53 protein-coding genes, 2 tRNA genes and 3 riboswitches (1 of these 58 cut by a window edge) are annotated in these 55,175 nt (G+C 61.3%); of the genes, 26 read left to right on the top strand and 29 right to left on the bottom strand.

Going from position 1 to position 55,175, the window contains the following annotated elements; translation table 11 throughout:
- A partial coding sequence (locus ACZ9W6_RS02340; protein ID WP_465189456.1) for an IS3 family transposase occupies positions 1 to 845 on the top strand: 845 nt, incomplete at its 5' end.
- 301 nt (positions 846 to 1,146) lie between these two features.
- On the opposite strand, the gene ACZ9W6_RS02335 is transcribed toward ACZ9W6_RS02340, so the two are convergent.
- From ACZ9W6_RS02335 to ACZ9W6_RS02325, 3 genes are all read right to left on the bottom strand, one after another.
- Positions 1,147 to 1,314, bottom strand: a complete 168-nt coding sequence (locus ACZ9W6_RS02335; RefSeq protein WP_465189455.1) for a hypothetical protein — start codon at positions 1,312 to 1,314, stop codon at positions 1,147 to 1,149.
- An 83-nt stretch (positions 1,315 to 1,397) separates the two neighbouring features.
- Positions 1,398 to 1,472 (bottom strand) — tRNA-Glu (locus tag ACZ9W6_RS02330).
- 7 nt (positions 1,473 to 1,479) lie between these two features.
- A tRNA-Ala gene (locus tag ACZ9W6_RS02325) sits at positions 1,480 to 1,555 on the bottom strand.
- Positions 1,556 to 1,730: 175 nt separating this feature from the next.
- Here ACZ9W6_RS02325 and hpnC point away from each other — a divergent pair.
- The 13 genes from hpnC (at position 1,731) to ACZ9W6_RS02260 (ending at position 13,968) form a co-directional block, all read left to right on the top strand.
- Entirely contained in the window at positions 1,731 to 2,570 is an 840-nt protein-coding gene (hpnC, locus tag ACZ9W6_RS02320; RefSeq protein ID WP_465189454.1) for a squalene synthase HpnC, read from the top strand.
- Positions 2,567 to 3,412 carry a presqualene diphosphate synthase HpnD gene (gene hpnD / locus ACZ9W6_RS02315; RefSeq protein ID WP_465189452.1) on the top strand — a complete coding sequence of 282 codons (846 nt, stop codon included), beginning with the start codon at positions 2,567 to 2,569 and terminating at the stop codon, positions 3,410 to 3,412. The genes hpnC and hpnD overlap by 4 nt, the downstream gene beginning before the upstream one ends.
- The gene (gene hpnE, locus ACZ9W6_RS02310; protein WP_465189451.1) at positions 3,409 to 4,689 is read left to right on the top strand and encodes a hydroxysqualene dehydroxylase HpnE; all 1,281 of its coding nucleotides are present in this window, start codon (positions 3,409 to 3,411) and stop codon (positions 4,687 to 4,689) included. The genes hpnD and hpnE overlap by 4 nt, the downstream gene beginning before the upstream one ends.
- Entirely contained in the window at positions 4,686 to 5,441 is a 756-nt protein-coding gene (locus tag ACZ9W6_RS02305; RefSeq protein WP_465189450.1) for an SDR family oxidoreductase, read from the top strand. Before hpnE ends, ACZ9W6_RS02305 begins: the two co-directional genes overlap by 4 nt.
- Positions 5,442 to 5,454: 13 nt before the next feature.
- Positions 5,455 to 6,072 carry a hypothetical protein gene (locus tag ACZ9W6_RS02300; protein WP_465189449.1) on the top strand — a complete coding sequence of 206 codons (618 nt, stop codon included), beginning with the start codon at positions 5,455 to 5,457 and terminating at the stop codon, positions 6,070 to 6,072.
- Between the two features lie 71 nt (positions 6,073 to 6,143).
- Positions 6,144 to 7,508 (top strand): DNA repair protein RadA, encoded by a 1,365-nt coding sequence (gene radA, locus ACZ9W6_RS02295; protein ID WP_465189448.1) that lies wholly within the window; start codon positions 6,144 to 6,146, stop codon positions 7,506 to 7,508.
- A 27-nt stretch (positions 7,509 to 7,535) separates the two neighbouring features.
- Positions 7,536 to 8,096, top strand: a complete 561-nt coding sequence (locus ACZ9W6_RS02290; protein ID WP_465189447.1) for a sigma-70 family RNA polymerase sigma factor — start codon at positions 7,536 to 7,538, stop codon at positions 8,094 to 8,096.
- Positions 8,093 to 8,269, top strand: coding sequence for a zf-HC2 domain-containing protein (locus ACZ9W6_RS02285; RefSeq protein WP_465189446.1), 177 nt, complete (start codon positions 8,093 to 8,095; stop codon positions 8,267 to 8,269). The genes ACZ9W6_RS02290 and ACZ9W6_RS02285 overlap by 4 nt, the downstream gene beginning before the upstream one ends.
- 107 nt (positions 8,270 to 8,376) lie before the next feature.
- Positions 8,377 to 10,041 (top strand): ABC transporter substrate-binding protein, encoded by a 1,665-nt coding sequence (locus ACZ9W6_RS02280; protein WP_465189445.1) that lies wholly within the window; start codon positions 8,377 to 8,379, stop codon positions 10,039 to 10,041.
- A gap of 51 nt (positions 10,042 to 10,092) precedes the next feature.
- Complete coding sequence (locus ACZ9W6_RS02275; protein ID WP_465189444.1) at positions 10,093 to 11,049, top strand: ABC transporter permease; 957 nt, start codon at positions 10,093 to 10,095, stop codon at positions 11,047 to 11,049.
- An 8-nt stretch (positions 11,050 to 11,057) separates the two neighbouring features.
- Complete coding sequence (gene opp4C / locus ACZ9W6_RS02270; protein ID WP_465189443.1) at positions 11,058 to 12,011, top strand: oligopeptide ABC transporter permease; 954 nt, start codon at positions 11,058 to 11,060, stop codon at positions 12,009 to 12,011.
- Positions 12,008 to 13,003 carry an ABC transporter ATP-binding protein gene (locus ACZ9W6_RS02265; RefSeq protein WP_465189442.1) on the top strand — a complete coding sequence of 332 codons (996 nt, stop codon included), beginning with the start codon at positions 12,008 to 12,010 and terminating at the stop codon, positions 13,001 to 13,003. Before opp4C ends, ACZ9W6_RS02265 begins: the two co-directional genes overlap by 4 nt.
- Complete coding sequence (locus tag ACZ9W6_RS02260; protein WP_465189441.1) at positions 13,000 to 13,968, top strand: ABC transporter ATP-binding protein; 969 nt, start codon at positions 13,000 to 13,002, stop codon at positions 13,966 to 13,968. Before ACZ9W6_RS02265 ends, ACZ9W6_RS02260 begins: the two co-directional genes overlap by 4 nt.
- Positions 13,969 to 14,010: 42 nt before the next feature.
- Here the strand turns inward: ACZ9W6_RS02260 and ACZ9W6_RS02255 are convergent, their stop codons facing one another.
- Both ACZ9W6_RS02255 and ACZ9W6_RS02250 read right to left on the bottom strand, forming a co-directional pair.
- Positions 14,011 to 14,553 (bottom strand): DUF2087 domain-containing protein, encoded by a 543-nt coding sequence (locus tag ACZ9W6_RS02255; RefSeq protein ID WP_465189440.1) that lies wholly within the window; start codon positions 14,551 to 14,553, stop codon positions 14,011 to 14,013.
- Between the two features lie 242 nt (positions 14,554 to 14,795).
- Positions 14,796 to 15,794 carry a sulfate ABC transporter substrate-binding protein gene (locus tag ACZ9W6_RS02250; RefSeq protein WP_465189439.1) on the bottom strand — a complete coding sequence of 333 codons (999 nt, stop codon included), beginning with the start codon at positions 15,792 to 15,794 and terminating at the stop codon, positions 14,796 to 14,798.
- 183 nt (positions 15,795 to 15,977) lie between these two features.
- On the opposite strand from ACZ9W6_RS02250, the gene ACZ9W6_RS02245 reads away from it, so the two are divergent.
- Entirely contained in the window at positions 15,978 to 16,889 is a 912-nt protein-coding gene (locus ACZ9W6_RS02245) for an EAL domain-containing protein (protein ID WP_465189438.1), read from the top strand.
- Here the strand turns inward: ACZ9W6_RS02245 and ACZ9W6_RS02240 are convergent.
- The 3 genes from ACZ9W6_RS02240 to ACZ9W6_RS02230 all read right to left on the bottom strand — a co-directional run bounded on the left by ACZ9W6_RS02240 (position 16,870) and on the right by ACZ9W6_RS02230 (position 19,858).
- Complete coding sequence (locus tag ACZ9W6_RS02240; protein ID WP_465189437.1) at positions 16,870 to 17,427, bottom strand: TMEM165/GDT1 family protein; 558 nt, start codon at positions 17,425 to 17,427, stop codon at positions 16,870 to 16,872. The two genes, ACZ9W6_RS02245 and ACZ9W6_RS02240, sit on opposite strands and share 20 nt — an antisense overlap.
- A gap of 25 nt (positions 17,428 to 17,452) precedes the next feature.
- Positions 17,453 to 17,601, bottom strand: a riboswitch (yybP-ykoY riboswitch).
- 84 nt (positions 17,602 to 17,685) lie between these two features.
- Entirely contained in the window at positions 17,686 to 18,144 is a 459-nt protein-coding gene (mscL, locus tag ACZ9W6_RS02235) for a large conductance mechanosensitive channel protein MscL (protein WP_465189436.1), read from the bottom strand.
- Between the two features lie 130 nt (positions 18,145 to 18,274).
- Complete coding sequence (locus tag ACZ9W6_RS02230) at positions 18,275 to 19,858, bottom strand: methyl-accepting chemotaxis protein (RefSeq protein WP_465189435.1); 1,584 nt, start codon at positions 19,856 to 19,858, stop codon at positions 18,275 to 18,277.
- Positions 19,859 to 20,078: 220 nt separating this feature from the next.
- Here ACZ9W6_RS02230 and ACZ9W6_RS02225 point away from each other — a divergent pair, with 220 nt between their 5' ends.
- A complete protein-coding gene (locus ACZ9W6_RS02225; protein WP_465189433.1) occupies positions 20,079 to 21,074 on the top strand; it encodes a 2-hydroxyacid dehydrogenase in 996 nt (331 codons plus the stop codon).
- A 106-nt stretch (positions 21,075 to 21,180) separates the two neighbouring features.
- Here the strand turns inward: ACZ9W6_RS02225 and yaaA are convergent, their stop codons facing one another.
- Positions 21,181 to 21,960 (bottom strand): peroxide stress protein YaaA, encoded by a 780-nt coding sequence (gene yaaA, locus ACZ9W6_RS02220; RefSeq protein ID WP_465189432.1) that lies wholly within the window; start codon positions 21,958 to 21,960, stop codon positions 21,181 to 21,183.
- Between the two features lie 55 nt (positions 21,961 to 22,015).
- On the opposite strand from yaaA, the gene dtd reads away from it, so the two are divergent.
- Complete coding sequence (gene dtd, locus ACZ9W6_RS02215) at positions 22,016 to 22,468, top strand: D-aminoacyl-tRNA deacylase (RefSeq protein WP_465189431.1); 453 nt, start codon at positions 22,016 to 22,018, stop codon at positions 22,466 to 22,468.
- Positions 22,469 to 22,523: 55 nt separating this feature from the next.
- Here the strand turns inward: dtd and ACZ9W6_RS02210 are convergent, their stop codons facing one another.
- On the bottom strand, positions 22,524 to 23,957 hold the full coding sequence (locus ACZ9W6_RS02210) for a diguanylate cyclase domain-containing protein (protein WP_465189430.1): 1,434 nt from the start codon (positions 23,955 to 23,957) through the stop codon (positions 22,524 to 22,526).
- 249 nt (positions 23,958 to 24,206) lie between these two features.
- Here ACZ9W6_RS02210 and ACZ9W6_RS02205 point away from each other — a divergent pair, with 249 nt between their 5' ends.
- On the top strand, positions 24,207 to 25,817 hold the full coding sequence (locus ACZ9W6_RS02205; RefSeq protein ID WP_465189429.1) for a methyl-accepting chemotaxis protein: 1,611 nt from the start codon (positions 24,207 to 24,209) through the stop codon (positions 25,815 to 25,817).
- 55 nt (positions 25,818 to 25,872) lie between these two features.
- Here ACZ9W6_RS02205 and miaA read toward each other — a convergent pair whose 3' ends face one another.
- Positions 25,873 to 26,817 carry a tRNA (adenosine(37)-N6)-dimethylallyltransferase MiaA gene (miaA, locus tag ACZ9W6_RS02200; protein WP_465189428.1) on the bottom strand — a complete coding sequence of 315 codons (945 nt, stop codon included), beginning with the start codon at positions 26,815 to 26,817 and terminating at the stop codon, positions 25,873 to 25,875.
- Positions 26,818 to 26,884: 67 nt separating this feature from the next.
- Positions 26,885 to 27,208, bottom strand: coding sequence for a ferredoxin FdxA (gene fdxA, locus ACZ9W6_RS02195; protein WP_465189427.1), 324 nt, complete (start codon positions 27,206 to 27,208; stop codon positions 26,885 to 26,887).
- A gap of 115 nt (positions 27,209 to 27,323) precedes the next feature.
- Between fdxA and gluQRS the strand changes: the two genes are divergently transcribed.
- On the top strand, positions 27,324 to 28,232 hold the full coding sequence (gene gluQRS, locus ACZ9W6_RS02190) for a tRNA glutamyl-Q(34) synthetase GluQRS (RefSeq protein ID WP_465189426.1): 909 nt from the start codon (positions 27,324 to 27,326) through the stop codon (positions 28,230 to 28,232).
- A gap of 332 nt (positions 28,233 to 28,564) precedes the next feature.
- On the top strand, positions 28,565 to 29,893 hold the full coding sequence (locus ACZ9W6_RS02185) for an amino acid permease (RefSeq protein WP_465189425.1): 1,329 nt from the start codon (positions 28,565 to 28,567) through the stop codon (positions 29,891 to 29,893).
- A gap of 78 nt (positions 29,894 to 29,971) precedes the next feature.
- On the opposite strand, the gene ACZ9W6_RS02180 is transcribed toward ACZ9W6_RS02185, so the two are convergent.
- The 4 genes from ACZ9W6_RS02180 to ACZ9W6_RS02165 all read right to left on the bottom strand — a co-directional run bounded on the left by ACZ9W6_RS02180 (position 29,972) and on the right by ACZ9W6_RS02165 (position 33,427).
- Positions 29,972 to 30,949, bottom strand: coding sequence for an NAD(P)/FAD-dependent oxidoreductase (locus ACZ9W6_RS02180; protein WP_465189424.1), 978 nt, complete (start codon positions 30,947 to 30,949; stop codon positions 29,972 to 29,974).
- 112 nt (positions 30,950 to 31,061) lie between these two features.
- A complete protein-coding gene (locus ACZ9W6_RS02175; RefSeq protein ID WP_465189423.1) occupies positions 31,062 to 31,310 on the bottom strand; it encodes a TIGR02450 family Trp-rich protein in 249 nt (82 codons plus the stop codon).
- Between the two features lie 35 nt (positions 31,311 to 31,345).
- Positions 31,346 to 31,888 carry a lipocalin family protein gene (locus tag ACZ9W6_RS02170; protein ID WP_465189422.1) on the bottom strand — a complete coding sequence of 181 codons (543 nt, stop codon included), beginning with the start codon at positions 31,886 to 31,888 and terminating at the stop codon, positions 31,346 to 31,348.
- Between the two features lie 9 nt (positions 31,889 to 31,897).
- Entirely contained in the window at positions 31,898 to 33,427 is a 1,530-nt protein-coding gene (locus ACZ9W6_RS02165) for a cryptochrome/photolyase family protein (protein WP_465189421.1), read from the bottom strand.
- Between the two features lie 226 nt (positions 33,428 to 33,653).
- Here ACZ9W6_RS02165 and ACZ9W6_RS02160 point away from each other — a divergent pair, with 226 nt between their 5' ends.
- From ACZ9W6_RS02160 to gcvP, 4 genes are all read left to right on the top strand, one after another.
- Positions 33,654 to 33,788: a DUF2256 domain-containing protein gene (locus ACZ9W6_RS02160; protein WP_465189420.1), complete on the top strand. Its 135-nt coding sequence runs from the start codon at positions 33,654 to 33,656 to the stop codon at positions 33,786 to 33,788.
- 256 nt (positions 33,789 to 34,044) lie between these two features.
- A riboswitch (glycine riboswitch) is annotated at positions 34,045 to 34,143 on the top strand.
- 7 nt (positions 34,144 to 34,150) lie between these two features.
- Positions 34,151 to 34,247, top strand: a riboswitch (glycine riboswitch).
- Between the two features lie 39 nt (positions 34,248 to 34,286).
- A complete protein-coding gene (gcvT, locus tag ACZ9W6_RS02155) occupies positions 34,287 to 35,369 on the top strand; it encodes a glycine cleavage system aminomethyltransferase GcvT (protein WP_465189419.1) in 1,083 nt (360 codons plus the stop codon).
- Positions 35,370 to 35,437: 68 nt separating this feature from the next.
- Complete coding sequence (gcvH, locus tag ACZ9W6_RS02150) at positions 35,438 to 35,824, top strand: glycine cleavage system protein GcvH (RefSeq protein WP_465189418.1); 387 nt, start codon at positions 35,438 to 35,440, stop codon at positions 35,822 to 35,824.
- A 153-nt stretch (positions 35,825 to 35,977) separates the two neighbouring features.
- Positions 35,978 to 38,833: an aminomethyl-transferring glycine dehydrogenase gene (gene gcvP / locus ACZ9W6_RS02145; RefSeq protein ID WP_465189417.1), complete on the top strand. Its 2,856-nt coding sequence runs from the start codon at positions 35,978 to 35,980 to the stop codon at positions 38,831 to 38,833.
- Between the two features lie 92 nt (positions 38,834 to 38,925).
- On the opposite strand, the gene ACZ9W6_RS02140 is transcribed toward gcvP, so the two are convergent.
- Positions 38,926 to 39,153 (bottom strand): hypothetical protein, encoded by a 228-nt coding sequence (locus ACZ9W6_RS02140; RefSeq protein ID WP_465189416.1) that lies wholly within the window; start codon positions 39,151 to 39,153, stop codon positions 38,926 to 38,928.
- Positions 39,154 to 39,198: 45 nt separating this feature from the next.
- Complete coding sequence (locus tag ACZ9W6_RS02135; RefSeq protein ID WP_465189415.1) at positions 39,199 to 40,848, bottom strand: methyl-accepting chemotaxis protein; 1,650 nt, start codon at positions 40,846 to 40,848, stop codon at positions 39,199 to 39,201.
- 118 nt (positions 40,849 to 40,966) lie between these two features.
- Here ACZ9W6_RS02135 and ACZ9W6_RS02130 point away from each other — a divergent pair, with 118 nt between their 5' ends.
- Positions 40,967 to 41,863 (top strand): DUF808 domain-containing protein, encoded by an 897-nt coding sequence (locus ACZ9W6_RS02130; RefSeq protein ID WP_465189414.1) that lies wholly within the window; start codon positions 40,967 to 40,969, stop codon positions 41,861 to 41,863.
- Positions 41,864 to 41,943: 80 nt separating this feature from the next.
- Complete coding sequence (locus tag ACZ9W6_RS02125; RefSeq protein WP_465189413.1) at positions 41,944 to 43,245, top strand: hemolysin family protein; 1,302 nt, start codon at positions 41,944 to 41,946, stop codon at positions 43,243 to 43,245.
- A 64-nt stretch (positions 43,246 to 43,309) separates the two neighbouring features.
- Here ACZ9W6_RS02125 and ACZ9W6_RS02120 read toward each other — a convergent pair whose 3' ends face one another.
- The 11 genes from ACZ9W6_RS02120 to hypA form a co-directional block, all read right to left on the bottom strand.
- Positions 43,310 to 43,885 (bottom strand): HupE/UreJ family protein, encoded by a 576-nt coding sequence (locus tag ACZ9W6_RS02120; RefSeq protein WP_465189411.1) that lies wholly within the window; start codon positions 43,883 to 43,885, stop codon positions 43,310 to 43,312.
- Between the two features lie 177 nt (positions 43,886 to 44,062).
- Entirely contained in the window at positions 44,063 to 45,397 is a 1,335-nt protein-coding gene (locus tag ACZ9W6_RS02115; RefSeq protein WP_465189410.1) for a PAS domain-containing sensor histidine kinase, read from the bottom strand.
- A gap of 12 nt (positions 45,398 to 45,409) precedes the next feature.
- Positions 45,410 to 46,849, bottom strand: coding sequence for a nickel-dependent hydrogenase large subunit (locus tag ACZ9W6_RS02110; RefSeq protein ID WP_465189409.1), 1,440 nt, complete (start codon positions 46,847 to 46,849; stop codon positions 45,410 to 45,412).
- Positions 46,846 to 47,838 carry an NADH-quinone oxidoreductase subunit B family protein gene (locus ACZ9W6_RS02105; RefSeq protein ID WP_465189408.1) on the bottom strand — a complete coding sequence of 331 codons (993 nt, stop codon included), beginning with the start codon at positions 47,836 to 47,838 and terminating at the stop codon, positions 46,846 to 46,848. The genes ACZ9W6_RS02110 and ACZ9W6_RS02105 overlap by 4 nt, the downstream gene beginning before the upstream one ends.
- Before the next feature lies 1 nt (position 47,839).
- A complete protein-coding gene (locus ACZ9W6_RS02100; RefSeq protein ID WP_465189407.1) occupies positions 47,840 to 49,276 on the bottom strand; it encodes a sigma-54-dependent transcriptional regulator in 1,437 nt (478 codons plus the stop codon).
- Positions 49,277 to 49,341: 65 nt separating this feature from the next.
- Positions 49,342 to 50,382, bottom strand: coding sequence for a hydrogenase expression/formation protein HypE (gene hypE, locus ACZ9W6_RS02095; protein ID WP_465189405.1), 1,041 nt, complete (start codon positions 50,380 to 50,382; stop codon positions 49,342 to 49,344).
- The gene (gene hypD, locus ACZ9W6_RS02090) at positions 50,379 to 51,506 is read right to left on the bottom strand and encodes a hydrogenase formation protein HypD (RefSeq protein WP_465189404.1); all 1,128 of its coding nucleotides are present in this window, start codon (positions 51,504 to 51,506) and stop codon (positions 50,379 to 50,381) included. Before hypD ends, hypE begins: the two co-directional genes overlap by 4 nt.
- A complete protein-coding gene (locus tag ACZ9W6_RS02085) occupies positions 51,503 to 51,739 on the bottom strand; it encodes a HypC/HybG/HupF family hydrogenase formation chaperone (protein ID WP_465189403.1) in 237 nt (78 codons plus the stop codon). The genes hypD and ACZ9W6_RS02085 overlap by 4 nt, the downstream gene beginning before the upstream one ends.
- On the bottom strand, positions 51,718 to 54,030 hold the full coding sequence (hypF, locus tag ACZ9W6_RS02080; protein WP_465189402.1) for a carbamoyltransferase HypF: 2,313 nt from the start codon (positions 54,028 to 54,030) through the stop codon (positions 51,718 to 51,720). The genes ACZ9W6_RS02085 and hypF overlap by 22 nt, the downstream gene beginning before the upstream one ends.
- Positions 54,031 to 54,036: 6 nt before the next feature.
- Complete coding sequence (hypB, locus tag ACZ9W6_RS02075) at positions 54,037 to 55,032, bottom strand: hydrogenase nickel incorporation protein HypB (RefSeq protein ID WP_465189401.1); 996 nt, start codon at positions 55,030 to 55,032, stop codon at positions 54,037 to 54,039.
- Positions 55,033 to 55,080: 48 nt separating this feature from the next.
- Positions 55,081 to 55,175 carry the final stretch of a hydrogenase maturation nickel metallochaperone HypA gene (gene hypA, locus ACZ9W6_RS02070; RefSeq protein WP_465189400.1) on the bottom strand. It continues 247 nt past the right edge of the window, so 95 of the gene's 342 nt are visible here — the last part of the coding sequence; its start codon lies off the right edge, out of view; its stop codon occupies positions 55,081 to 55,083.

Genomic DNA, 55,175 nt, shown 5'->3' with positions numbered 1-55,175 from the left:
TCTCTGCTGGGCGAGGACGACAAGTAGTCCACCTCGTCCGGCAGGGACTCGCAGACGACGGCATCCAGGTGCCCATCAGCAAGCTGTGCCGCTGGTTTGACGTACCGCGTCGCACGCTGTACTACCGTCCGCAAAAGGCTGCGCCCAAGCTGCAGCCGCAGCTGCTCGAGCCCATTAAAGAGATGATTGAGGAGAACCCTTCATTTGGCTACCGCACCGTAGCAGGCCTGCTGGGCATGAACAAAAACACCGTGCAGCGCATCTTCCAGCTCAAAGGCTGGCAGGTGAAGAAGCGGCCGGTGGGCTTCCGCCCCCGTGTGCAAGCCCTGCCATCGGTAGCGGCCGAACCGAACCAACGCTGGGCCACCGACCTGTGCCGCATCTGGGCCGGTAAGGATGGTTGGTGCCATTTGGCGTTGGTGATCGACTGCTGCACCCGCGAACTGCTGGGCTGGCATCTGTCACGCAGTGGCAAGTCCAAGACGGCCGAGTCGGCGCTGGAGCACGCGCTGATCAACCGCTTTGGTTGCTTGGGCAGAGTGCCTCAACGCTTCCTGCTGCGCAGCGACAACGGCTTGGTGTTCACCAGCCGCAGCTACACCGCGCTGGTGAAAAGCTACGGTTTGCAGCAGGAATTCATCACGCCGTACACACCGGAACAGAACGGGATGGTGGAACGGGTGATCCGCACGTTGAAAGAGCAATGCGCGCACCGGCACCGCTTTGAAAGCCTGGCGCACGCCAGCCGGGTGATTGCCAACTGGATCGGGTTCTACAACCACCGGCGCCCACACCAAGCTTTGGGGATGAAGACGCCGGCGATGGCGTATCAATTAGCAGCCTGACCTGTGCAGAAAGAGCGGGGTCATTACAATTTCCCCCGCCAAAACGATGCCGATCGGCATCTGTCCCGCCAATTCCATTCCCAGCTAGATCCAGCATCGGCCTTGCGGCCAACGTTGGCCGCGTTGTCGCCGCGGATGGGGCGGTGCATTAATGACCAGATTGCTGTCCGTCCTTTCCGGTGGCGGCCAGCCTGAGGCTCGGTGAGTAAACGGATCCACAGTACCGGCGGCTGGGTGCGAGCTTCGCTCCGGGTAGGTGCTTTGCTGCTTGGCGTGATGCCTTGTTTTCTTGCGGGAGCTGCTATATCCAGCGTTGCATAGTGGTTTCGCTGACGCTGAGTGCCTGGCAGGTTTGTTTGACAATGTAATTTTGCTGAATGGCGAGGCTGGCCGCCTCGTGCTTGAATTTTGGACTGATGCTGCGATGAGTCATAAACACATCTGCGAAGGGGGTGGCGTTACCACTCATGCTGGTGTCTGGACTTGTTGGGCTACTACAGGGTTGCTGGTGAAAAACAAAAAGCCACCTAAGTAGGTGGCTTTTTCATAATCTGGCGTCCCCACGGGGAATCGAACCCCGGCCGCCGCCGTGAAAGGGCAGTGTTCTAACCGCTAAACTATAGGGACTTGGTTGTGGTGGAGATAAGCGGGATCGAACCGCTGACCTCTTGCATGCCATGCAAGCGCTCTCCCAGCTGAGCTATACCCCCACTAGCGTTGCTGCATCGTTGCTGCAACGTGGAGCGCATAATAGACAATGATTTTACTGGTGTCAACTGCCGTGCTGGTCGTTTTTCAAAAAAGCCGGGATGAATGGCACTGGGAGGCGAGGGGCTTGGTAGTCTGTCAGGTATAATCCGGCTTTGTCCTGATGACGGGGCTGCGATGTCAGTCGATCATTACGAAAATTTCCCGGTAGGTTCTATCTTGCTGCCACGTCGTATGCGGCGCGCGGTGCATGTGATTTACCGGTTTGCCCGCCATGCGGATGATCTGGCGGATGAGGGTGATGCCGATAACGCTCAAAGGTTGGCCGCATTGCAGACCTTGCGGGACGAGCTGGATGTGATTGCCGCTGGTGGCAAGCCCGGCATACTCTTGATGCAGGACTTGGCGCAGACAATAGGGCAGTGGGCGTTGCCGCTTGAGCCATTCTACGATCTGTTGTCGGCTTTCAGCCAGGATGTAGTCAAAACCCGCTACGAGAACTTCGCCGAGCTGGTGGATTACTGCCGGCGATCGGCCAATCCGGTCGGGCGCTTGATGCTGCATTTGTATGGCGAGCAGGACCCGCGCAGCATCGCGATGTCGGATGGTATCTGTACCGCATTGCAGCTGATCAACTTCTTGCAGGACGTGGCAATTGACTGGCAGAAGGGGCGGGTTTATCTGCCGCAAGATGATCTGGCGCGTTTCCGTATCAGCGAGACGCAAATCGCAGCAGCTGATGCCGGCGGTGTCTGGCCGATGCTGATGGATAAAGAAGTCAAACGCGCCCTGTTCATGCTGGAGGCTGGCTCGCCACTGGCGATGCGGCTGGGGGGGCGGCTGGGCTGGGAGTTGCGTTTTATCGTGCTCGGTGGCGAGCGCATTTTGCAGAAGATTCACGAAGCGCGTGGCGATGTGTTCCGGCAGCGGCCGGTGCTTGGCTGGCGTGATTGGGTAGTGATTATCGCCAAGGCTGTATCCGTGCGTTGGCGCAAAAAGAACAGGAGGCGGACGTGACACCGCAAAAATATTGCGAAGACAAGGCAGCAAGTAGCGGCTCGAGCTTCTATGCCAGCTTCCGCTACCTGCCACAAGCGCAGCGCGATGCCATGGTGGCCTTGTATGCGTTCTGCCGTGAGGTTGATGATGTGGTGGATGATATCCACGACGACAATGTGGCGCGCACCACGCTGGCCTGGTGGCGCAAGGAGTTGGCCGAGCTGTATCAAGGCACGCCGACGCATCCGGTAATGCAGGCCTTGAAGCCGCATGTTGCGCAGTTTGCGCTGCCGCAGGAGTGGTTGGCCGATATCATCGACGGCATGCAGATGGATCTGGATGTGCCGCGCTACAGCCGCTTCAGCGATCTCGAGTTGTATTGCCATCGTGTAGCCGGCGTGGTTGGCCAGTTGTCGGCGCAGATCTTCGGTTTTCAGGATCGCAAGACACTGAAGTATGCGCGCGAGTTGGGCATTGCCTTTCAGCTGACCAATATCATCCGCGATGTGGGTGAGGATGCGCGCCGAGGTCGTCTGTACTTGCCAGTAGAAGACCTGCAGCGCTTTGGCGTGCCGGCGGCTGATGTGCTGGCTTACAAGGAAACGCCAGAATTCGAAGCCTTGATGCGCTTCCAGATCGAGCGAGCGCATGAGCGTTACCGTGCGGCGTGGGCGTTGTTGCCTGCCTGTGATCGCAAGTCGCAGCGCATCGGTCTGGTGATGGCGGCGATCTATCGCACGCTGCTGGACGAGATCGCGCTCGACGGCCCGGGCAAAGTACTGAATCAGCGGCTATCGCTGTCGCCGGGGCGCAAGATCTGGCTGGCGTGGAAAACCGCCACCTTCGGCTACAAGCCTTGAAGCCGAAAGTCGCCATCATTGGTGCCGGCTGGGCCGGCCTGTCTGCGGCCGCAAGGTTGGCCGCAACGGCAGAGGTGACACTGTACGAAGCAGGTCGCCGTCCCGGTGGGCGGGCGCGCAGCGTCGAGCAGGAAGGCATGGTGCTGGATAACGGTCAGCACATCCTGATCGGTGCTTATAGCGACAGTCTGGCGCTGATGCGTGAGGTCGGCGTGCAGCCGGAGTCGGCATTGCAGAGTGCGCCGCTGCGCTGGTTCCAGTTTGACGGCATTGACATGCGCTGTCCGGACCTGCCTGCGCCTTTGCACATGCTGTGGGGGCTGCTCACCGCCAAAGGTTTGCGCTGGTCGCAAAAATGGGCGTTGGCGCGGGTGTTGACCTTGCTCAGGATGCGCGGCTGGCAGATAGGTGATGATTGCGCGGCGCTGGATTGGCTAAGGCTACATGGTCAGGATGAAGGTGTGTTGGCCGCATTCTGGCAACCGCTGATTCTGGCGACGATGAATACCCCGCCGGCGCAGGCCTCGATGCAGTTGCTGGCCAATGTGTTGCGCGACAGCCTTGGCGCGCCACAGGCCGGCGCAAGTCGGCTGTTGTTGCCGCGTCAGGATCTTGGCCAGCTGCTGGCCGAGCCGGCTTGGCGCTGGCTGGCAGCACAGTCGGTGCGCTTGCGTGCCGGTTATCGTGTGCGGGCGCTGGAGTGGCAAGACGACAAGTTACAGATCGATGGCGAGTTGTTTGACGCCGCCATTCTGGCAGTAGCGCCGTATCATGTCGCCGGTGTATGGCAGGATGATGCCTTGCTGGCTTTACTCAAGACATGGCAATACCAGCCGATAAGCACGATATACCTGCAGTTTGAGAGTAGCGTGCGCTTGCCGGCTGCCATGTGTGGTCAAGTCAAGGGTTTTGGTCAGTGGTGGTTTGATCGCGAGACGCTGTGCGGCCAACCTGGCTTGGTATCGGTGGTGATCAGTGCCGAGGGCGAGCATGACAAGCTGTCACGTGATGAGTTGCAGCAAGCCTTGCTGGCCGAATTGCGACAGCATCTGCCCGACTTGCCGCCTTTGCGCGCAGCCTGGCAAATCACCGAGCAAAGGGCGACATTCGCGGCCAATGTGAATCTGCAGCGTCCGGCCATCAGGCCGGGGGCGCAGGCGGTTTATCTGGCTGGAGATTGGCTGTGTGCCGATTATCCGGCCACTCTCGAAGGCGCGGTGCGTAGCGGCAAGGCCGCTGCACAAGCGTTGATGCAGGACTGGAATAACAGGACATGATGCAAAATTTTGACAAGGATTATCTGGCCGGTCGCGTGATTCTGGTGACCGGTGCCACCCAGGGTATCGGCCGCGAGACGGCGCTGACTGCCGCTCGTCATGGTGCGACCGTGGTATTGCTGGCCCGCAGCGTGCGTGGCCTTGAAAAAGTCTACGATGAAATCGTGGCAGAAGAACTGCCCGAGCCGGTGGCGATTCCGCTGGATCTGCTCAAGGCCAGTGATGATGATTTCAACACCATGGCTTTCCAGATCAAGCAGGCCGTAGGTCGACTGGATGGCATCGTGCATTGTGCGGCGCATTTTTACGCGCTGTCGCCGCTGGTGGACCAGCGCATCGATGAGTGGATGAATCAGTACCGCATCAATACCGTGGCACCGTTTGCACTGACCCGTGCCTGTCTGCCGTTGCTGAAAGTGGCGGATGACGCGACAGTGCTGTTTGTTGGCGAGACGCACGGCATGCACCCCGGCCCGTTCTGGGGCGCGTTTGGCGCGTCCAAGGCAGGTCTCGTGCATCTGACCCAAGTGGCGGCCAACGAGTGGGATGTCTGGCCGAATCTGCGGGTGAATCTGCTGGTGCCTGGTCCGGTCAACTCGCCACAGCGCACGCGCACCCATCCGGGCGAAGCCAAGAGCGAGCGGGGCGAGCTTGCCGAGCTGATGCCGCATATGCTGTACTGGCTGGGCACTGCCAGCAAAGGCCGTAGCGGCGAGCTGGTAGAACTGGATCTGCGCAAGCAGGCTAACTGATAAAAGGACAGGCATGAGAGCACTGGTGTTATTGCCCTTGTTGAGCATGTTGACCGCTTGCAACTGGGTGATGAATGTCAGCGGGCTGGCGACTGAAGCCAACAAGGCTATCGGTGCCTCGTGCCGTCAGACCGGGCGTTCGCTGGAAGAGTGCTACTCGCGTAATCCTGACGCCGACAAGGGCCAGGTTTTCAATGGCTGGCGCGAGATGAACGAATACATGACCAAGAACAAGCTCGACACCTTGCCGCCCATGCCTGATCCGGCACCGGTGACGGAGCCTGCTCATGCCGAAAGTTCAGCTGCCGGAGACCACGGATCCGCAGAGGCTCAAAAAAAAACTGAGCACGCCGCAGAAGCCCCCCCCGTCAGCAAGCTGATTACCCCGGCGGTGAAAGGGCCGATGACGGCCGAAGAAGCCGAGCAGTGGGTAAAGAATGACCCGGAAACCGAGGCGATACTCTCCACCTTGCGGCGTAACGAGAAGGCGGCGGAAAAGCCGACCGGCCCGTCGCCAACCGAAAAGCGCCTGCTGGGCATCATCAATGACAGCAAGGCGCCGGAGCCTCCGGCGGCCGCAGCGGCAACCGAAGATTCTTTCGGCAAGCCGGCTGCGATGCCGAAAAAGTGATCCGATCCGTCTGATTTCATCTAGCAACCCGCCAGGGGAACCGGCGGGTTGTGTTGTTTTGAAGAGCGTACATGGCCAAGAGCAAAACGATGTATCAATGTGCCGAATGCGGCGGCAGCTCGCCGAAATGGCAGGGTAAATGTCCGCACTGTGGCGAGTGGAATACCCTGGCCGAGGCGATAGCTGCACCCCCGGCGGCCAACACGCGCTACCAGAGCTGGACTTCGCAAACCCAGCCGGTACAGCTGTTGTCTACCGTGCAGGCGGCCGAAGTGCCACGCGAACCCTCCGGTATCGGCGAGCTGGATCGCGTACTCGGCGGCGGTATCGTCAATGGCGCCGTGGTGCTGTTGGGTGGAGACCCCGGCATCGGCAAGTCCACCTTGCTGCTGCAGGCACTGTCGTCGATAGGTGCGACGCGCAAGGTGTTGTATGTCTCCGGTGAGGAGTCGCCGCAGCAGATTGCGCTGCGCGCTTCACGACTGGCGGTGGATGCCGCCCGTGTCAGCCTGTTGTCCGAGATTCGCCTCGAAGCGATTCTGGCCACCTTGCAGAATGAAATGCCGGATGTGGCGGTGATCGACTCGATCCAGACGCTGTATTCCGATCAGGTCACTTCCGCGCCGGGTTCGGTATCGCAGGTGCGCGAATGCGCGGCACAGCTGACGCGCATGGCCAAGCAGCACGGTATCACGATTATTCTCGTCGGCCACGTCACCAAGGAAGGCTCGCTGGCTGGCCCGCGCGTGCTCGAACACATCGTCGATACCGTGCTGTATTTCGAAGGTGACAGCCATTCCAGCTATCGCATGATCCGCGCGATCAAGAACCGCTTTGGTGCGGCCAACGAGCTGGGCGTGTTTGCCATGACCGACAAGGGCCTCAAGGGGGTATCCAACCCGTCGGCGATCTTTTTGTCCAGTTATCGTGATGATGTGGCCGGATCCTGCGTGCTGGTCACGCAAGAAGGTAGCCGACCGCTGCTGGTGGAAATCCAGGCGCTGGTCGATGACGCGCATGGCTTTCAGCCCAAGCGGCTGACAGTTGGCCTCGAGCAGAACCGCTTGTCGATGCTGCTGGCGGTGCTGCATCGCCACGCCGGCATTGCCTGTTTCGATCAGGATGTGTTCCTGAATGCGGTTGGCGGCGTGAAAATCGCCGAGCCGGCGGCTGATCTGGCGGTAATCCTTGCCATGGTATCCTCGCAACGAAACAAGCCCTTGCCGGAGAAGCTGGTGGTGTTTGGCGAGATTGGTCTTGGTGGCGAGGTGAGGCCGGTCACCCGCGGGCAGGAGCGGCTGAAAGAAGCCGCCAAGCTGGGGTTTTCACGCGCCATCGTGCCTGCGGCCAACGTGCCGCGCCAGGCTATCGAAGGACTGGAAGTGGTCGGTGTCGAGCGTTTGTCTGACGCCGTCGAACAATGCCTGCGCCGTTAAAGGCACAGGCATGAACAGGGAGGCAAGATGAGCCCGACAGAGAAGGAAATCGAGGCAGAACGCCCGTATCTGCTGCGCTATGCGCTGGCGCAGCTGCGCGATCAGGCGGCGGCCGAGGATGCGGTGCAAGAGGCATTGCTGGCAGCACTGGAGGGGCGGCAAAAGTTTGCCGGCCAATCCAGCCTGCGCACCTGGCTGACGTCGATATTGCGTTTCAAGCTGATCGATATCGTGCGCAAGCAGCATCGCGAGGTCGCGACCGATCTGGCAGAGGATCTGGACGAGAGTGATCTGGACGGGGTGTTTGCCGCCGGCGGACACTGGCAGGAGAAAGTCGCCGCCTGGGGCGTGCCCGAGCAGTCCTTGCTCGCCAACCAGTTCTGGCAGGTGTACGAACGCTGCGCCAAGTCGATGCCAAAACGCATGGCCATGGCCTTTGCCATGCGCGAAGTGCTGGATATGGAGATTGCCGAGATTTGTCAGAATCTGGAGATCACGGCGACTAACTGTTCGGTACTGCTATATCGCGCACGCATGAATTTGCGCGAGTGTCTGGGATTGCACTGGTTTGGAGGGGATAAAACATGAAGCTCAGTTGCCGCGAGGCTAGTCGCCTGATTTCGGACAGCCAGGATAGGCCCTTGAATGCTTACGAACGGGTATCGTTGCGCCTGCATCTGTTTTTGTGCCGTAATTGTCGCCATTTCGCCGGCCAGCTCAAGGTGATGCGTCAGGGCATACGTGAAGGGCGGCAAAAGTAGGGCGGTTTATCTGCTTTTTCGCTTAATACATGATTTTTTAGTGCTTCGTCATTGGGGGTGATGGCTTTAGTCTTTTCCTGTGAATTCAATTTAATCAGGAGCAGACAATGGCTGGAAATATCCACGTATGGCAAAAAATCGTACTGGCAGGCGTTCTGAGTGGCGTTTTTGCGCATAGCGCTCATGCCTTGACCATCGCGCCGGGCAATCCGGCAGCCGTTCCCGCCCAGGCCAAGCTGCGCAAAGACACCGTGGTCGGCGCGATCGCGGCACCGCAAGGCATTTTCAATCCTTACCTGATCCAGAATGGCTGGGATGGCAATGTCACCGAAGTGATTTTTGGCCGCCTGATTGGCCGCGACATCAGCGGCAAGCCGATTCCCGAGCAGGCCGAATCGTGGCAGATCAGCAAGGATGGCCTGCAATACACCCTCAAGCTGCGTAAAGGGTTGAAATTCAGTGATGGCTCGCCGTTTACCGCCGATGATGTCGCTTTCACCCTGACTTTCCTGCACGATCCGAGCTATGACGGTGGCAGTGATATTGCTCTGGCCAAGGTCAAGGGCGGTGCCGAGTACAAGGCCGGCAAGGCAGACAAGATCAGTGGTATCGAGGTGCTGAATCCGCAGACCTTGCGGGTGACGGTGCTAGAGCCAGGAGCCACCACGCTGACCACGCTCGGCGGCCCTATCCTGTCGCGTGCCTATTACGGCAAGGCTTACAGCCAGGGCAAGATTGATGGTGTGCGCCAGCAGAGCAGCAAGCCACTGGGTGCCGGGCCATACCGTTACGAGAAGTTCGTACCGGGGCAGGAGGTGCGTTTCAGCGCCAATCCGCATTTCTATGCCGGCAAACCGGCTGTGCAAAATTTCATCTATCGCGTGACCGGCGATGCCACCAAGTTGCAGCTGTTCCAGACCGGCGAGACGGATCTGGAAGGCTTTGCCATCAATAACGACAATATCGCCCAGCTCAAGTCGCTTGGTTTTGCCAAGCTGCATATTTATGACTCCAGCGATTACAGCCTGATCGAGTTCAACCATCGCAAGTCTTGGGCTCAGGATGTGCGGGTGCGTCAGGCGCTGACTTACGGTCTTGATCGCAAGAAGCTGGTTGATGTGGTGTATCAGGGGCATGGCCAGGTGGCAACCGTGCCGATTTCGCCCTCTTCGTGGGCGCATGATACGCGCGGCGTGAATCCGTATGCCTTCAACCCGGCCAAGGCGCGTGTGCTGCTTGAGCAGGCTGGCTGGAAGCTGGGTGCCGATGGCATTCGCGAGAAAAACGGCCAGAAACTGACCATTTCGCTACTGGCGACCAAGAGCCTGTTCAACGATGCGCTGATTCCGATTGCCAAGGAAAGCTGGCGCCAGATCGGTGTCGACCTGCGCCCCGAGCTGTCGGATTTCAATGCCTTGCTGGCCAAGCGCAAGGCCGGCAATTACGACCTGGCCACCTTCCGCACGCCGGGGCTGGATGACCCGCATGATGGCGTGTCGCGCTATCTGTCCGCCAATACCGAAGATGGCTCTGGTTACAAGAATGCCGAGGTGGATCGCCTGATTCAGGCCGGCAATGCCACGCTGGATACCAGCAAGCGCAAGCAGGTGTACAACAAGCTCTACCAGACGCTGGGCAATGATGTGCCACTGATTCTGCTGGCCACCCGCAAGCTGCTGTATGTGAACAGCAGTCGTGTCGCCAACTATCAGCCGGATGTCTACAACGGCATTTTCAGCAGCCTGCCCAAGCTGAAGATCGTTGCCAACTAAGTTGCGGCCAACCTTGGGGCCGCGGCGGCGGCCCCGTTCCGAGAGTCTGTGATGCGTATCTATATCTTGCGGCGCCTGCTGGGCAGTGTGCCGCTCTTGTTTGGTGCCTCGGTATTGATCTTTCTGGTGTTCGCCTTGACACCGGGGGATTTTGTCGATGGCAACTACACGCTGACCCCGCAACGCGCCGCCGAACTCAAGGCGCTGTACGGGCTGGATCAGCCGGTCTGGCAGCGTTATCTGGTGTGGATGGGCAATCTCTTGCAGGGGGACCTGGGTTTTTCGCTCAAACACCAGATTCCGGTCAGCGATCTGATCGGCCAGTATTTGTGGAATTCCTTCCTGCTGGCCAGTGTTGCGACCGTGCTGTACTGGGGGCTGTCGCTGTTTGTCGGCGTGTTGGCCGCAGTCAGGCCGTATTCCTGGTTTGACCGGCTGGTGACGTTGGCGGTGTTTGCCGCCATGTCTTTCCCGGTGTTTTTCCTCTGCCTGTTACTGATCAAGTGGTTTGCTGTCGACCTGCAATGGCTGCCGGTGGGCGGCATGGTGTCGCTGGCCAGCGAGGCGCAGGGTTGGGACTATGTGAAAGATGTCGTCTGGCATATGGCCTTGCCGGTATTGACGCTGGTGATGCTGCAGGCTGGCGGTCTGACCCGCTATTTTCGCGCCAATATGCTGGAGGCGCTGGCGCAGGACTTTGTGCGCACCGCCCGTGCCAAGGGCCTGCCGGAGCGGGTGGTGATCTTCAAGCATGCCTTGCGCAATGCCTTGCTGCCGATGATTACCTTGCTGGGTTTCGAACTGCCGGGCCTGTTTGCCGGCGCCATCATCACCGAAAAAATCTTCAACTGGCCCGGTGTCGGCCACATCCATATCGACACCCTGGCCGCCCGTGATTATCCGGTGCTGATGAGTTTCACCATGCTGCTGGCCACGCTGACCATCGTCGGCAACCTGCTGGCCGATGTGCTGTATGCACGGGTTGATCCGCGTATCCGCCTGCGTTGAGGAAAATGATGAATACGATTTCGCTGTTTTTGCCGGGGGCGGCAAGGCGCAAGGCGCTGACCGAGCCGGTAAGTCTGTATGGCCGCACGCCATGGCAGTTGGCCTGGGGGCGACTGCGTCGCAATCGTGCGGCCATGTTGGCCGCGGGCTTCCTGATCGTGCTGGTAACGGCCTGCGTGCTGGGGCCGTGGCTGTCGCCATGGGATCTGGAAACCACCGATGCCTTGCTCAGCAACCAGCCGCCCAGTGCCAGCCATTGGCTGGGCACCGATTTTCTGGGGCGCGATGTGCTGGTGCGGCTCTTGTATGCGGGGCGTATCTCGCTGCTGGTCGGGCTGGTGTCGGTAGTGCTGTCGCTATTGCTGGGCTATGTGCTGGGTGCGCTGGCCGGTTATCTGGGGGGCTGGACGGACAAGCTGATCATGCGCAGTGCCGATTTGCTGATGACGATTCCGGGCCTGCCCTTGCTGATCATTCTGGGGGCGATGCTGTCCGAGCTGAAAGTTGATCCCGAACAGCGCATCTATCTGGTGATGCTGATGTTGAGTCTGTTGGGCTGGCCGGGGCTGGCGCGTATCATCCGCAGCCAGGTGTTGTCGCTAAAGGGGCGGGATTTCATGCTGGCAACCGAGATTCTGGGTCTGCCGCTGTGGCGACGCCTTGGCGTGCATCTCTTGCCCAATACGCTGCCGACGCTGATCGTGGTGGCCACCATGGGTGTGGCCGGTGCGATTCTGGGCGAGGCTTCGCTCAGTTATCTGGGTCTGGGCGTCACGCCGCCGACGCCATCGTGGGGCAATATGATAGACAGCGCCAACAGCCTGATCGATTTCCAGCAGCGGCCCTGGCTGTGGATGCCGCCCGGCATCGCCATCTTTGCCACCGTGATTGCCATCAATATTCTGGGCGATGGCCTGCGTGATGCGCTGGACCCGAAAATGAAGAACGGAGGCGCAAGATGAGCGCAAGACCACAAGATGTGCTGTTGTCGATCGCCAATCTCGACTTGCAGTTTCAGGGTGAGGAGGGTGCGGTGCGTGCCTTGCAGAATGTCAGTTTTGATATCCGCGCAGGCGAGACCTTGGCTGTGGTTGGCGAATCCGGTTGCGGCAAGAGCGTGACGGCGCTGGCGGCTATGGGCTTGCTGCCGGCCAATGCCGAGATTACGGGTGGCAGTATCCATTTCGTTGCGGCCAACCTTTTGCAGCAGTCGGCGCGTGACTGGCAGGCGCTGCGCGGCCACGGCATTGCCATGGTGTTTCAGGAGGCGATGAGTGCCCTCAATCCGGTGCTGACTATCGGCGAGCAATTGATGGAGCCGTTGTTGCAGCATCGCCGGCTGAGTCCGAATGAGGCCTGGCAGGAAAGTATCCATCTGTTGCAACGGGTTGGCATTGCGCGGCCGGAGGCGATTGCCGCCAGTCATCCGCATGAGTTGTCGGGTGGCATGCTGCAGCGGGTGATGATTGCAATGGCCATTAGTTGCCGGCCGCGCCTGCTGATTGCCGACGAGCCGACTACCGCGCTGGATGTCACCATCCAGGCGCAGATTCTTGATCTGCTGCGGCGTTTGCAGGCCGAGGACGGCATGTCTTTGTTGCTGATCACCCATGATCTGGGCGTGGTGGCCGAAATGGCGCAGCGGGTGGTGGTGATGTATGCCGGCCGGGTGGTCGAGGTTGCGCCGGTGCGCGATCTATTCCGCCAGCCGCGACATCCGTATACCCGTGGTTTGCTGGCGGCAAGGCCGGTGCCCGGCCGCCGGCTGGCCAGGTTGGCCGCCATCGCGGGCCAGGTGCCGGATCTGAAGTCCTTGCCGGCGCATTGCGCCTTTGCCGCCCGTTGCCCGGTTGCGACAGCGGTGTGCCGGCAGCAGATTCCGCCCTTGCTGACAGGTGATGATGGCCGTCAGCTGGCTTGCCTGCAAACGGTCATCGAGGAGGTGGCAGCATGAGTACAGCGGTACTGTTGCAGGTCGAGCGCCTGCGCAAGCATTTTCCGGTTTACGGCGGCATTCTGGGGCGACAGACCGGTGCCGTGCAGGCGGTGGATGAGGTGAGTTTCGAGATTCGCCGTGGCCGTAGCCTCGGGCTGGTTGGCGAGTCAGGCAGTGGCAAGACCACGGTTGGCCGCACCATTGCCGGGCTGTATCAAGGTGATGGTGGTGATGTCCGCTTTGACGGCTTGTCCCTGCCGGGTCTGAGTCGCCGTCAGTGGCAGGCTTTGCGCCCGCGTTTCCAGCTGGTGTTCCAGGACCCGCTGGGCTCTTTGAATCCGCGTCTGCGGGTAGGCGAGGCGATAGGTGAGGCCATGCGTGTGCATGGTCTGGCCGACAAGGACAATGTGCGCGAGCGGGTGCTGGCGGTGATGAAGACCTGCGGCCTCGACGAAAGCCACTATCAGCGCTATCCGCACGAGTTCAGCGGCGGCCAGCGCCAGCGTGTCGGCATTGCCCGGGCGCTGGCATTGCAGCCGGAGCTGATCATCGCCGACGAGCCGGTATCGGCGCTGGATGTCTCGATCCAGGCGCAGATCATCAATCTGTTCGCCGATCTCAAGCAGCAGGGGGTGAGTTTTCTGTTTATCTCGCACGATCTGGCCGTGGTCGAGCACCTGTGCGAAGACATTGCCGTGATGTATCTGGGGCAGATTGTCGAGCAGGGCAGCGGTGAGCAATTGTTCTCGGCGCCGGCCCACCCCTACACCCGCGCCTTGCTGTCGGCGATTCCACTGGCAGATCCGGAGATTCGCCGCGAGCGCATTGTGCTGCAGGGTGAGCCGCCGAACCCGGCGTCGCCACCGGCCGGTTGCCGTTTTCACCCGCGTTGCCCGCAGGCCACCGCCTTGTGCGCCGAGCAGGCACCGGCGGTCCATGTGCTGGATGGCGGCCATCAGGTGCGTTGCCATCTGTATCGTTAAGCAATAAAAACGGGGCCAGCAAAGATTGCTGGCCCCGTTTTGTCAGTTGGCCGCCTGGCGTGAGCGCCGTCTGGCCAGGATTTGCAGCAAGGCGTGGATGTCGGCCGGGATGTCGCGGCCAAGTTTCCAGTACTGGCGGCAATCTTCGGTGCGGGCCATCAACTTGTGATTGACCAGCTCGCGCCGCAGCAGCACATGGTCATTGAAGCTCTGGCACTGACGCAGCACATCGTTGATCAGGGCTTCGGGATGAATCCCCTGATCTGGCAGGCAATCCCACGCCGCCCACAGGCAGATGGCCTGTTCGCTGAATTTGTGCGGCCAACGTAGCAGGCGGCCGCTGTCATCAAAGTGGCGCAGCAGTTTGCGCACCGTTGGCGGCAGTTGCTGTTCGGCCTGCTCATGCGAGCGGTCTTGTTCGATGCTGGCGCGCAGGTGCTGGAAGTTGGCATAGCCGGCCGACTTGGCCAGCATGTTCATGATCTGCAAGTGGCCGGGCGGCTGTTCCTGTTGCCATTGCTCCTTGAGCGAACGGGCAAGCGCCGAGATATCACTGCAGTAAAACGGATAGGTGGTACGTGACATGGTCGCAATCCTGTACTAGGTGCCATGTTCCGCTAGGGGAAATGCCGCGGTCGCCGTTACGGCCTGGCACGGATCGGGCCAAGCAGGAAAATAGGCAATGCCTGTCAGGTTTAGCGTGGGAAGAAATTCCTGGCGACGCCTGGGTGAACTGCAGACCCGCCGCCATGCTGCCATAGCTGCGGGTGGCCGGCAAGCGGCCGCAGGGGAGGGTACGGCCCGCTGCGGCGTATCTGGATAAAGGTTTAGCGACCGATGCCGAACTGGTCGTAAATGGCGCCGTCGTCAAAGTGGGTTTTCTGTGCCTTGGCCCAGCCACCGAATTGTTCGTCGATGGTGAATAGCTTGACCTTGGCGAAGCGGTCGGCATATTTGGCGGCAATAGCCGCATCGCGTGGCCGGTAGTAGTTTTGTGCGGCCAACTCCTGGCCGGCTGGCGAGTACAGATATTGCAGATAAGCCTCGGCCTGCTTGCGGGTGCCACGCTTGTCGACCACCTTGTCCACGATGCTGACCGAGGGTTCGGCAAGGATGGAAATCGAGGGTACGACAATGTCGAATTTGTCCGGCCCCAGCTCCTTGCTGGCGAGGAAGGCCTCGTTTTCCCATGAGATCAGCACATCACCAATGCCGCGCTGCGCGAAGGTAATCAGCGAGCCACGTGCGCCGGAATCCAGCACTTTCACATTGCGATAGATTTTTTGCACCAGATCACGGGCTTTTTGCTCGGTGCCTCCTGGTTGCAGCTGGGCATAGCCCCAAGCAGCCAGGTAGTTCCAGCGCGCACCGCCGCCAGTTTTGGGGTTGGGGGCGATCACCTCGATGCCGGGGCGGGCAAGGTCATTCCAGTCACGGATCTGCTTCGGATTGCCCTTGCGCACCAGCAAGACAATGGTGGAGGTGTAAGGCGTACTGTTGTGCGGCAGGCGTTTTTGCCAGTTGGCCGGCACCAGATTGCCATGACGGTGCAGCTCGTCGATATCGTTGGATAGCGCCAGCGTCACCACATCGGCTTCCAGGCCATCAATCACCGAGCGCGCCTGCTTGCCCGAGCCGCCGTGTGACTGGCGCAGTTGCAAGGTTTCGCCGGTGCGGGTCTTCCAGTATTTGCTGAAGGCGGCGTTGAAGTCCTGGTACAGCTCGCGTGTCGGGTCGTAGGACACATTCAGCAGACTGGTATCGGCCAGAGCCGGCATGGCCAGGCTGAGCAAGAGGGTGATGAGTAGTGGTTTTCTGGCTGGCATGAGTGACTCCTGTGAGGGTTTGAGCCAGTCTAGGTAGCCGGTGCGTCGCCAAGAAGTGAATTTATCCGCTCAACTTATCGGGAATATTGCATAGCAATTGCGCGTATATCGATTTTAGATATTCGGATTTGTACTCCGGTCGCACTTGCTTACCATTGCCGGCAATCAAGCCGGAGATGAGTGATGAAACGTTTCAAGCCGCTGCCCTTGCCGGCAGACTCCTTGCAGTACTGGCAATACCGGCGCTGTGAGGCCTTGCTGCAGCAGCATGCCGTGGCTTTGCAGTTGGGCTGGAATGGCGAGTGCTGGTTTGCCGGTTTTGATGACTGGTATCTGAGCAGCGAGTTTGTGCCGGTGCGGGCACCTGATGGCGGCTTGCAGTTGCAGGCCGCCGCCTTGCGGATACATGGCAGCTTTGGTCAGCGGCTGCCGGCATCCTGCCTGTTGTCGCTTAATCATCAACATGACAAGGCGCTGGCTTTGCGCAAGCTGATCGTGGTGCTGCATGTGCTTAACGGTTTGCAGCAATTCGGCAAGGGGCAGGCACTGCGCCTGACTCTGGACGGCTATTGTTGCTGCCACACACAAACCGAGCTGGCCCGGGTCTGCAGCGATTTGCTGGCGGCCTTGCAACTGGGGCAGCAGCATTTGCATCTGTTATTGCAGCTGGCTTGCCACCCGTCCGGCAGTGGTGGCAGGCAGCTGTTTGCCGAGTTTCGAGCCGCGGGGTTTCGCATGGGGCTCGATCATTTCGGGGCTTATCCGGATGATCTGGCTCGTTTGTGGCGTTTTGAGCCGGCATTTTTCAATCTGGCACCCGCCTTGCTGCATCGTGCGCTGGTGTTTCCTGTGGTGTCGCAGAAGCTTGGGCAGCTGATGCCGCAACTGGTGGCGGAGGGCTTTGTGCTGGGCGTTGACCAGATAGTCTGCGGACGCATGCTCAAACTGGCCGACGAGATGGGGGCCAGCCTGCTGTCAGGCAGCTGGCTTGAGGTGATGGCAGATGCCGCGGCCAACCCGGTGCCGCCAGGCAGGGCTGTCCGCTGGCAGGGCGAGCCGCGGACAGCCGCTGTACTTACCAGCCGACCAGGGTGATCACGCCCAGTACGGCAAAAATACAGGCCGCAATGCGATGAACGGTGGCCACCGGCAGTTTCTTGGCGGCAACCTCACCCAGCAGAACGGCCGGCACGTTGGCAATCATCATGCCCAGCGTGGTGCCCATGACGACGGCGAACAGCGCATCAAAACGGGCAGACAGTGCCACGGTGGCGATCTGCGTCTTGTCGCCCATCTCGGCCAGAAAGAAGGCGATGGTGGTGGCGCCGAACACCCCGAGCTTGTCGAACAGGCGGGTGTCATCGTCAAGCTTGTCCGGAATCAGCATCCAGATGGCCATGGCGATAAAAGACACGCCCAGCACCCAGCGCAGGATATTGTCGGTGATATAGGCAGAGGCAACCTGACCCAGCCAGGCTGCAGCGAGGTGGTTCAGTACGGTAGCGGCAAAGATGCCCAGAATGATGGGGACGGGTTTTTTGAAGCGGGCGGCCAGCAGCAGGGCAAGCAGCTGGGTTTTGTCGCCGATTTCGGCCAGGGCAACGATGCCGGTGGAGATCAGAAAGGCTTCCATGATGATTCCCGGGGGCTGCAAGCGCAACATGACTCGCCGATACCGCAGCCCCCGCTACGCATCGGAAAGTCATGAGTCTTGCCAGGCTGATGCTGCCAGCGCCATAAAGACCGTGGTCTTCAAGTATGTTGACGCTAGCCCCCGTCGCATTCGCGGGGCGGCTACTCCCTCAGGACGCGGCGATTCTATGCGCTGGCCACAAAAAACACAAGGTTGGCCGCATGCGGCCAACCTTGTTGTCACGGCGTGTACAGCTGTTTACTTCAGTTCGGAAGTACAGTGGCCGCAACGTGTGGCCTTCAGCGGAATGGTCGACAGGCAGTGCGGGCATTCCTTGGTGGTCACTTCAACCGGTGCCGGCGCTTCTTCACGCTTCAGGCGGTTGATGGTTTTGACCAGCATGAAAATGGCAAAGGCCACGATGGTGAAGCTGACCAGTGCGTTGATGAACAGGCCGACATTCAGGGTCACGGCACCGGCTTCCTTGGCGGCAGCCACCGAGGCATACGGCGCGGCAGCCTTGGCGCCTTCCTTCAGCACGAAGAACAGATTGGCAAAGTCGACATTGCCCACCAGCAGGCCGATAGGCGGCATGATTACGTCGTCAACCAGGGACTTCACGATGGCCCCGAAGGCGCCGCCAATGACGACACCGACGGCGAGGTCGATGACATTGCCACGCATGGCAAATTCGCGGAATTCCTTGATGATGGACATGTATTCCCTTTCTTGTAGCAGTCAGTAATGGCGGAAGTATCTGAATTGTACAAAGAGAATGCAAAGGTTTTTAAAGATAAATGGCAAGCCTGTTATCAGGCTTGCCATTTCGATAACTGGGGCTTGGCGCTTAACGCGGATTTTCGACCTCAAAATGCGAGGCGAGTGTTTTTAACTGTTCGGCTTGCTTGGCGAGGCGGCCAACAGCCAGGCTGGCGGCGCTGATATTGCCCTGCGAAACCTGGAATTGCTCGGAGATATTGGCCATGGTTTCAGCCAGGTGCGCGGCCGTGGCTGACTGCTGCACATTGCTGCTGGCAATCGACTGCATCATCTGGTTGACCTCGCGGGTGCTGTGATTGACTTCCAGCAGCTGCTGGCTGGTACGCTGCTGGGCATCGGCACCGGCGCGAGTCTCGTTGGTAATGGTGGCAATGGCGGCGACGGTCTTGCCGGCAGCCTGGTGCACATTGCTGATCAGCTGCTTGATTTCGTCGGTGCTCAGGCTGGTGCGCTCGGCAAGCTTGCGCACTTCATCGGCCACCACGGCAAAGCCGCGGCCGGTCTCGCCGGCACGTGCGGCTTCGATGGCGGCATTCAGTGCCAGCAGATTGGTCTGCTCGGCAATATCGTGGATGGTCTGGGTAACCTTGGTAATGCCCTCGATGGCTGACGACAGGTTGGCAATGATGTTCTGTGCCTGCTCCACTGCCTGGCTGGCTGCCAGCGTCCGCTCGCGTGAGGTATTCATTTCATTGGTGCTGGTCTGCATCAGTTCACCAGTCTTGTGGCTGATGCGGGCGGTGTCATCGGCATTCTGCGCGACGATTTCGATGGACGATGACAACTCTTCCACGGCCGCACTGACTTCGCGCACGTTTTCATTGCCGGCCTCCATGCGCTGGCACAGCTCTTCGATGCGCTGCTGGATGCTGGCGGTTTCGCTGGCCTGGGCGCGGGCGGTCATCTGCAATTCGTCCAGCATCACTTTCAGATGCACCTGCATATAGGCGAGGGCGGCTTCGAGCTGGCCTTGTTCGCCAGCACGGTCAATATCAAGCTTGTTGGTGAGCTTGCCCTCGGCAATGTTCAGGCAGGCTGTCAGCAAGCGGTTCTGGTGCTGTTCGCGGCTGCGGTTGAGCAGCAGGAAGCCGGCAGTGGTGAGAATGCCGAGGCCGGCAATCACGGCGCCGATCATGCCTTCATCAAACCAGGCCGCGACAAACAGCAACAGATTGATCAGCACCAGATAGCTGCTTTGCAGCCGTGCCAGCAAGCGGCCCTGCATCTTGGGCTTGTGCAGTTTTTTGGCCTGCATCAGCGCCGGGTAGCTGGCTTCGGCATGCTGGATGGCGCTGCGGCTGGCTGGTGTGCGCACCGACATATAGCCACGGGTTTCGCCGTCGTGCTTGACCGGTACCACAAAGGCATCTACCCAGTAATGATCGCCGTTCTTGCAGCGATTCTTGACGATGCCGCGCCAGCACTTGCCGGCCTTGACGGTGTCCCACAAGTCCTGGAATAACAGCGGCGGCATTTCGGGGTGGCGCACGACATTATGGTTTTTACCCACCAGCTCTTCGCGGCTGAAGCCGGATAGCTCGACAAACTGGTCATTGGCATAGGTGATGATGCCCTTGAGGTTGGTCTGCGTCACAATGATCCCTTGGGTGAAGGGGACTTCCACATTGCTGATGGGCTGGTTGATTTTCATGGGTGGTGAAATCCGTCTGGGGTTTGCGCTGCCATTAAGCGCGCCATCTTAAATGGCGGACCCATTTTCAAGTGTTACAAGTGCTTGATCCAAATCAATAATCTCCCAATTTATAAAGTATGCTTATCTGAGTGACTGTTTGTAAGCTTTATTTTAAAGTGTGTGTCATGAATACCCGCCGGCATTGTTGTACTTTCAATGCATAAATCAAGGATGCTTTATGAGAATCGCTGTATTTGATACCAAACAGTACGACCGGCAGGCGCTGACGGCGGCCAACCGCGACTATGGCCACGAGCTGGTGTTTTTCGAGCCACGGCTGAATCAGGCCACGGTCAGTCTGGCGGAAGGTTTTGATGTGGTTTGCCCCTTCGTGAACGACAAGCTGGATGCCGAGGTGATACGTCGCCTTGCCGAGATGGGAACGAAGCTGGTGGCGCTGCGCTGTGCCGGTTTTAACGGCGTGGATCTGGCGGCCTGTCAGCAGCATGGCGTGCAGGTGGTGCGGGTGCCGGCTTACTCGCCACATGCCGTGGCCGAGCATGCGTTTGCCTTGCTCCTGGCGGTGAATCGTCGCATCCACAAAGCCTATGTGCGGGTACGCGAGATGGACTTCTCGCTGGATGGTCTGGTGGGCTTTGACCTGTATGGCAAGACTTTCGGCGTGATCGGCACCGGCAAGATCGGTTTTGCCGCCATCGGTATCGCGCGCGGCTTTGGCATGAAGGTGCTGGCGCACGACGTGCAGCAGGATGCCACCCAGGCGGCGGCGATGGGTTTTGATTATGTTGATCTGGATACGCTCTTGGCCAAGTCGGACGTGATCAGCCTGCATGTGCCGCTATTGCCGGCTACCCGCCATCTGGTGAATGCCGACAATATTGCGCGCATGAAGCCGGGCGCGATGCTGATCAATACCAGCCGTGGTGGCCTGGTGAATACGCATGATCTGATCGAAGGCTTGAAGTCGGGTCAGCTGGGCGGAGTCGGGCTGGATGTCTACGAGATGGAAGAGGGCGTGTTCTTCGAGGATCTGTCAGGCACCGGCCTGCAGGATGATCAGCTGGCGCGGCTGCTGACTTTCCCGAATGTGCTGGTGTCGTCGCATCAGGGCTTTCTGACGCACGAGGCGCTGGGCAATATCGCGCATACCACGCTGGCTAATGTCAGCGATTACGCTGCCGGCAAGCCTTTGCAGAATGCGGTGCGCGGCTGATTGTTGACTATGACTTGCTCAATAGCCTTGCGGCCAACCTCAAAGGTTGGCCGCAAGGCTATTGAGACCGGGCATCAGCCATCAGCTTCGGCGGCTATGTTGATGCTTAATGCGCTTGCGGATCGCGGCGGAACACCCAGGTATGCTCGTCCGACGCCTCGGCGGCGAAAGCATAGCCCTCGCTGTCAAACTGCTTGAGTTGCGTCGCCTCGCTGATGCGATGGTCGGTCGCCCAGCGCGCCATCAGGCCGCGTGCACGTTTGGCGTAAAAACTGATGATCTTGTACTGGCCGTTTTTCAGATCCTGGAACACCGGCGTAATCAGCCGCGCCTGCAGCTGTTTTTTCTTTACCGACTTGAAGTATTCGTCAGACGCGAGATTCACCAGCACCGGCTCGGCCTCGTTGGCCAGCAGGCGGTTCAGCTCGGCGGTGATGATCTCGCCCCAGAATTCGTACAGATTCTTGCCGCGCGGGTTGGCAAGGCGGGTGCCCATCTCCAGGCGATAAGCCATCATCAGGTCCAGCGGACGCAGCAGGCCGTACAGTCCGGACAGGATGCGCAGGTGGTTTTGCAGATAATCCAGCCCGGCGCTATCGAGACTGGCGGCGTCCAGCCCTTCGTAGACATCGCCCATGAAGGCCAGTACCGCCTGTTTGGCATTGGTCGGGGTGAAGTCCGGCTGCCAGTCATGAAAGCGGCCAACGTTGAGCGTGGCGAGGGCATCGCTGATATCCATCAGCTGGCCGATATCAGCCGGGCTTTTTTCGCGCAGTACGCGAATCAGCTCGGCACTGTGATCAAGCAGGGCGGGCAGGCTGTGGCGGCGATCGCCTGCGGGCGTGTCATAATCGAGCGTCTTGGCCGGGGAGACTACCATCAGCATGGGCTTGTCCTTTGCGGAAATTCAGCCGGCTATTGTAACGCTTAAGGGGCAAGAGATGAGAGTGTTGGTGCAGCGTGTCAGTCAGGCGTCGGTTACCGTTGAGGGCCGAATCAGCGGCGAAATCGGCAAGGGCCTGTTATTGCTGGTCGGCATCGAAGAGGCCGACACCCGTGCCGATAGCGAGTGGCTGGTGAAAAAAATCAGCCAGTTGCGCGTGTTCAATGACGACAAGGGTGTGATGAATCTGTCTTTGCTGGATACCGCCGGCGAGGCACTGGCGGTCAGCCAGTTCACCCTGATGGCCAGTACGAAAAAGGGCAATCGCCCCGGTTACAGTCGGGCCGCACGGCCCGAGCAGTCTTCGCCGATGTTTGACGAATTTGTGGCCTTGCTGGCGGCCACTTTGGGCAAACCGGTGCCGACCGGTATTTTCGGCGCCGACATGCAGGTGGCGCTGATCAACGATGGTCCGGTAACCATCTGGCTGGATAGCAAGTCAACGGAATAAGCTGTCTGCGGTGCGGCCTGCCCGGCGTGCGGCCAAGCAAGGTTGGCCGCACGCTTCAGGCGTGGGTGTGACTGTCGGGAATGTAAAAGTGCACGCCATTCTTGCCGGTCTGCTTGGCCTGATACATGGCGTGATCGGCCTGGCTGATCAGCTGGTCGGCGCTGACCCGGTGTGCAGGGATGTACTCGGTCAGGCCGATGCTGACGGTGACGCTCAGAAACTGGTTTTGCCAGGCAATAGGCTGGCTGATATGCCAGGCCAGCTGGCGCATTTCTTCCTGCAAGGCCAGATGATCCAGCCTGTCTGGCAGGGCCAGCACAAACTCGTCGCCGCCGATGCGTGCGACAAAATCCGGTGGCAGATGACGGGCATGCAATTGTGAGGCGACCTTGCTTAGTACCAGGTCACCCGCCGCGTGGCCGTAGCGGTCATTGATCGGCTTGAAACCATCCAGATCAAGATAGGCGAGAATCAGTCGCGGCGGTGGCTGTTGCTGCAGTATCTGCGCCAGATAGGCGACCAGCGCGCGGCGATTGGGCAGGCGGGTCAGTGAATCCATCATTGCCTGGTTTTCCAGCTCGCTCATGATGGCTGCCTTCTGCGTGGAGAGCTGCTGCAGATGGCTGGCTGTTTCCATCAGCCAGCCGAGGATGGTGTCTTGCTTGTAGCTGACAGCCGGTAACGGTTTGTCCTCGCCGATGTGGTGAATGTGCTGGTAAAGCTCGCCAAGCGAGCAGCCCAGCACATGGCGGGTATAGCGCTGGATCTGCCACAACAGCCAGCACAGTATGCCCGTGACCAGCAAGAAAATACCGCGGGTGATGCGGGCGTGCAGCGCGGTGAGGGCCACCTCCTCGCGCGTGCGCACATCCACCATGTGATAAAAGTCGTTGATCGGCCGCATGATGCGTGCCTTGGTCTGGACATAGCGGTCGTCAAAAAGCAGGTTCATCGCCTGCTGGCGGATCCGGGCAGTCTGCAATTCATCGCCCGGCTTGGCTGTATCGACCAGCTCCATGGCGCGCCACTCGATTTCTGTCAGCAAATCAGACTGCTGTTTTGCCTCGTACAGCTTGGTCATTTCCTGTTCGTTGAAACCGGCTTGCAGCATCAGGCTGAGCAGGCTGGCAGCCGGGCCTACCTTGTCCGGCGGGTGTTCTCCCGCCAAAAGCAGATCCCAATAAATCAGGTTGTATTCGATTGGGCGGGGGGCAAGACCATCTCGAATCGCCTTGACCTTGTTGAAATAGGTTTTGAAACGCAAGTCGCCGGTGGCTGCATAGGCGCGAGCCATTCGCGTCAGATCGTCGGACGATTGCCTGAGCTCGTCCGCCAGCGCAAACGAGGTGAAGCGCCGTTCATTGGCTTGGTCAAGCCGCCATTCGGCGTAGACATAAGCGGCAAAAGTCATCGCGAACAGCAACATGGCCACAAAAGTAAAGCTGAACAACCTTTGCTGGCGATCCAGATTTTTTTCGGCAGTAGGCATGCGGCTGGGTCCTTGCGGGGGGAGGTCTGCAGGTGCTTGTGACTGCCTGTTGCCGGCAGAAACATAGCCCTGTCATTTACGATAGTCTGCGGGGCCTGCCTGTTCAAACTGCAACACAGTGTCCGGTCATGCATGCGGCGATTTGTAACTATCTGCTGCACAAGGGTATTGATTTAATAATTCCACCAGCTAGAACTGATGAAGGGAGCGACCCGATATTAAAAAACAGAGAGGTGTGCGATGCGGTTCATGACAATCAAGGCAAGACTGCTGCTGGCATTCGCGGTGATGTTGCTGATCATTATCGGGCAGGGGATCTATGCAGTACGGCAGTCTGAAAAAATCGGCGAAATGATGGTATCGGTTTACGACAATAATCTGGTGCCGATCCGGGATGTATCCGATGTCAATATGCAGGCGCTTTACCATATCCGTGCTGTTTTGCGCATGATGGTCGAGCCGACAGCCGAAGGGCGTGCTGCGGCCAAGGACGCCATGCGGCAGCGTGCTGAAAAGTATGATCAGCTGATGACCAAGTATCTGGGGGTGGTACTCAGCGATGCCGAGAAGGCTGCCTTGCAAGGCTTGAAGCCGGCGTGGGAAAAATACCTGCAATCGGCCGCCGAGGTGGTCAAGCTGGTTGACGAGGGCAAGACTGCAGAGGCAGCTGCGCTGTATATCCAGCAGACACGCCCGGCCTTTGACGCGGCAGACAATCTGCTGACCGAAATTGTCAATGTCAATGTGAAGCTGGCTGCGGACGCCAATGCGGATGGCAAGGCAACGGTCAGCGGCATCACCACCCTGACTATCGTGATGATCGTGCTGGCAGTGATTTTCACCGTGGCTGTCGCGCTGACTATCAGCGGCAGCATTAATAGCGTGATTGCCAAGCTGAAAGAGTCGCTGGCGCGGCTGGCGGCGGGGGATCTGACCATACTCGAACAACCGCAGGGCAAGGACGAAATTACCGAAATGCAGGTGGCGCTGCGTCAGGCGCAAGACAGCCTGATCAGTATCGTGCAGGTACTGAAGAAGAATGCCCAGACGCTGGATCTGGCCGCGGGCGAGCTGGTATCGGCCGCACAGCAGGTAACGGTCAGCTCCGAGCACCAGTCGGAGTCGACTGCCGACAGCGCAGCCTCGGTCGAGCAACTGACGACCTCGGTATCACATGTGTCCGACAAGGCGGGTGAGGCGAATCAGCTGGCCATCCGTTCTGGTCAGCTGGCCGATTCGGGACGTGATGCCGTCAACCGGGCGGGTGCCGAGGTGGAAGAGGTCAGTCTGGTGATTGCCAATGCCGCGCAGCGCATCGGTCATCTGTCGGGCGATATCCAGCGCATCGGCCAGATTTCGGTGATGATCAAGGATGTGGCTGACCAGACCAATCTGCTGGCACTGAATGCCGCCATTGAGGCGGCGCGAGCCGGGGAGATGGGACGCGGCTTTGCCGTGGTGGCTGACGAAGTGCGCAAGCTGGCCGAGCGCACAACCAGTGCCACCCAGGAGATCTCTGGCATGATCAGCTCTATCCAGAGCGGCTCTGATGAAGCGGCCAGCGCCATGATGGGCTGCACCAGCATCATCGACAAGGTCAAAGGAACAACCGGCAGCTCTAGCCAGATCATGAATCAGGTTGGTAGCGAGGCAGGCCAGGTGCAGAACGTGATGAACGAGATTTCCTACGCGCTGAACGAACAGGCGATTGCCAGCCAGAATATCGCCAAGACAGTCGAGGCGCTGGCGCAGATGTCGGAGGAAAACGTCGCCGCGGCCATGAGCGTGTCGCAAACAGCCGAGTCGCTGCGGGATCTGTCCGGCGGCATCAACCAGTCGATTGCCTTCTTCCGCACCTGAAGTGGCAGACCGGTATGAAAAAAGGCGGCCGGGGCCGCCTTTTTCCGCTTCTGCCTCAGTGGCGTGACTGCCAGTCTTGCAGCAGGCGGCAGGCTTCGTCTTGTACGTCGCCGCGATTGACGGCGAGTTCGTGATTGTCGGCGGCCATGCTGCGCAGCCAGGTAATCTGCCGCTTGGCCAGCTGGCGGGTAGCGGCGATGCCACGTTCGCGGAATTCGGCAGCATTGCACAGGCCGTCCTGGTATTCCCATGCCTGACGGTAGCCGACACAGCGCATGGCCGGCAGCTCCAGCGTCAGCTGTGGCCAACGTTGGCGAATGGCCGTCATCTCGGCCAGAAAGCCTTGCTCCAGCATCAGGTCAAAACGCAGCGCGATGCGCGCATGCAGCCAGGCGCGGTCATCCGGATTCAACGCCAGCCGCAGGAAGTTGCCTTGCGCCGCATCGTCGCGGCCGCGTGCCAGCAGCGCCGACATCGGCTGGCCGGACAGCAGGCAAACTTCCAGCGCGCGCTGGATGCGTTGCGAGTCATTCGGCGCCAGTCGCGCGGCGGTGACGGCATCGAGTGCGGCCAACCTTGCGTGCATCGCCGGCCAGCCAAGGCGGGCGGCGTCGTCTTCCAGCTCGCGGCGCAGCGCGCTGTCGGCTTGCGGCAAGTCGGACAGGCCTTCGGCCAGCGCCTTGAAATACAGCATGGTGCCGCCAACCAGCAGCGGCGTTTTGCCGCGTGCCTGAATCTCGTGCATCAGCCGGGTGGCATCGGCGTGAAACTGCGCGGCCGAGTAGGACTCGGTCGGGTCGATGATGTCGATCAGGTGATGTGGGCAGGCGGCCAGCTCGGCGGCCGTCGGCTTGGCGGTGCCGATATCCATGCCGCGATAGACGAGGGCAGAGTCGACGCTGATGATCTCGACATCAAAACGCTCGGCCAGCGCCAGCGCGAGGCCGGTCTTGCCGGAGGCGGTCGGGCCCATCAGGAAAATTGCACGCAAATCGGACATCGGCTATCGGCTTTCGGCGGTAAGTGGCTAAGGTTGGCCGCAAGGCGGCGTGGCGGGCTGGGCGGGCTTAGCGTTCCAGCAAGTGGCGCTTGTCCTTGATGGCCAGCCAGTGTGCGTGGTCTTCCGGCGCAGGAATGCGCGCGCTGATCACCGGCCACAGCGGTGCCAGCTCGGCATTGATGGCGACAAAATCGTGCTGGTCGACCGGCAGGTTTTCGTCGGCAAAAATGGCTTCGGCGGGGCATTCGGCCACGCATAGTGCACAGTCGATGCACTCGGTCGGGTCGATCACCAGAAAATTCGGGCCTTCATGAAAGCACTCGACCGGGCAAACCGCCACGCAGTCGGTGTATTTGCATTTGATACAGGCTTCGGTTACAACGTGCGTCATTGAACGCCTTACTCCTTGCTTGCGGCCAACCTTGGCCGCATAAATGCTGGCGGGCGCTGCGCGCGCCCGTTGTCTGTGTGCCATTTTAGCGTTTTTTTGCCGGTTTTGCCTTGCCATGTCTGATGCCATCCTCGCCCCGTCCCTGCCTTATCGCGGTCGCTTTGCGCCCAGCCCCACCGGTCTTTTGCATGCCGGTTCGCTGACGACGGCAGTCGGCAGCTATCTGGAAGCGCGTAGCCGTGGCGGCGAATGGTGGCTGCGGATGGAAGACCTCGATCCGCCGCGCGAGATGGCCGGCGCGGCCGACAATATCCTGCGCACCTTGGCGGTGTTCGGTTTCGAGTGGGATGGCGAGCTTAGCTACCAGCATGACCGCCACGATGCCTACCGCGCCGCGCTGGATCAGCTGATTGCTCAGGGCGATGCCTATGGCTGTGCCTGCACGCGCAAGGAGATTGCCGAGCGCAGCCAGCGCGGGGCCGATGGCATGATCTATCCCGGCAGCTGCCGCGATGGCGTGCCGGCCGGGCGCGAAGCGAGGGCGTGGCGCTTGCGAGTGGATGACCGCTACACCGGCTTTACCGACCGCTTGCAGGGCGAGTGCGGCCAACGTTTGCAAAGCGAGATCGGCGATGTGGTGCTGCTGCGTGCTGACGGTTTCTGGGCATACCAGCTGGCGGTGGTGGTGGACGATATTGCGCAGGGCATGACCGACATCGTGCGTGGCGCGGACTTGCTGGTGTCGACGCCGCGCCAGTTGTGGTTGCGCGAAAAGCTGGGGGGTACGCCGGTCACGCATTGTCATTTGCCGCTGATGGTCAATGCTGCGGGTGAAAAGTTGTCCAAGCAGACGCTGGCACCGGCGATTGATGCCAGCGCGGCAGCCGGCGAATTGCGGCTGGCACTGTCGCGGCTTGGTCATCATCCACCGGCCGAGGTCGTCACCCTGGCCGAGCTGTGGCAGTGGGCGCTGGCCAACTGGCAGCTGTCACGCGTGCCACGCGGACCTATCGTCCTGGCATAGCGATTTGCGGATACAATCGCCAACCTTGCGCGCAAGGCGGCCGGCTGGCTGTCTTGCCGCATTTCATTAGAGCGAAGCGCCAGCCAACAGGGCGCCAGCCGCTGTCATGACAAGACTTTGATATTCCGGAATAAAGGTTTGCTTTCAGCGCGGGGAACATCCGTGCCGAAGGGGAGTTTTGCATGGCAAGGGGCTGACGTGCCGGCTTGCCAGTCGCCAGAAGAGACAGAGCAAATCGACTGTGCGCCACCGCGCACCAACCGGAATCAAGCTTGCATGAATATCTATGAATTCAGCGCCGCGATGGCGCTTTTTGTTTTGGAGGACGCGTGATGAGTACTCAGACGACACCGCGTCACAAACTCGGCATCTGGATGTGTACCGCCCTGGTGGTGGGCAATATGATCGGCTCCGGCGTATTCCTGCTGCCGGCGTCGCTGGCGCAGTACGGCGGCTCCTCGCTGATTGGCTGGGTGATTACCTCGCTGGGCGCGATCTGCCTTGCGCTGGTGTTTGCGCGGCTGGCCAAGCTGCTGCCGCAACGCGCCGGTGGCCCGTATGCCTATATCCACGAAGGCTTTGGCGATTTTGCCGGCTTCCTGATTGCCTGGGGTTACTGGATTGCGCTGTGGGCCGGTAATGCCGCGCTGACGGTGGCCGGGGTCAGCTATCTGGGCGTGTTCTTCCCGGTGCTGAACGAAAGCAACTTTGCCGCCGGTGCAACCGCCATCAGCCTGATCTGGCTGGTGACCTGGATCAACAGCCGTGGCCCGAAAAGCTCGGGCAGCGTGGCAGTGGTAACCACCATCCTCAAACTGCTGCCGCTGGGCGCGGTGACGCTGGCCGGCCTGATCTGGCTGAATCCGGAGCTGGTGCAGTTCAACCCGAATGCCAAGCCGCTGGGCGAGGCGATTCCGGCCACCATGGCGCTGACACTGTGGGCCTTCCTTGGCCTCGAATCGGCCTCGGTGCCAGCTGGTGACGTGCACCAGCCGGAGAAAACCATTCCACGCGCAACCGTGTACGGCACGCTGATTGCCGCCGCACTGTATATCGCCAGCACCGTGGCACTGATGGGCCTGATGCCGGCCGAGCAGTTGGCCGCATCGTCCGCGCCATTTGCCGACGCGGCGCGCAGCCTGTGGGGCGAGTGGGCGTATTACGCGGTGGGTCTGGGCGCGGTGGTGTCGTGCTTTGGCGCGCTGAACGGCTGGTGCCTGATGCAGGGCCATATCCCGGCCGCCGCGGCACGCGATCGCCTGTTCCCGTCCTTCTTCCGTCGTGAAAACAGCGCCGGTGTGCCGATTGTCGGTCTGGTGCTGTCCAGCGTACTGGTCACGATTCTGCTGGCCAGCAAGTACGCCGGCGGCCAGAGTGGCGTGCAGATCTTCGAATTCGTGATCCTGCTGGCTACCGCTACCACGCTGCTGCCGTATGCCTTCTGCGCGATGGCGCTGCTGGCGGTGATGCTCAAGCGTCACCAGCAGTTCAGCCGTCGCGACTGGTACGCGCCGCTGGCCTTCTCCTTTGGCGGCTTTGCTTTTGCCATGTGGACGATTTACGGCTCCGGCGCCGAGGTGGTGATGTGGGGCGTGTTGCTGCTGCTGGCCGGTTTGCCGGTGTATCTGTGGCAGCTGCGCGAGCGCCTGCTGAAAGACTGAGCCAGCGCTGTCTTGCTGAAGAATGAGAAGCCCGCCGGCATCAAGCCGGCGGGCTTTTTCATGTGAGGGGTGCAAGGCTTACAGGCTGGCCAGCATGCGCTGTGCCAGATGGCGGCCGCTGAGCCATGCGCCTTCTACCTTGCCGCCATGCAGCCAGTCGCCACACAGACCAAGGCGAGTGTTTTCATCCCAGCCGCTGCCGGTGTGGCTGGCTACGCTGTCGGCGTAGCGCCAGCGGTGGCTGCCGGTGGCAACGGGTTCGCCGCCGCCGAGTTGCCGGAAGGCTGCCAGAAGCTCGGCCACTACTGACTCGGCGTCGGCTTCCAGCCATTGTTCGCTCCACGCTGCATTGGCCTGCAACACCCAGCTTTCTTCGCCGCTGCGGCCGGGTTTGCTGTTGTTGCGGGCCAGCCAGCGCAGCGGGCCTTCGTTGACAAAGGCGGCATCGAACGGCAGCGGCTGGCGCTCGGCAAATCTCGCCAGTACCGTCCAGCAGGGCAGCATGCGATGGCTGGCGGCCAACGCTTGCAAAGCTGCACTGTGGCCAGCCAGTAGCGGTACTGCCTGAGCCGGTGGTACGGCCAGCACCACGGCATCAAAACGCGCCGGCAGTGTGCCGTGCTCCTTGCTGGCCAGTTGCCAGCCGTCGTCGTGTGCGTGCAGTTGCTGCACGGTGTGGCTGAGCGCTTTCGCCAGGCCGGCCGCCAGCGCCTTGGCCGGTGCTGACATGCCGGGTACGCCGACATAGCGCAGCGGCACTTCCGTGTGTTCATGCGCCGTTGTGCCGATCACCGTCGGTCGGCCGGGCCAGAAGGCGATGTGGCCGTCGGCCAGCCAGCTGTCCACCTGTTGGCGAAAGGCGGGGTCACGCGCGGTGAAGTATTGCGCGCCGTGGTCGGCTTGCCAGTGTTCGCCACGACGGGTGCACAAGCGGCCGCCAAGGCCGCGGCTCTTGTCGAAAACGCTGACGGCGAGGCCGGCTTCGTGCAGGGCGCGCGCGCAGGAAAGGCCGGCCATGCCGGCACCGATGATGGCGATCTGAAGGGCTGAGGTCATGCGCTGTTGCTCCTTGTCTTGAATGGGGTGTCGCGCTGGCGTGGCAAGCTTGGCCGCAGGCTTGGGTGTGTGGGCGCTGGCTGCTTGCGGCCAAGTGTGTGGCTGACGGTATTCAGTGCCAGCCTTGTCGCCAGCGCGTGGTGTCGGTCAGTGTTTGCCACGCGATGATCTGGCTGCGGTGGCTGTAAACCGCCTCGATTTCGACTTCGCTGATTGGCAGCGCAGGGTCGTCCGGCTCGATGACGCGGGTCACCAGAAAGTGCTTCTCGCGCTGTTGTGGCGTCACTGCTGTCCATTTGCTCAGCAGCAGCTTGCGCGGGTTCAGGCGTGGCGGGCGTGCGGGTTTGTTGTCGGTACTCATGGCGTTTTACTCGTGGGCGAGAGGCAGGCAGGGACTCAGGCGTCGGGCCGCGTCTGGCTGACGCGAATCAGCTGGCCGGTGTCAAAGCCGAGCGCCGCTGCCTGTTGTAGCAGGCGCTGGTAAAGCTCGGGCGGCAGCTGGCGGTCGCGGGCGAGTATCCACAGATAGTCGCGGTCGTTGCCGGCCACCATCGCCCAGCGGTAATCGGGGTCGAGTGCGATGACGTGATAGCCGCCATAAAACGGCCCGAAGAACGATACTTTCAGCGAGGCAAGGTTGGCCGCACCATTGAACAGCGCACGACCTTCGGCCTGTTTCCAGCGCTGGCTGGCGCTGTCATAGCCGCGGTTGATCACGCGGATGCTGCCGTCGGCCTGAGGCTGGTATTCGGCGCTGACATCGCTGAGGCCGCGCTCGAAACGGTGGTCAAGGCGGGCAATTTCATACCACTTGCCGCTGTAGCGTTGCACTTCAAAACCGGGCAGCGGACGGATGCCTTCTGGCGGCAGGGTGGCACAGCCGCTCAGCCACAGGCTGGCGGCGACAGTCAGGGCGAGGGCAAACGGGCGCAGGCGCATGAGGTTTCCTTACAGTTGATCCAGCCGCTGGCGAATCGCTGTGGCGGTTGCGGTGATGGCGGCTTGTTCTTCGGGTGGCATATTGTCCAGCTGGCGATAAACCAGCCCCAGGCGCGGGTTGGCCGCGAGCTTCGGCTGTTGCCGCAGGAAAAAATCCCAGTACAGCGCATTGAAAGGGCAGGCGTCCGCACCGTAGCGGGCATCACGGCGGTAGCGGCAATTGCCGCAGTAATTGCTCATGCGGTGCAGATAGGCGCTGCCGCTGACATAAGGCTTGCTGGCCAGAAGGCCGCCATCGGCAAACTGGCTCATGCCCAGCGTGTTGGGCAGCTCCACCCACTCGAAGGCGTCGATATACACGCCGAGATACCACTCGTGCAGTGCCTGCGGTGACAGGCCGGCCAGCAGGGCGAAGTTGCCGATCACCATCAGTCGCTGGATGTGGTGGGCGTAAGCGTCTCGCAGCGACTGGCCGATGGCTTGCGACAGACAGCGCATGCCGGTTTGGCCATGCCAGAACCAGGCCGGCAGTGGCAGCTGATGATCAAAGCGGTTGCGCGTGGCGTAGCCGGGCATTTCGGCCCAGTAAATGCCGCGCACGTATTCGCGCCAGCCGATGATCTGCCGCACAAAGCCCTCGGTGGCGGCCAGCGGTGCGTGGCCGTCTTGCCAGGCGCGGATGGCCGCGGCGACGACTTCTTGCGGCGACAGCATCTTGGTATTCAGCGCAAACGACAGCAGGGCATGAAACAGTAGCGGTGCCTCACTGTGCATTGCGTCCTGGTAATCACCGAAATGCGGCAGGCGATGGGCAATGAAGTCATCCAGCATTGCCAGCGCTTCGGCGCGATTCAGCGGCCAACGTAGTGTCTCGGCTGCGGGCTCGCCAAAGCTGGCAATGCCGGCCAGCTGCAGCATCTGCCACAGCACGCGGTGATCGTGCTGCGGTCGGGTATCAGGCGGCGGCAAAGGTTGGCCGCGCCACGGTTTGCGGTTGTCGGCGTCAAAATTCCATTGCCCGCCCAGCGGCTGGCCGCTGTCATCCAGCAGCAGGCGGTGGCGCTTGCGCATGTAGCGGTAAAACACTTCCATCCGCCACTGCTTCTTGCCGGCAAACAGCTTCGCGGCCTCTTCGCGACGGGTGTAAAAGTGCTCGCTGCCTACTGCCTCGCAGGGGATGGACTGACGGGCTGCCCAGGTACGCAACTGCTGATCCAGCCGCCACTCGTCTGGCAGTTGCCAGCAAAAACGGCTGGCAGCGTAGTGCTGCAGCAGCGCATCGAGATTGTCGGTGAGGCTGCCGCGATTGCTCGTGTCGTCCAGCCGCACATAGCGCACGCGATGGCCGGCAGCCTTCAGCTGGCGCGCAAAATCGCGCATCGCCGCCAGAATGGCCAGCAGCTTTTGTGCATGGTGAAGCACATAGCCGGCTTCTTGCCGCAACTCCAGCATCACATACACCACGTCGTCGCGGCAGTCGGCAAACCAGCTGTGCTGCGGGTTGAGCTGGTCGCCAAGGATCAGGCGCAGCTCGGTCATGATCTGCCTGCCGGCAAGGGTTGGCTGGCGCACGCGGTGTCTGCGGACAGGCTGCGCATGTCTGGTTTGGGGCGTGTCATTAGTACGTGTACGTATCGGGTGCTTGTCGTTGATGTTGCAGTCAACGTGAAATCGCTATTTGTACAATACAAATTATGTACAATATTTAGGTGGGTACGCAAGAAACCCTCGCGGCCAACTGTCTGCAGGAGAGGGGGTTTACCGGATGAAAATGCGCAAGAAGGCTGATTTGCCAGCAAAAATCTGTGCAAGATGCGGCCGGCCGTTCAGCTGGCGCAAGAAGTGGCAGGCGGTGTGGGATGAGGTGAAATACTGTTCAGACCGCTGCCGGCAACGCTAGCGGCAGGCGCTTCTGTCCGTCAGCTTGAGGGTGGAAAATGGTATCGGGTCACAGCTAAAAATGCTGCTGTGGTGCGGGATTTCGCCGGATTTCAGTGCTTCGAGCGGGTGTTGCTGGCAAGGTGTCTGTCATTATTTTCCATAAGCCAGACGGTGACTGATGGCGGATTTTCATGACATTCATTGTGTCATATGGCAAGTGACTGATCTGGCGGCCAAAACCTGCTTGCCAAGGTGGCTATCGCCAACGATAATGCGCGCATTCCGCAGGAGAGAGTGATTGCCCGCTTGGGTGGTCGCCGCCGAAGGCGCAAGTGCACCCGCAATCGCTCAGGCAAAAGGACTGCATGAATCGGGCTTTGGCCCGCAGAATCTGGAGAGCGGCGCACAGGATGCGCCCACCGAAGGGGCTAACGGCGCAATGCCGGAAAATCTCAGGTGCAGGGACAGAGGGGTGTGAGAAAACAGAGGATACTCACGCTCGCAACAAGGACCTGTCATGACAGCCCTGCAACACACCCCGTTCTACGACGCACACATCGCTTCCGGCGCCAAGATGGTTGACTTCGCCGGTTGGGAAATGCCCATCCATTACGGCTCGCAGCTGAAAGAGCACGAAATCGTGCGTACCGATGCCGGCATGTTCGATGTTTCGCACATGACTGTTGTCGACATCACCGGCAGCGACGCTAAAGCCTGGTTGCAGAAACTGATCGCTAACGATGTGGCCAAGCTGGGCTTCGAAGGCAAGGCACTGTACTCCGGCATGCTGAACGAGCAGGGCGGCGTGGTGGATGACCTCATCGTTTACCTGACCGCGACCGGCTACCGCATGGTAGTGAACGCCGGCACGACCGAAAAAGATCTGGCGTGGATGGACAAGCAGTCCGCCGGCTTTGACGTGAAGCTGCAAGTGCGCCGCGATCTGGCGATGCTGGCCGTTCAAGGACCGCAGGCTATCGACAAGGTATGTCTGGTCAAGCCGGAGCTGGCCGAAGGCATCCGCGCACTGAAAGTATTCCAGGGCCTGCCGCAAGGCGAGTGGTTCTACGCCCGCACCGGCTACACCGGTGAGGACGGTCTGGAAATCATGGTTCCGGCTGCCGAAGCCATTACCTTCTTCAACCAGCTGAAAGAAGTTGGCGTATCGCCTATCGGCCTGGGCGCGCGTGACACCCTGCGTCTGGAAGCCGGCATGAACCTGTACGGCCACGATATGGACGAAACCGTCTCCCCGCTGGAAGCCGGCATGGGCTGGACCCTGGCCTTTACCGAAGGCCGCGATTTTATTGGCCGCGCCGCGCTGGAAGCGCAAAAGGCTGCTGGTGTCGCCATGAAGCAGGTTGGCCTGGTGCTGGAAGGCCGTGGCGTACTGCGCGAAGGCCAGAAAGTCGTGGTGGATGGCCAGGAAGGCATCATCACCAGTGGCACCTTCTCCCCGACCCTCAAGCATTCCATCGCCATCGCCCGTGTACCGGCCTCGACCGGCGCAGTGGCCCACGTTGATCTGCGTGGCACGCTGACCGAAGTGCGTGTGGTGAAAATGCCGTTCGTGCGTAACGGCAAAAAGGTTTTTGAATAAGTCTGGTGTATAACGCAGGGCGAGAGACGACAGCCCTGCCGAATCCTTACCCAATCTGGAGAGTAAACATGAGCAACATTCCTGCAGAACTGAAATACGTATCCAGCCACGAGTGGCTGCGTCTGGAAGCCGATGGCTCCGTTACCGTTGGTATTACCGAACACGCACAAGAGCTGCTGGGCGACATCGTATTCGTCGAGCTGCCAGGTGTTGGCGCTGCGCTGGCTGCCGATGAGCAGGCTGGTGTGGTCGAGTCCGTGAAGGCTGCTTCCGACGTATACGCGCCTATCGCTGGTGAAATCCTCGAAGTGAACGCCGAACTGGAAGGTCAGCCTGACCTGGCCAACAGCGATCCGTACGGCGCTGGCTGGTTCTTCAAGATCAAGCCGGCCAATGCCGCTGATCTGGATGCCCTGATGGACGCGGCTGCTTACGCGGCCGAAATCGGCGCCTGATGAAATGACCCTGCCGTGGCAACGCGGCAGGGTTTTGTTTTTGTGTTGCCCAAACACAGGAAAGACCCGTCTGGCCAGACTTGCGGCCAACCTTGGCCACAGCCGTTTTTCCTGTGTTTCTGTAACTGACTGTATCCATTCGGAATCGAAGACATGTCGCTCTCGCAACTCTTCAATCATCAAGAATTCATCGCCCGCCATATCGGCCCGTGCGAATCCGAAAAAGCCGAAATGCTGGCCTATATTGGCGCCAAATCGGTAGAAGATCTGGTGGCACAAACCGTGCCGGCCGGTATCCGTTTCAACCGTGCGCTGGATCTGCCAGCCGCACAGCGTGAAGTCGACGCGCTGGCTGACCTGAAAGCCGTCGCCGGCAAGAACGTGGTCAACAAGTCCTTCATCGGTCTGGGCTACTACCCGGTGATTACCCCGGGCGTGATCCTGCGCAATGTGCTGGAAAACCCGGGCTGGTACACCGCCTACACCCCGTATCAGGCTGAAATCGCTCAGGGTCGTCTGGAAGCACTGCTGAACTACCAGCAGATGATCATCGACCTGACCGGTCTGGAAATGGCCAACGCCTCCTTGCTGGACGAAGCCACTGCCGCCGCTGAAGCGATGGCCATGGCGCGTCGTGCCTTCAAGGGCAAGTCCGAGCAGTTCTTTGTTGACAGCCGCGTACTGCCACAGACCCTCGACGTACTGAAAACCCGCGCCGAATACTTCGGTTTCGAGCTGGTACTGGGGCATCCGGAAGAAGCCGGCAATGGCGACTACTTCGGTGCCTTGTTCCAGTATCCGGGCGAAGCCGGCGACCTGCTGGACCAGACCCCGTACATCGCCGCCGTCAAGGCCAAGGGTGCGATGGCGATTGTCGCTGCCGACGTAATGGCGCTGGTGGCACTGAAATCGCCAGCCGAAATGGGCGCAGACGTGGCCGTGGGTAACACCCAGCGCTTCGGCGTGCCAATGGGCTTCGGTGGCCCGCACGCTGCCTACTTTGCCTTCCGTGACGACCAGAAGCGCTCCGCGCCTGGCCGCATCATCGGCGTGTCGATCGACACCAAGGGCAAGCCGGCACTGCGTATGGCGCTGCAGACTCGCGAACAGCACATCCGTCGCGAAAAAGCCAACTCCAATATCTGCACCTCGCAGGTACTGCTGGCCAATATCGCCGGCATGTACGCCGTCTTCCACGGTCCGGAAGGCGTGAAGCGTATCGCTGCGCGCATCCATCGCATGGCTGCCATCTTCGCTCACGCGGTGAAAGCTGCCGGCAGCAAGCTGGTATTCGAGCGTTTCTTCGATACCGTACAGGTTGAGCTGGGCGCGAATGCGGCCAACGTTTACGCTGCCGCGCTGGCTGCCGGCATCAACGTGCGTGACGCCGGCAATGGCGTGTTGGGTGTCGCCTTCCACGAAGCCGCGACCACCGCTGATCTGGCCAAACTGGTTGAAATCTTCACCGGCAAGGCTGCCGACATCGCCGCGCTGGACGCTGCTGCCGCTGACGCGATCCCGGCCGCGCTGAAGCGTGAATCCGCCATCCTGTCGCATCCGGTGTTCAACACGCATCATTCCGAGCACGAAATGCTGCGTTACCTGAAAAAGCTGGAAAACCGCGACCTGGCGATGAATCACTCGATGATCAGCCTGGGCAGCTGCACCATGAAGCTGAACGCGACCAGCGAGATGATCCCGATCACCTGGCCGGAATTCGCCAATATGCACCCGTTCGCCCCGCGCGATCAGGCCGTTGGCTATCTGGAAATGATCGATGCACTGCAGCAGCAGCTGATCGCCATCACCGGTTTTGACGCCATCTCCATGCAGCCGAACTCCGGTGCGCAGGGTGAGTACGCCGGCCTCTTGGCGATCCGTCGCTATCACAAGAGCCGTGGCGAAGCCAACCGTACTGTCTGCCTGATTCCGCAATCCGCCCACGGTACCAACCCGGCGACCGCGCAGATGCTGGGCATGCAGGTAGTCGTGGTGAAGACCGACGAAAGCGGCAACGTTGACATCGCCGACCTGAAGGCCAAGGCTGAACAGCATGCGGCCAACCTTGGCTCGCTGATGATTACCTACCCGTCCACCCACGGTGTGTTCGAGGAAGGCATCAAGGAAATCTGCGAAATCGTGCATGCGCACGGTGGCCAGGTTTACATGGATGGCGCCAATATGAACGCCCAGGTTGGCCTGACCCGTCCGGCCGACATCGGTGCTGACGTATTGCACATGAACCTGCACAAGACCTTCTGCATCCCGCACGGCGGTGGCGGCCCAGGCATGGGTCCGATCGGCATGAAGTCGCATCTGGCACCGTTCATGGCCAACCACGTGGTGTCCGAAGTGCCGGGCGCTGTCGCCGGTCAGAGCGCGGTTTCCGCTGCGCCGTTCGGCTCGGCCTCGATCCTGCCGATCTCCTTCATGTACATCCGCATGATGGGCGCGGAAGGTGTGAAGCACGCGACCGAAATCGCGCTGTTGAATGCCAACTACCTGATGAAGAACCTGTCGGCGCATTACCCGGTGCTGTACACCGGCAGCAATGGCCGTGTGGCGCACGAGTGCATCATCGACCTGCGTCCGCTGAAGGCCGCCTCTGGCGTGACCGAAGTGGATGTGGCCAAGCGCCTGATGGACTACGGCTTCCACGCGCCGACCATGAGCTTCCCGGTAGCGGGCACGCTGATGATCGAGCCGACCGAGTCCGAGTCCAAGGCCGAGATCGACCGCTTCATCGCGGCGATGGTGTCTATCCGTCAGGAAATCGACAAGGTACAGAACGGCGTATGGCCTAAGGACAACAACCCGCTGTGCAATGCCCCGCACAGCAAGTCCGACATCGCCGGCGAGTGGACCCGTCCGTACAGCCGCGAGGAAGCCTTCTTCCCGCTGCCTTACGTGCTGGAAAACAAGTTCTGGCCTAGCGTGAATCGTATCGACGATGTGTATGGCGACCGCAATGTAATTTGCAGCTGCCCGTCCATCGACAACTACGAGTAAGCCTGCGAAGGTTGGCCGCAAGTCTTGCGGCCAACTTGCCAAGCCATGAAAAAAGCCACGCATTGCGTGGCTTTTTTCATGGCAGAAGCCGCTCAGGGCTTTTTCTTGTCTGCTTCTTTTTTCTCTTCGTCCTCATCGGTGCCGGCGACGGCCTTGACACCGGCAGCGGTCACATCGACAGCCGTGCCGACAACGGTGGCACCGATCTTGACCGTGGTGGCCGCGACGGTCACTGCCGCATCGGCAACCGCCAGAACGGCGCAGCCGGAAAGCAGGGTGCTGGCAGCGAGGGCGAGTAGCAGGGGGCGCAAGAGCAGCATGTGAGGACTCCGGTTGATATCGCCCGGCAGTCTAGCGTGTCGGCTTTACTTTGTCTTCCCCGTTGCATGGCCGGCCTGACCAAGATTATTCAATAATTGCTGCAGCTGCCCGGCCATGGCCTGCAGGCCTTGCGCCTCGCCCTCAACCTGGCTGGCACTGCCGAGGCTGTTGCCGGCCATCCGGCTGACACTGTCTATGCTCTGGGCGATGTGGTTGCTGCTTTGCAGCTGCTCTTGCAGCACATGGTGAATGCGGTTCATCGCCTCGATGCTGCTGACGGTTTTGCCCTCGATAACCGAAATCGCCTGGCCGGCCTTGTGCGCCTCGTCCGAGCTGTTGAGTACCTGGCTGATGCCGTGCTGCACGCCCTCAACGGCGCGTTGCGAGGCTTGCTGGATGCCGCTGACCATGGTCTGGATTTCCTGGGTGGCGCGACTGGTGCGCTCGGCCAGATTGCGGACTTCATCGGCCACCACGGCAAAGCCGCGACCGCTTTCACCGGCACGCGCAGCTTCGATGGCGGCGTTCAGTGCCAGCATATTGGTCTGATCGGCAATTTCGCTGATGGTATGCACGATGCGGCCAACCTCGCGGGCGTGGTTTTCCAGCGAGTTGATCACGTCCGAGACGTGTTGCACCGATTCGGTGGCGGCAGTAATGGCCAGTGCCGAATTGGAAATGACCTGGCCGCTCTGTTTGGCCTCGTCGCCGGCCTGACGCACGGTTTCCAGCGCGTGGCGGGTATTTTCACCGACCTGGGTCATGCTGCTGTTCATCTGGCTGATGGCGCTGCCGATTTCGTCGGCGGCGTGGCTTTGCGTGGCGGTGTCCTGCCTGACCTGGCTTGCCAGCCGGACGATATTGCTGCTGCTGTGTTGCAGCGAGCTGGAAACCTGCTGCAGGTGATTGATCAGACTCTGCTGACCATCCAGCAGATCATTGAAGGCCTCGATGCAGGTGACAAGCTCGGGTACGCCACCAACAGGCACCCGGGCAGACAGGTCGGCCTGCTGGCTGATCTGGCGGGCGGTGCGGGTCAGCGCCAGCATCGGGCGCACCAGCAGGCGACTCAGATACAGCGCGTAGGCCAGCATGATGATGCCGCCAGCGATAGCCAGCGTGGCGCTGACGGTGATTTCCATGCCGATAACCCCTTCGACATTGCTGCTGCTCTGGCTCGAGTCTTGCTCGATGGTGTCGGTCAGCTGCTCCATGCCGGTTTCCAGCGCCGAGAAGTCGTCTTCGAATGACTTCAGCGTGGCAGGAATCTTGTCAGGCTGGCTGGCAATGATGCTCATCATCTGCTGGCCGGTATCCAGATAGCGCCGGATCAGCGGCAGGGTGTTGTCGATGGCCTGATGTACAGCAGCGCTCTGGCTGATTTCACGATTGCTGTTGACCAGCTGCAGGAACTTGTCGGCGTGTTCCTGCAGATCTTTGGCCGCCGCAGTGATGCCGGCGCTATTACCGCCCTGGTGGTTGTACAGCGCGGCCAGCACGTCGGAGCGCACGGCATCGTGCATCATGTCGGCCTCGGTCTGCTGGCGGATCATCTTTTGCGTAACCAGTAACTCGGCAATGATCTGTTGCAGATGCTGGCTGTTGACGATGGATGAGCCGCCCAGCAGACAGCTGGTCAGAATGGCAATGGCGGCCAGCAAAAAAAGGTGGCTGCGGATGGATAGCTTGTGCATGGCGCGGGCCCGATGATGGCTGTACTCATCCTTTATAGTGACTGGGGCGGGAATGTCATCAGAATGTCTGCAGGCTGGAGTATGATGCTGCACATGTAAATTGAATGGCGAGGTGGATATGGCAGGTGCCAGTCTGTTGTTGTTGCTCGATGATATTGCCGCGGTGCTCGACGATGTGGCGACCATGACCAAGGTGGCAGCGCGCAAGACAGCCGGTGTGCTGGGCGATGATCTGGCGCTGAATGCCCAGCAGGTATCGGGTGTTGATGCCGATCGCGAGTTGCCGGTGGTGTGGGCGGTGGCCAAGGGCTCGATGAAGAACAAACTGATCCTGGTGCCGGCGGCGCTGCTGATCAGTGCGTTTATCCCGTGGCTGATTACGCCTTTGCTGATGGCCGGTGGCTTGTTCCTGTGTTTCGAGGGCGCAGAAAAGTTGTTGCACAGTCTGTTGCCACATGCAGATGGCGAGGCGACATCAGGCAGCGAGAATGATGTCGCCGACAATGTCGAGCAGGACAAGATCGCGGGGGCGGTACGTACCGACTTTATTCTGTCGGCCGAAATCATCGTGATCGCACTGGGTACAGTGGCCAGCCAGCCGCTCTCGACCCAGCTGGCGGTATTGTCGGCAGTCGCGGTGCTGATGACGGTCGGGGTTTATGGCCTGGTGGCGGGCATCGTCAAGATGGATGATGCCGGGCTTGCCTTGTGCTGCAAGCCTGCCGCTTTCAGTCAGTGGCTTGGTCGCGGGCTGTTGGCGCTGGCGCCACGGCTGATGCGTTTGCTCGCCTTGGCCGGCACGGTGGCGATGTTCATGGTGGGTGGTGGCATTCTGAGTCATGGCATACCGCTGGTGCATCACCTGATCGCCGACTGGGCCGGTGTCACAGCGACGCTGCCGGCAGGGGCGTGGTGGTCATGGTTGGCCGCACCGTTGCTGGATGCGATCTTCGGTTTGCTGGCCGGCTTGCTGGCCGCCATAGTCTGGCAGGGCATCGCCCGACTGCGACATTAGTTTTCGTTGAAAGTTTGAATGATGGAAGCCCTGATGTAGAATCGGGGCTTCTTCATAACGAGGGGTGCTCCTCTAGTCCGATGGACATATTGATTATTCTCGTGCTGTTCTTCCTGAACGGTATCTTTGCAATGGCTGAAATCGCCATTGTCTCTTCCCGCAAAGTGCGCTTGCAGCAATGGGCTGACGAGGGCAATAAAGGGGCGGCTGCCGCGCTCAAGCTGGCTGACGAACCGACCCGCTTCCTGTCTACCATCCAGATCGGCATTACCCTGATCGGCATTCTGTCCGGTGCATTCGGTGAGGCCGCGATTGCCGACAAACTGACCCCGTACTTCGAGACCATGCCGCTCTTGGGCGAGTTTGCCCGACCGCTGGCACTGGGTATTACGGTACTGCTGATTACCTATTTCTCGCTGATTATCGGCGAGCTGGTGCCCAAGCGTATCGGTATGCAAAACCCGGAACTGCTGGCTTCGATAATGGCGCGGCCTATGCTGCTGCTGGCACAGATTGCCCGCCCGCTGGTACGCCTGCTGAGTCTGTCGACCGAAACCGTGATGCGTGTACTGGGTATCCGCAAGAACACCGACCCTTCGATTACCGAAGAGGAAATCAAGGTCTTGATGGAGCAGGGTGCCGACGAAGGGATTTTTGATCGGGCCGAACAGGAGCTGGTCGAGAACATCTTCAGCCTTGACGAGAAAAAAGTCGTGTCCATCATGACCCAGCGAAAAGAAGTGGTGGCGCTGGATATTGAGGACCCGCTGGAAGAAAACCTTGCCATCATCAAGCGTAGCGTGTTTACCCGTTACCCGGTGTGCAAGGGCGGTTTCGAGAATGTGCTGGGTTTTGTGCAAGCGAAAGACCTGCTGCAACGCCTGCTGGAAGAAAAATCGGTGAGTCTGGCCGAAATGGTCCGTCCTGCCTTGTATGTGCCTGAAGCCATCACCCCGATGCAGCTGCTGGAACAGTTCAAGCGCACGCGCAACCATACCGCGCTGGTGGTGGACGAGTATGGCGAGATCGAAGGCCTGGTAACCATCAATGACGTGATGGAAGCCATTGTCGGTGATATGCCGACCGATGCCTCGGACACCGACGAAGAAGCCGTACAGCGTGAAGACGGCAGCTGGCTGGTCGATGGCATGATGGCACTGGATGACTTCAAGGAACGTTTTGATCTGGACTCGCTGGAAGGCGAGGAAACCGGTAATTTCCAGACGCTTGCCGGCTTCGTGATGTTCATGCTGGGTCGTGTGCCGGTGACTGCCGACAAGGTCGAGTGGAACGGTTTCGTGTTTGAGGTGATGGATATGGATCGTACTCGTATCGACAAGCTGCTGGTGATTCCGCCGCCGCCGGCTCCGGATGCTGATTAAATCCGGACTGCAATAAAAAACGCCACGAGATAATCGTGGCGTTTTTTGTTTGTGCTGCTTGTGCTCAGGCAAGGCCGGTCAGCATCGCTGCACCGCAAGCCGCGATGGCGGCACCTGCCAGCTGCACGACGCGTGGCAAGCGTGTCTGCAGCTGTTGGCCTGCCAGCAGACCCACCAGATGTAACAGGCCGGTAGCGGCAAGGAAGCCCAGCATATAGATTGCCAGCGAGCCGCCAGGCGCTTCGCTGCCATGAGCGTGGCCGTGCAAGAGTGCAAAGGCGGCAATCAGCACAAGGCCAGCCTGGCCGGAAGTCTTGTCGCCACCGGCTACCATCAGGCCCAGCACCAGTACCGACAAAGCAATGCCGCTTTCGACCAGTGGCAGGCTGATGGTCAGCGCGGCCAGCACGCTGCCGGCCAGCATGCTGATCATGAACGTCGCTGGCGCCAGCCAGGCTTTGGCGGGTTGTTTGGCGGCCCACAGGCCGACAGCCAGCATAGCCAGCAGGTGATCCAGCCCGGCAACCGGGTGGCTCAGGCCGGAAAATAGTGTGAAAGCGTGGTCATGGCCGGTATGTGCCAAGGCGGGCAGGCTGGCCAGCAGGCCCAGTGTGGCGAGGGTCAGGCGGGTGTGACGCATCGTGGTCTCCGTGACGGTGTTGTTATGTGTAAAGCGCTGTTGTTACAAGAAGTGTGCCAGTGGCTTGTAATAACTAACCATTTGAAATTGTTGGGGAATTTCAGGGTTTTGCAGCGAGGGACTCTCAGGGGTGAGAGCTTGCTTGCCGCTTTGTGCACTTGGCCGGCAAGCAAGATGTCAGCTACCGGCTGGCAAGGTCAGCGTGAAGCAGGCACCGCCAGCGGGCAGATTGCCGGCTTGCAGCTGGCCGCCGTGCTGCTCGACGATGCCATAGCTGATGGACAAGCCGAGTCCGGTGCCTTTGCCTACGGGTTTGGTGGTAAAGAACGGGTCGAAGATGCGTGCCAGGTTGGCCGCATCAATGCCGGGGCCATTGTCGCTGATAGTCAGACGCACCATGTCAGCTTGCTGATCCAGCGTGAGCTGCAAACGTGCATGGCTGACGGTTTCCACGGCGTCGTAGGCGTTCTGGATCAGATTGACCAGTACCTGCTGCAACTGGTTGGCCGAGCCGGTTACAAGACATGGCTGATCCAGGCCGCGGCAATCGGTTTCGATGCGCAAAGGTGCCGCCTGCGATACCCAATGCAGCGCGCGTTTGCAGCACTCGGCCAGATCGACCTGCTGGCGCTGGTCGCTCTCGATGGCGGAAAAACGCTTCAACGCATCCACGATATGGCCGCTGCGTTCGGCCCCTTCCAGCAGACCGGCAGTCAGTGACGGCAGGTCGGCCAGCAGCCGGTCTATCTTCAGTTGCTGGCGCAGATTAGCCTGAGTGGCAGATTGCGGCTCGGCATGAATGGCGGCCAGATACTGCTGCAGTTTGCCGCCATAACGTTGCATGGCGTGGCTGTTGCCGACAATAAAGCTGATCGGGTTGTTGAGCTCGTGTGCGACGCCAGCCACCAGCCGGCCCAGCGACGCCATTTTCTCGGCCTGCACCAGTTGGGCCTGGGCCGCCTTCAGCGCCTCATGAGTCTGCTGCAGCTCGGCATACGCTCTTTTCAGCTCGCCCAGCGGGCGGCCAACGGCGACAAAACCGGTATAGCGGCGCTGGGCATCAAACAGGGCGCTGACATTCCAGGTCACCGGGATGGTCTCGCCGTGACGGGCAATCAGCGCCATTTCGATGTCAGAGCCCTCGGCATTGCCGGTAGCCAGGCGCTGCTGCAGCCTTTCGCGTTCATTCTCGCCGGGCACCAGATCGGTCAGCTTGCAGGCGGTCAGCAAGTTTTCGCCCAGGCCGGTCAGCTCGATCATGGCACGGTTGACCTGGCGCACCTGACCCAGCGTGTCACATACCACCATCACATCGGTCATGGCGGCCAGCACGCCCTCGGTGAACTGGTGAGAGGCGGCCAGTTCGCGGTGCTTGGCTTCGAGGGTTTCCTGCGATTGCACTAGCTCGGTATAGACCTGGTCCATGCGGCGGATCACGTCTATCCATGCTTCTTCGGCCAGCTCGTCGCCGCGACGGGTCGCTTCGCTGGCATTCTGGTAATAACTGTTCATGCGGCCAACCTTTTACTGCACCGTGCAAACCTGGCACGGGTCAAAACTGCGGACAATATGTTGTACCGCCAGCGCCTTGCTGTCGTCGGCTGCCGTGCCTATCAGCGCGGCCTCAAGCGGGCCGGGCTGGCCATCATCGTCGCGCGGCGAGAAATTCCAGGTGGTGGGGGCAATGATCTGGTAACGCTGGATGCGATTGCCGTCCAGCGTAATCCAGTGCCCGAGCATGCCGCGCGCCGCCTCGGCCAGGCCTTCGCCCTGTGCATAGACCGGATGGGCGGGCAGGGCATGCATGAAGGGAGCCTCCAGCGCGAGGGCCTGCAGCCATTTTTCCATCTCGGGCAGCAGCAGCGCCATTTCGCGCACCCGCGCCAGTACGCGGGTGAACACCGTGCTGCCGTATGTCGTGTACAGATTGCGGCATAAGGCATCGCGCCGCATCAGGCCGCGTGCCAGCGCGCCGGTTTGAGCCGGGCGGCCATCCAGCCGCGGTGCCTTGCTCCAGCTGTAGGCGTTTTTCTTGTCCGGTGTGGGGACGGTATCGCCTTGTGACGGGTGACTTTGTCCGAAATCCATCAGCCAGGCATGGCGCGTATGTTCGCGAATCTCGCTGCTGTCCAGCACATTGGGAAAGCCATTCTGCCAGACGCCGGCCGGCGACCATGCCGAGGCGCCGTCGATATAGGCCGGGCCGCTGATCGGCACGGCGCTGCAGCTACCCAGCGTGTGTAGCGACAGCGATGGTGCCAGCAGGATGAAGCGGCTGAAATCGGCATCCGGCGTGCGCTCGGCATGTTGTTGCAGCGCCTGGCCATCGCTGATGGCAGCGATCTCTTCCAGCCGGCAACCGAAGGTTTGTTGCTCCAGAAAACGGCGAAAAGCCGCCAGCCAGTGCTGCAGGCGGATGCGTTCGGCGGCCGACACCGTGCGGCTGACGCCGCCTGGCTGGATCGCCAGCGTATGCGGCCAGTGGCCGGCCAGCAGACCCATGAAGCGCATCAGCGTGGCGCGTGCGGCCAACATCGGGCTGTGGGCACTGCCTTCCACGGCCTTGAAGCGGGCGCGAATGGCCGGGTGCCACGGCTGGGCCGCATACTCGTCACGCGCAAAGTCCGGCATGAAGAACAGGTAAAAATGACTGAGATGGTCGGCAATATTCTCGACGGCGTGAATCAGGTTGATTACCCGCTCGCCGTTTTCGGCCGGGCGAACATCATAAAGCTGGGCCAGCGCGCGCGCGGCGGCCACGGATTGCGACACCGAGCAGATACCGCAGATGCGCGGCACGATGGCCAGCGCATCCAGTGCCTGGCGGCCAAGCAGAATGCGCTCGAAACCGCGGAACAGCCCGCTGGTTGCTTCGGCCGCGGCAACCTTGCCATCCTCGATATCCAGTGTCAGGGTGAGGTCGCCTTCTACGCGCCCCATCGGCCCCAGTATGCGTCGGCTCATGGTGTGTTCTTTTTTGGCAGTGAAGGGGGCAGGGTCAGGCGGTCTGCCGTGGCATTGGCCTTGACCCGGGTCGGCGTGGCCGATTTGGACAGCGTCGACAATGCGACAAACCAGGCCTTGGGCATATCGGTAGGCAGGCCGACCGGAAAACCGGCGATTTTCGGCGTTTCGAAAAAGCCGTGACCCGGGTCGGCAAAGTCTGGTGCAGTGCAATTGATGCATGGGTAGCCACCAGTCAGGCAAGAGCCTTCGCCATTCCATGGCCGGATATTGCAGTCGGCATGTGCCTGGGTGCCCTTGCAGCCGACAAACTCCATCAGGCAGCCTTGCTGGCCGGGCGCTTCGGCGCTGGCCTTGAATTCGTAAAATTCGTTCTTGTCACAGCCGTGGTGCACCAGCTTGTCGGCGTAAAAGCGTGGCCGGCCGAGTGGATCCAGATCACTGCTCTTCAGCACGCCGGCGGCCAGCATGGCCAGTGTCTCCAGCACCCAGCCCGGATGGGTCGGACAGCCGCTGATATTCACCACCGGCAAGCCGGCATGACTGCGAAACTCGGCACCCAGCAGGCCGCCGCCTTCGCTGCCGTGCCAGGCCAGACCCGTCGCACCGGTCAGATTGTCGCCGGCGGCGGTAATGCCACCGTAAGCGGCACAAGTGCCTACTGCGACCACATAATCAGCACGTTGCGCGAGGCGGCGGATGGTGTGCTGGTAGGGCGAGTGCTCGGGGCCATGAATGTGGAAGCGACCATCAGCCCCGGTCATCACCGAGCCTTCCAGGCACAGGATGTCGATCCCTTCGCTGGCCAGTTGTTCCAAGAGGGCGATGGCCTCGTCACCGCTGGCTTCGCTCAGCGAGGGGTGATAGGCAAGGCGGATGCCGCTATCGGTCAGTGCGGTCAGAAAGTCCGGCGATTCGGCGCACAGCACCGACAGCGTACAGCCACCGCAGCCGCCCGATTGCAGCCAGACCATGGTTTTGTTGCTCATATCACTCCAGTCCGAAGCGCGACAATTTGCTGCGCAGGCCGACACGCGACAAGCCCAGCTCTTCTGCGGCGCGGGTCTTGTTCCAGCGGTGGCGGGTCAGGGTTTCCTTGAGGATGCGCATTTCCAGCGCCTCCAGCCGGGTTTTCAGATCGCCCTCGATGCTGGCGAGAAAGGCCAGCTCGGCCACCTGCTCTTCGGCGGCAGCCTGCAATACCTCGGGCGACAGCAGCTCGGCCCCCAGCGCATCGCCATCAGCCAAGACCAGCATGCGGTGCAGCTCGTTGCGCAACTGGCGCACATTGCCGGGCCAGCGATAGTGGCGCAGCGCCTCCTGGGCGTCCGGCAGCAGACTCAGCCCCGGTCGCTGGTAATGGCGGCGGGCATCATCCAGCAGGTGCTCGGCAATCAGCGGGATGTCGGCCGGCCGCTCGCGCAGCGGTGGCACCGTAACGGTAAAGGCCGACAGCCGGTAGTAGAGATCCTCGCGGAAGCGGCCCTCGCGTACCAGCTCGGTCAGCTTGCGGTTGGTGGCGGATACCACGCGCACATCGACTTTCAGCGCGCGATTGCTGCCCACCGGGCGGATTTCGCCTTCCTGCAGCACGCGCAGCAGCTTGGCTTGGAAGGCGGGCGAGGTCTCGCCGATTTCATCCAGAAAGATGGTGCCGCCGTCTGCCTGCTGAAACAGGCCGACATGATCCTGATAAGCACCGGTAAACGCGCCGCGCTTGTGGCCGAACAGCTCGCTTTCCAGCAGTTGCTCCGGCATCGCTGCACAGTTTTCCACCACGAATGGCCTGTCCTTGCGGTGGCTGGCGTAATGCAGCGCCCGCGCCAGCAGTTCCTTGCCGACGCCGGATTCGCCCTCGATCAGCACCGCAATATCAAAGCCGGCCACCCGCTCCAGCAATTCGCATACCTTGTCCAGCGGGCTGCCGGCGGCGCGGGTGATATTGGCCAGCGCATGGCGACTTTTTAGCTCGCGGCGCTTGCTGTCGACGCGGCCTTGCAGCCACGGTGCCGAGCTTTTCAGCTCCACATTCAAGAGCTCGTTATCCTGCTGCAGGCGGAACAGCTCTACCGCGCCCTGCACCGTCAGCATCAGGCTCTCGGGGTGCCACGGTTTGAGCAAGTACTGGTAAATGCCGGCTTCGTTGATGGCGGCGATGATGTCGGCGTTGTCGGTGTAGCCGGACAGGATGATGCGCACCACCTGCGGGTGGCGTTCGCGTACTTCGCGCAGCAAGGCCACGCCGGTGGTGTCCGGCATGCGCTGGTCGGTCACGATCACCTGGATGAACTCGCTTTCCAGAATCGCCAGTGCCTCGGCGGCATTGCTGGCGACAAACAGCGTGAAGTCGTCTTCCAGCGTGCGGGTCAGCGCCTCCAGCGAGCGGATTTCGTCGTCAACCAGCAATACAGCAGGCTGGGTACTCATGGCGCTTCCTTTGCGGGTGAGTGCGGTAATCAAGGGGCATGCGGGGATTCTATCCGGTTTGCGCGTCAGCAGATGCGCGGCAGCATCTCGCCGCTGAGCCAGTCGAGCAGGCGTTCACCGCCAAAGCTGGTTTTCACCCGCACAAAGTGGTGCGGATCGGCCACCACGCGGCCAACCTTGGCCGCATGCTGCCCCAGCGGATGGGCGCGCAGCGCGGCCAGCGCGGCATCGGCCTCGGCGGCCGGGCAGATGGCAATCAGCTTGCCCTCGTTGGCTACGTACAGCGGATCGAGGCCCAGAAACTCGCAGGCAGCCTTCACCGCCGGCTGCACCGGCAGCGCATCCTCATCCAGCACCATGCCGACGCCGGATTGCTGCGCCAGCTCGTTCAGCGTGGTTGCCAGGCCGCCGCGGGTCGGATCGCGCATCAGGCGAAGGCCGGGGCAGGCGGCCACCAGGTTGGCCGCAAGAGTGTGCAAGGCGGCGGTGTCCGACACGATGGGGCTGGCAAAGCCCAGACTCTCGCGCTGGCTCATCACCGCCATGCCGTGGTCGCCCAGCGTGCCGGACACCAGGATCACGTCGCCATCCCGCGCCTGGCTGCCGCACAGCTTCACGCCCTCGGGCACCACGCCGACGCCGGTGGTGGTGATGAACACCCCGTCACCGTGGCCGCGTTCCACCACCTTGGTGTCGCCGGTCACGATACGCACACCGGCGTCACGGGCGGCGGCGGCCATGCTGTCGACAATGCGCTTGAGGTCGGCCAGTGGCAGGCCTTCTTCCAGAATGAAGCCGGCGCTCAGGTACAGCGGCGTCGCCCCGCCCATCGCCAGATCGTTCACCGTGCCGTGCACCGCCAGACAGCCGATGTCGCCGCCGGGAAAGAACAGCGGCGAGATCACGTGGCTGTCGGTGGCGATGGCCAGCCGTCCGCTCGGCGGCGGCAGGATGGCCTGATCGTTGCCCTGGCCGAGGTAGTCGTTGTGGAAGGCCGGGGCAAACAGCTCGTCCACCAGCTGGGCCATGGCACGGCCACCACTACCGTGAGTCATGTCGATGCGGCCGTTTGCCAGATCAAGCGGGCGCAGGTAGGGCTTTTTCATGCGGTGGCCTCTTGTGGTTGGCCGGTAAAGCGGCCGTAGTGGTAGTGCGCGGCACAGGCGCCTTCGCTGGACACCATGCACGAGCCCAGCGGGTTATCCGGCGTGCAGACAATGCCGAACACCTTGCAGTCTTGCGGTTGTTTCTGTCCGCGCAGGATGGCGGCGCACTCGCAGGCCTTGTGATCCGGCACGTGGCGGTAATCAAGGCCAAAGCGCCGCTCGGCATCAAACCCGGCGTAGTCGGGGTGGATGGCGAGGGCGGAATCCGGCACCTGGCCGAGGCCGCGCCACTCGAAGGTTGGCCGCAATACCATGGTTTCGGCCACCACGGCGCGGGCGGTGGTGTTGCCGGACGGGGTGACGGCACGGGTGAACTGGGTTTCCACACCCACCTCGCCACGGTTGATCATCTCTACCAGCATCAGCACCGACTGCAGCACGTCCAGCGGCTCGAAACCGGCAATCACCACCGGCTTGGCGTACTGCTGCGACACCGCGTGATACGGGTCGCTGCCGATCACGGTGCTGACATGGGACGGGCCGATGAAGCCATCGAGCTGCACCGCATCGCCGGCGGCCAGCAGGTGCGCCATCGCCGGCGGCGTCAGCACGTGGTTGCAGAACACGCTGAAGTTTTTCAGACCCTCGGCACGGGCCGCCTTCAGCGCCAGCGCGGTAGGCGGGGTGGTGGTTTCAAAACCGATGCCGAAGAACACCACTTCGCGCTCTGGGTTGTCGCGGGCAATCTGCAGCACGTCGGCCGTGGAGTACACCATGCGGATGTCGCCACCCTGCGCCTTGGCCTTGTACAGCGACAGCTTGTTGCTGGCCGGCACCCGCAGCGTGTCGCCATAGGTACAAACGATGGCCTTGTGCTGCAAGGCCAGCTCAATGGCCGAGTCGATGCGGCCGATGGGCAGCACGCACACCGGACAGCCCGGGCCGTGGATCAGGCGGATGTTGGCAGGCAGCAGGCCGGTAAGGCCATAGCGGGCGATGGCGTGGGTGTGACCACCGCAAAATTCCATCAGCCGGTATTCGCGTTGCGGGTCAACGGCTTCACGGATGCGCTGGGCCAGACCGCGGGCAATGTCGCCGCGGCGGAATTCGTCCACGTATTTCATGGCTGTTGCTCCTGCGGCAGGGCCGCCAGTTCGTCCATTAGCGCCAGGGTTTTTTCGGCCTCGGCAGCGTCGAGTTTGCCGATGGCGTAGCCCACATGCAGGATCACGTACTCGCCGGGCTGGACATCGGGCACCAGTGCCACCGATACCTCGCGCGTTACGCCGTCCACCTCCACCCGTGCATTGTCGCCGGGCAGTCGGGCTATCACTTTTACTGGCAGGGCCAGGCACATGGTGCAGTCTCCTTGTTGAGTAATCGGTGGCGGGCCACCCAGGCCTGGCCGACGGCCAGACCGCCGTCGCCGGCTGGGAGTGCCTGCGGGTAGTAAACCGTGAGGCCGGCGGCCTGCAAGGCGGGTAACAGCGCAGCCAGCAGGCGGCGATTGGCGACGCAGCCGCCGCCGAGGGCGATAGTCTTCAGTGCCTGCTGACTGGCGGTGCGGATGATCCAGTCGGCCAGCGCGGCGGCCAGCGTGGCATGCCATTGACTGGCGATGGCGCGGGCATCGTGTTGTGTGCTCAATGCCTGCAGCAAGATGTTCAGTTTCAGCACGTTGGCCGCATCGATGTGCCAGTGGCCGGCCAGCGCGCTGGCGGGTGTGGCCAGCGCTTCGAGCCGCTGCGGGGCTTCGCTGTCGAAATCTTGCCGCAGGCACACCCCGGCCAGCGCGGCCACCAGATCGAAATAGCGCCCCAGGCTGCTGCTGTCGGGGCAGTTGAGGCGGCGGGCCACTTGCTGCGCCAGCAGGGCAAAGGCCGGTTCGTGGCCAAAGCGGCGGGCGGCGTCGTCGGGCCGGCCCTGTTGCAGCAGCCAGCCGGCGGCCAGCCGCCACGGTTCGCGGGTGGCGGTATCGCTCCCCGGCAGGGTCAGCGTAGCCAGATGGCCCAGGCGCTGGCAGTCGGCACCCTCGACCCGTAGCAGTTCGCCGCCCCAGGCACCGCCATCCTCGCCCAGGCCGAAACCGTCGATGGCCAACCCCAGCACCGGGCCGGTCAGGTGGTGCTCGGCGCAGACGGCAGCAATGTGGGCATGGTGGTGGCCGACGCTGATCAGCGGCACGCCGGCCGCGGCGGCGAGGTTGGCCGCATGGTCGCTGGCAAAGTGCTGGCCGTTGTCGCAGGCAATGGCCGCGGGGCGCACGCCGGTCAGCGTCTGCAACTGCGTGATGGCCGCTTCCAGTGCGAGGCAGGCGGCGGGGTGGTCGAGGTCGCCGACATGGGCGCCGGCAATCGCCTGCTCGCCGCGCAGTACCGCTGGCGCGTTTTTCAGATAACTGCCGGTGGCCAGAATGGCCGGCCCGTCGGCGGACAGCGGCAGCACTTCCGGCACGTGGCCGCGGCTGCGGCGCAGCATGGTGCTGCCCAGCGCATCGACGCGCTCGACGCTGTCGTCGCTGCGGGCATGGATGCCACGGTCGTGCAGCAAAAAGCCGTCGGCGATGCCGGCCAGTGCGGTTAGTGCCTCGTCGTTATCGATGGCCACCGGTGCGCCGCTGGCGTTGCCGCTGGTCATCACCAGCAACAGCGGTTGGGCGTCGGCCAGCCAGCCGCTGCCGGCGGGGCGGCCGGCAGCCTCGTGCCACAGCAGCAGGTGCAGCGGGGTGGGCGGCAGCAGCACGCCCAGCTCGGCAAGGCCCGGTGCCAGTGTGTCGGGCAATGCGGTTTCGCCGCGCGGCAGCAGCACGATGGGGCGGCTCGGGTGTGTCAGTCGTTCGGCGGCGGCCGGGCTAATGGCCACCACCGGCTGCAGGCTGGCCAGGTTGGCCGCCATCAGCGCCAGCGGTTTGCCGGGTCGGTGCTTGCGCTGGCGCAGGCGGGCGATGGCCGCGGCATTGCGCGCATCGCAGGCCAGATGAAAGCCACCGCTGCTTTTGATCGCGACAATGCCGCCGTCTTGCAGGGTGGCCAGTGCCAGTGCAATCGGGTCGCCGGCCACGCGCTGGCCATCGGCAGCCAGATACTGCAGCTGCGGGCCGCAGTGCGGGCAGCAATTGGGCTCGGCGTGAAAGCGGCGGCTGGCCGGATCGTGATAGTCGGCCTCGCAGGCCGGACACTGCGCGAAGCCGGCCAGCGTGGTGTGGCGGCGGTCGTAAGGCAGGGCGCGGGTAACGCTGTAGCGTGGGCCGCATTGCGTGCAATTGATGAAAGCATGACGCCAGTGGCGGCCGGAAGGGGCGAACAGCTCGCCCAGACAGGCCGCGCACGGTGCGCTATCGGCCGGCAGCCGCACGCTGGCGGCACTGCCTTCGCTGTGGCGGATGCAGAACAGGGTGTCGCCGGTAGGCGGCAGTGCACGGCAGCTCAGGCTGTCCACCTGCGCCTGCGGCGGCAGGGTGGCCAGCAGCTGGCGGGCAAAGGCCTCCAAGTCCGCGTGTTCGCCCTCGGCCTCGATACAGACGCCATCCGGCGTGTTGGCGACGTGGCCGGTCAGCGCCAGCGCCTGCGCCACGCGCCAGACGTGCGGGCGAAAGCCCACCCCTTGCACGCGGCCTCGGGCCAGCCATTGGCGACGTTCGCGCGACATACCCACTCAGCCTTGTGCCAGCTGTGCTTCCAGCGCAGCGACTTCGGCTTTCAGCGCGGCCAGCTCGGCCAGTTGTGCGGCGCGTTCGGCGCGCAGGGCGCGGGCTTCGATCAGGCCGAAAGCCAGCCACTGCAGCCAGCCGTCCATGCCGTCGCCGGTCTTGGCTGATAGCTGCAAGACCTCGATAGCCGGATTCACGCGGCGGGCGTAGGCAATACAGGCATCAATGTCGAAATCCAGATGCGGCAGCAGGTCGGTCTTGGTCAGCACCATCAGGCTGGCGGCGGCAAACATGTCCGGGTATTTCAGCGGTTTGTCCTCGCCCTCGGTGACCGACAGGATGGCTACCTTGTGCGCTTCGCCCAGGTCGAACGCGGCCGGACAGACCAGATTGCCGACGTTTTCGATCAGCAGCAGGCTGTCGTCCTGCAACGCCAGCGCGTCCAGCGCCTGGCCGACCATGTGCGCATCCAGATGACAGCCTTTGCCGGTGTTGATCTGGATCGCCGGTGCGCCGGCGGCGCGGATGCGTTCGGCGTCGTGCGCGGTTTGCTGGTCGCCCTCGATCACCGCCAGCGGCGTCGATGCGGCCAACCGTTGTACGGTGTCGGTCAGCAGCGTGGTCTTGCCCGAGCCGGGGCTGGACACCAGATTCACCGCAAAGATGCCGCGCTCGGCCAGATGGCGGCGGTTGGCCGCCGCGTACTGGTTATTTTTGCCGAGGATGTCCTGCTCGATCTTTACCATCCGTGCCTGGCTCAGGCCCGGTGCGTGGGCGTGGGCCGGCCCGTGGCCGTAATGATGGGTGCCCTCGCTTATCTGCAGCGGATTGCTGTCTTCGGTGACCACCGCGGCGGGGGCTGCATGCTCATGAGCATGTACATGGGGGTGCGCATGGTCGTGGTGGTGGCCGGCATTCTTCGAGCGATACGGGTATTTCACTGCAGGCTTTTTGCCTTCGATGCTGACATTGCCTTCGGCACAGCCGCAAACGGTACACATGAGTTGTCCTTTCGATTTTGTCTGGCGTCCATAGTTGGCCGCAGACGTTTATTCCACTTCCAGTTCGGCCACGCGCATCTCGTCGCCGCCGCTTACCTGTACCTGATGTTTGCCGCAGGCGGGGCAGGCATCAAAGCGCGCAT

The organism is Vogesella lacus (assembly GCF_979366295.1).
The sequence above is the reverse complement of the archived record's forward strand: the minus strand, read 5'-3'. Positions and strand labels throughout refer to the sequence as shown.

Bases quoted from the DNA above. Each gene is read 5' to 3' on its own strand.
- gcvP (WP_465189417.1), top strand. From the start codon at position 35,978: ATGTCGCTCTCGCAACTCTTCAATCATCAAGAATTCATCGCCCGCCAT.
- ACZ9W6_RS02260 (WP_465189441.1), top strand. From the start codon at position 13,000: ATGAGTACAGCGGTACTGTTGCAGGTCGAGCGCCTGCGCAAGCATTTT.
- ACZ9W6_RS02300 (WP_465189449.1), top strand. From the start codon at position 5,455: ATGAGAGCACTGGTGTTATTGCCCTTGTTGAGCATGTTGACCGCTTGC.
- ACZ9W6_RS02120 (WP_465189411.1), bottom strand. From the start codon at position 43,885: ATGCGTCACACCCGCCTGACCCTCGCCACACTGGGCCTGCTGGCCAGC.
- ACZ9W6_RS02240 (WP_465189437.1), bottom strand. From the start codon at position 17,427: ATGGAAGCCTTTCTGATCTCCACCGGCATCGTTGCCCTGGCCGAAATC.
- ACZ9W6_RS02230 (WP_465189435.1), bottom strand. From the start codon at position 19,858: ATGAAAATCAACCAGCCCATCAGCAATGTGGAAGTCCCCTTCACCCAA.
- ACZ9W6_RS02175 (WP_465189423.1), bottom strand. From the start codon at position 31,310: ATGAGTACCGACAACAAACCCGCACGCCCGCCACGCCTGAACCCGCGC.
- hypB (WP_465189401.1), bottom strand. From the start codon at position 55,032: ATGTGTACCGTTTGCGGCTGTGCCGAAGGCAATGTCAGCATCGAAGGC.
- ACZ9W6_RS02265 (WP_465189442.1), top strand. From the start codon at position 12,008: ATGAGCGCAAGACCACAAGATGTGCTGTTGTCGATCGCCAATCTCGAC.
- gluQRS (WP_465189426.1), top strand. From the start codon at position 27,324: ATGTCTGATGCCATCCTCGCCCCGTCCCTGCCTTATCGCGGTCGCTTT.
- ACZ9W6_RS02285 (WP_465189446.1), top strand. From the start codon at position 8,093: ATGAAGCTCAGTTGCCGCGAGGCTAGTCGCCTGATTTCGGACAGCCAG.
- gcvH (WP_465189418.1), top strand. From the start codon at position 35,438: ATGAGCAACATTCCTGCAGAACTGAAATACGTATCCAGCCACGAGTGG.
- ACZ9W6_RS02110 (WP_465189409.1), bottom strand. From the start codon at position 46,849: ATGAGCCGACGCATACTGGGGCCGATGGGGCGCGTAGAAGGCGACCTC.
- hypD (WP_465189404.1), bottom strand. From the start codon at position 51,506: ATGAAATACGTGGACGAATTCCGCCGCGGCGACATTGCCCGCGGTCTG.
- ACZ9W6_RS02085 (WP_465189403.1), bottom strand. From the start codon at position 51,739: ATGTGCCTGGCCCTGCCAGTAAAAGTGATAGCCCGACTGCCCGGCGAC.
- ACZ9W6_RS02130 (WP_465189414.1), top strand. From the start codon at position 40,967: ATGGCAGGTGCCAGTCTGTTGTTGTTGCTCGATGATATTGCCGCGGTG.
- ACZ9W6_RS02105 (WP_465189408.1), bottom strand. From the start codon at position 47,838: ATGAGCAACAAAACCATGGTCTGGCTGCAATCGGGCGGCTGCGGTGGC.
- ACZ9W6_RS02305 (WP_465189450.1), top strand. From the start codon at position 4,686: ATGATGCAAAATTTTGACAAGGATTATCTGGCCGGTCGCGTGATTCTG.
- ACZ9W6_RS02245 (WP_465189438.1), top strand. From the start codon at position 15,978: ATGAAACGTTTCAAGCCGCTGCCCTTGCCGGCAGACTCCTTGCAGTAC.
- opp4C (WP_465189443.1), top strand. From the start codon at position 11,058: ATGAATACGATTTCGCTGTTTTTGCCGGGGGCGGCAAGGCGCAAGGCG.
- fdxA (WP_465189427.1), bottom strand. From the start codon at position 27,208: ATGACGCACGTTGTAACCGAAGCCTGTATCAAATGCAAATACACCGAC.
- ACZ9W6_RS02205 (WP_465189429.1), top strand. From the start codon at position 24,207: ATGACAATCAAGGCAAGACTGCTGCTGGCATTCGCGGTGATGTTGCTG.
- miaA (WP_465189428.1), bottom strand. From the start codon at position 26,817: ATGTCCGATTTGCGTGCAATTTTCCTGATGGGCCCGACCGCCTCCGGC.
- ACZ9W6_RS02280 (WP_465189445.1), top strand. From the start codon at position 8,377: ATGGCTGGAAATATCCACGTATGGCAAAAAATCGTACTGGCAGGCGTT.
- ACZ9W6_RS02250 (WP_465189439.1), bottom strand. From the start codon at position 15,794: ATGCCAGCCAGAAAACCACTACTCATCACCCTCTTGCTCAGCCTGGCC.
- ACZ9W6_RS02335 (WP_465189455.1), bottom strand. From the start codon at position 1,314: ATGAGTGGTAACGCCACCCCCTTCGCAGATGTGTTTATGACTCATCGC.
- ACZ9W6_RS02160 (WP_465189420.1), top strand. From the start codon at position 33,654: ATGAAAATGCGCAAGAAGGCTGATTTGCCAGCAAAAATCTGTGCAAGA.
- dtd (WP_465189431.1), top strand. From the start codon at position 22,016: ATGAGAGTGTTGGTGCAGCGTGTCAGTCAGGCGTCGGTTACCGTTGAG.
- ACZ9W6_RS02180 (WP_465189424.1), bottom strand. From the start codon at position 30,949: ATGACCTCAGCCCTTCAGATCGCCATCATCGGTGCCGGCATGGCCGGC.
- ACZ9W6_RS02275 (WP_465189444.1), top strand. From the start codon at position 10,093: ATGCGTATCTATATCTTGCGGCGCCTGCTGGGCAGTGTGCCGCTCTTG.
- hypF (WP_465189402.1), bottom strand. From the start codon at position 54,030: ATGTCGCGCGAACGTCGCCAATGGCTGGCCCGAGGCCGCGTGCAAGGG.
- mscL (WP_465189436.1), bottom strand. From the start codon at position 18,144: ATGTCCATCATCAAGGAATTCCGCGAATTTGCCATGCGTGGCAATGTC.
- ACZ9W6_RS02115 (WP_465189410.1), bottom strand. From the start codon at position 45,397: ATGAACAGTTATTACCAGAATGCCAGCGAAGCGACCCGTCGCGGCGAC.
- ACZ9W6_RS02255 (WP_465189440.1), bottom strand. From the start codon at position 14,553: ATGTCACGTACCACCTATCCGTTTTACTGCAGTGATATCTCGGCGCTT.
- yaaA (WP_465189432.1), bottom strand. From the start codon at position 21,960: ATGCTGATGGTAGTCTCCCCGGCCAAGACGCTCGATTATGACACGCCC.
- ACZ9W6_RS02290 (WP_465189447.1), top strand. From the start codon at position 7,536: ATGAGCCCGACAGAGAAGGAAATCGAGGCAGAACGCCCGTATCTGCTG.
- hypE (WP_465189405.1), bottom strand. From the start codon at position 50,382: ATGAAAAAGCCCTACCTGCGCCCGCTTGATCTGGCAAACGGCCGCATC.
- ACZ9W6_RS02135 (WP_465189415.1), bottom strand. From the start codon at position 40,848: ATGCACAAGCTATCCATCCGCAGCCACCTTTTTTTGCTGGCCGCCATT.
- ACZ9W6_RS02210 (WP_465189430.1), bottom strand. From the start codon at position 23,957: ATGCCTACTGCCGAAAAAAATCTGGATCGCCAGCAAAGGTTGTTCAGC.
- ACZ9W6_RS02100 (WP_465189407.1), bottom strand. From the start codon at position 49,276: ATGAGTACCCAGCCTGCTGTATTGCTGGTTGACGACGAAATCCGCTCG.
- ACZ9W6_RS02165 (WP_465189421.1), bottom strand. From the start codon at position 33,427: ATGACCGAGCTGCGCCTGATCCTTGGCGACCAGCTCAACCCGCAGCAC.
- radA (WP_465189448.1), top strand. From the start codon at position 6,144: ATGGCCAAGAGCAAAACGATGTATCAATGTGCCGAATGCGGCGGCAGC.
- ACZ9W6_RS02170 (WP_465189422.1), bottom strand. From the start codon at position 31,888: ATGCGCCTGCGCCCGTTTGCCCTCGCCCTGACTGTCGCCGCCAGCCTG.
- ACZ9W6_RS02140 (WP_465189416.1), bottom strand. From the start codon at position 39,153: ATGCTGCTCTTGCGCCCCCTGCTACTCGCCCTCGCTGCCAGCACCCTG.
- ACZ9W6_RS02125 (WP_465189413.1), top strand. From the start codon at position 41,944: ATGGACATATTGATTATTCTCGTGCTGTTCTTCCTGAACGGTATCTTT.
- hpnC (WP_465189454.1), top strand. From the start codon at position 1,731: ATGTCAGTCGATCATTACGAAAATTTCCCGGTAGGTTCTATCTTGCTG.
- ACZ9W6_RS02225 (WP_465189433.1), top strand. From the start codon at position 20,079: ATGAGAATCGCTGTATTTGATACCAAACAGTACGACCGGCAGGCGCTG.
- gcvT (WP_465189419.1), top strand. From the start codon at position 34,287: ATGACAGCCCTGCAACACACCCCGTTCTACGACGCACACATCGCTTCC.
- ACZ9W6_RS02185 (WP_465189425.1), top strand. From the start codon at position 28,565: ATGAGTACTCAGACGACACCGCGTCACAAACTCGGCATCTGGATGTGT.